Origin of the sequence: Microvirga terrae, from assembly GCF_013307435.2 — a bacterium.
Lineage (GTDB): Bacteria > Pseudomonadota > Alphaproteobacteria > Rhizobiales > Beijerinckiaceae > Microvirga > Microvirga terrae.
Genome location: NZ_CP102846.1, coordinates 455,715 through 511,587 on the forward strand (window position 1 = coordinate 455,715; position 55,873 = coordinate 511,587).

Annotated in this window: 57 protein-coding genes (2 of these 57 only partly in view); 32 read left to right on the forward strand and 25 right to left on the reverse strand. The window is 61.3% G+C overall.

The annotated features are described in order from the left end of the window. The 4 genes from HPT29_RS26685 to HPT29_RS26700 all read right to left on the reverse strand — a co-directional run. Positions 1-468: the 5' end (the start) of a DNA polymerase/3'-5' exonuclease PolX gene (locus HPT29_RS26685; RefSeq protein WP_173945400.1), read on the reverse strand. 1,275 nt of this gene lie to the left of the window's left edge; the window shows 468 of its 1,743 coding nt (coding positions 1-468); its start codon is at positions 466-468; its stop codon lies beyond the left edge, outside the window. Between the two features lie 157 nt (positions 469-625). Then, positions 626-1,039 (reverse strand): hypothetical protein, encoded by a 414-nt coding sequence (locus HPT29_RS26690; RefSeq protein WP_173945401.1) that lies wholly within the window; start codon positions 1,037-1,039, stop codon positions 626-628. A 74-nt stretch (positions 1,040-1,113) separates the two neighbouring features. After that, positions 1,114-1,713: a hypothetical protein gene (locus tag HPT29_RS26695; protein WP_259060896.1), complete on the reverse strand. Its 600-nt coding sequence runs from the start codon at positions 1,711-1,713 to the stop codon at positions 1,114-1,116. Positions 1,714-2,663: 950 nt separating this feature from the next. Beyond that, positions 2,664-2,879, reverse strand: a complete 216-nt coding sequence (locus HPT29_RS26700; protein ID WP_173945403.1) for a hypothetical protein — start codon at positions 2,877-2,879, stop codon at positions 2,664-2,666. Between the two features lie 613 nt (positions 2,880-3,492). Between HPT29_RS26700 and HPT29_RS26705 the strand changes: the two genes are divergently transcribed. Next, positions 3,493-3,765 carry an SWIB/MDM2 domain-containing protein gene (locus HPT29_RS26705; protein WP_173945404.1) on the forward strand — a complete coding sequence of 91 codons (273 nt, stop codon included), beginning with the start codon at positions 3,493-3,495 and terminating at the stop codon, positions 3,763-3,765. A gap of 79 nt (positions 3,766-3,844) precedes the next feature. Here HPT29_RS26705 and HPT29_RS28765 read toward each other — a convergent pair whose 3' ends face one another. The 3 genes from HPT29_RS28765 to HPT29_RS26720 all read right to left on the reverse strand — a co-directional run bounded on the left by HPT29_RS28765 (position 3,845) and on the right by HPT29_RS26720 (position 6,529). Then, the gene (locus HPT29_RS28765; RefSeq protein WP_349774730.1) at positions 3,845-4,315 is read right to left on the reverse strand and encodes an HU family DNA-binding protein; all 471 of its coding nucleotides are present in this window, start codon (positions 4,313-4,315) and stop codon (positions 3,845-3,847) included. A 256-nt stretch (positions 4,316-4,571) separates the two neighbouring features. Beyond that, positions 4,572-4,943, reverse strand: coding sequence for a hypothetical protein (locus HPT29_RS26715; RefSeq protein WP_173945405.1), 372 nt, complete (start codon positions 4,941-4,943; stop codon positions 4,572-4,574). Positions 4,944-5,320: 377 nt separating this feature from the next. Beyond that, positions 5,321-6,529 carry an IS256 family transposase gene (locus tag HPT29_RS26720; protein WP_173945406.1) on the reverse strand — a complete coding sequence of 403 codons (1,209 nt, stop codon included), beginning with the start codon at positions 6,527-6,529 and terminating at the stop codon, positions 5,321-5,323. A gap of 421 nt (positions 6,530-6,950) precedes the next feature. On the opposite strand from HPT29_RS26720, the gene HPT29_RS26725 reads away from it, so the two are divergent. Further along, entirely contained in the window at positions 6,951-7,091 is a 141-nt protein-coding gene (locus tag HPT29_RS26725) for a hypothetical protein (RefSeq protein WP_173945407.1), read from the forward strand. A 570-nt stretch (positions 7,092-7,661) separates the two neighbouring features. Here HPT29_RS26725 and HPT29_RS26730 read toward each other — a convergent pair. From HPT29_RS26730 to HPT29_RS26740, 3 genes are all read right to left on the reverse strand, one after another. Continuing rightward, a protein-coding gene (locus HPT29_RS26730; RefSeq protein WP_259060900.1) for an IS6 family transposase occupies positions 7,662-8,359 on the reverse strand; the annotation gives its coding sequence in 2 pieces (ribosomal slippage) (positions 7,662-8,137 and positions 8,137-8,359; 699 coding nt in all). A gap of 560 nt (positions 8,360-8,919) precedes the next feature. Then, the gene (locus HPT29_RS26735; protein WP_173945456.1) at positions 8,920-9,186 is read right to left on the reverse strand and encodes a hypothetical protein; all 267 of its coding nucleotides are present in this window, start codon (positions 9,184-9,186) and stop codon (positions 8,920-8,922) included. A 40-nt stretch (positions 9,187-9,226) separates the two neighbouring features. Further along, positions 9,227-9,547 carry a hypothetical protein gene (locus HPT29_RS26740; RefSeq protein WP_259060902.1) on the reverse strand — a complete coding sequence of 107 codons (321 nt, stop codon included), beginning with the start codon at positions 9,545-9,547 and terminating at the stop codon, positions 9,227-9,229. Between the two features lie 113 nt (positions 9,548-9,660). Here HPT29_RS26740 and HPT29_RS26745 point away from each other — a divergent pair, with 113 nt between their 5' ends. The 4 genes from HPT29_RS26745 (at position 9,661) to HPT29_RS26760 (ending at position 12,498) form a co-directional block, all read left to right on the forward strand. Beyond that, complete coding sequence (locus HPT29_RS26745) at positions 9,661-9,906, forward strand: XRE family transcriptional regulator (RefSeq protein WP_173945457.1); 246 nt, start codon at positions 9,661-9,663, stop codon at positions 9,904-9,906. Positions 9,907-10,159: 253 nt separating this feature from the next. Next, positions 10,160-10,438, forward strand: a complete 279-nt coding sequence (locus tag HPT29_RS26750) for a hypothetical protein (protein WP_173945458.1) — start codon at positions 10,160-10,162, stop codon at positions 10,436-10,438. Between the two features lie 95 nt (positions 10,439-10,533). Beyond that, the gene (locus HPT29_RS26755) at positions 10,534-12,105 is read left to right on the forward strand and encodes a peptidoglycan-binding protein (protein ID WP_173945459.1); all 1,572 of its coding nucleotides are present in this window, start codon (positions 10,534-10,536) and stop codon (positions 12,103-12,105) included. A 57-nt stretch (positions 12,106-12,162) separates the two neighbouring features. Further along, positions 12,163-12,498, forward strand: a complete 336-nt coding sequence (locus HPT29_RS26760) for a hypothetical protein (protein ID WP_173945460.1) — start codon at positions 12,163-12,165, stop codon at positions 12,496-12,498. Between the two features lie 103 nt (positions 12,499-12,601). Here the strand turns inward: HPT29_RS26760 and HPT29_RS26765 are convergent, their stop codons facing one another. Further along, a complete protein-coding gene (locus HPT29_RS26765) occupies positions 12,602-12,949 on the reverse strand; it encodes a hypothetical protein (protein ID WP_173945461.1) in 348 nt (115 codons plus the stop codon). Positions 12,950-13,446: 497 nt separating this feature from the next. On the opposite strand from HPT29_RS26765, the gene HPT29_RS26770 reads away from it, so the two are divergent. The 8 genes from HPT29_RS26770 to HPT29_RS26805 all read left to right on the forward strand — a co-directional run bounded on the left by HPT29_RS26770 (position 13,447) and on the right by HPT29_RS26805 (position 20,488). Then, complete coding sequence (locus HPT29_RS26770) at positions 13,447-13,860, forward strand: Rieske (2Fe-2S) protein (protein ID WP_173945462.1); 414 nt, start codon at positions 13,447-13,449, stop codon at positions 13,858-13,860. Between the two features lie 79 nt (positions 13,861-13,939). Next, positions 13,940-14,839 (forward strand): carbohydrate ABC transporter permease, encoded by a 900-nt coding sequence (locus HPT29_RS26775; RefSeq protein WP_259060906.1) that lies wholly within the window; start codon positions 13,940-13,942, stop codon positions 14,837-14,839. Next, on the forward strand, positions 14,836-15,678 hold the full coding sequence (locus tag HPT29_RS26780; RefSeq protein WP_173945464.1) for a carbohydrate ABC transporter permease: 843 nt from the start codon (positions 14,836-14,838) through the stop codon (positions 15,676-15,678). The genes HPT29_RS26775 and HPT29_RS26780 overlap by 4 nt, the downstream gene beginning before the upstream one ends. A 34-nt stretch (positions 15,679-15,712) precedes the next feature. Further along, positions 15,713-16,786: an amidohydrolase family protein gene (locus tag HPT29_RS26785; RefSeq protein ID WP_173945465.1), complete on the forward strand. Its 1,074-nt coding sequence runs from the start codon at positions 15,713-15,715 to the stop codon at positions 16,784-16,786. After that, positions 16,783-17,892 carry an amidohydrolase family protein gene (locus HPT29_RS26790; protein WP_173945466.1) on the forward strand — a complete coding sequence of 370 codons (1,110 nt, stop codon included), beginning with the start codon at positions 16,783-16,785 and terminating at the stop codon, positions 17,890-17,892. Before HPT29_RS26785 ends, HPT29_RS26790 begins: the two co-directional genes overlap by 4 nt. Positions 17,893-17,904: 12 nt before the next feature. Continuing rightward, positions 17,905-18,900: a dihydroxyacetone kinase subunit DhaK gene (locus HPT29_RS26795; RefSeq protein WP_173945467.1), complete on the forward strand. Its 996-nt coding sequence runs from the start codon at positions 17,905-17,907 to the stop codon at positions 18,898-18,900. Continuing rightward, positions 18,897-19,505 (forward strand): dihydroxyacetone kinase subunit L, encoded by a 609-nt coding sequence (locus tag HPT29_RS26800; RefSeq protein ID WP_173945468.1) that lies wholly within the window; start codon positions 18,897-18,899, stop codon positions 19,503-19,505. Before HPT29_RS26795 ends, HPT29_RS26800 begins: the two co-directional genes overlap by 4 nt. A 20-nt stretch (positions 19,506-19,525) precedes the next feature. Further along, positions 19,526-20,488, forward strand: a complete 963-nt coding sequence (locus HPT29_RS26805) for a PDR/VanB family oxidoreductase (RefSeq protein ID WP_173945469.1) — start codon at positions 19,526-19,528, stop codon at positions 20,486-20,488. 65 nt (positions 20,489-20,553) lie between these two features. Here the strand turns inward: HPT29_RS26805 and HPT29_RS26810 are convergent, their stop codons facing one another. From HPT29_RS26810 to HPT29_RS26825, 4 genes are all read right to left on the reverse strand, one after another. Next, positions 20,554-21,843 carry an extracellular solute-binding protein gene (locus HPT29_RS26810; protein ID WP_173945470.1) on the reverse strand — a complete coding sequence of 430 codons (1,290 nt, stop codon included), beginning with the start codon at positions 21,841-21,843 and terminating at the stop codon, positions 20,554-20,556. Between the two features lie 397 nt (positions 21,844-22,240). Next, on the reverse strand, positions 22,241-23,023 hold the full coding sequence (locus tag HPT29_RS26815) for an SDR family oxidoreductase (RefSeq protein WP_173945471.1): 783 nt from the start codon (positions 23,021-23,023) through the stop codon (positions 22,241-22,243). Between the two features lie 10 nt (positions 23,024-23,033). Then, positions 23,034-24,017 (reverse strand): aldo/keto reductase, encoded by a 984-nt coding sequence (locus HPT29_RS26820; RefSeq protein WP_173945472.1) that lies wholly within the window; start codon positions 24,015-24,017, stop codon positions 23,034-23,036. A 166-nt stretch (positions 24,018-24,183) separates the two neighbouring features. Beyond that, positions 24,184-25,212 (reverse strand): LacI family DNA-binding transcriptional regulator, encoded by a 1,029-nt coding sequence (locus HPT29_RS26825; RefSeq protein WP_173945473.1) that lies wholly within the window; start codon positions 25,210-25,212, stop codon positions 24,184-24,186. A 484-nt stretch (positions 25,213-25,696) separates the two neighbouring features. Between HPT29_RS26825 and HPT29_RS26830 the strand changes: the two genes are divergently transcribed. The 5 genes from HPT29_RS26830 to HPT29_RS26850 all read left to right on the forward strand — a co-directional run bounded on the left by HPT29_RS26830 (position 25,697) and on the right by HPT29_RS26850 (position 31,215). Next, a complete protein-coding gene (locus HPT29_RS26830; RefSeq protein ID WP_173945474.1) occupies positions 25,697-26,995 on the forward strand; it encodes a mandelate racemase/muconate lactonizing enzyme family protein in 1,299 nt (432 codons plus the stop codon). Positions 26,996-27,055: 60 nt separating this feature from the next. Continuing rightward, positions 27,056-27,808: a ribonuclease activity regulator RraA gene (locus HPT29_RS26835; protein WP_173945475.1), complete on the forward strand. Its 753-nt coding sequence runs from the start codon at positions 27,056-27,058 to the stop codon at positions 27,806-27,808. 59 nt (positions 27,809-27,867) lie between these two features. Next, positions 27,868-28,923 (forward strand): ABC transporter ATP-binding protein, encoded by a 1,056-nt coding sequence (locus HPT29_RS26840; protein WP_173945476.1) that lies wholly within the window; start codon positions 27,868-27,870, stop codon positions 28,921-28,923. 2 nt (positions 28,924-28,925) lie between these two features. Next, on the forward strand, positions 28,926-29,864 hold the full coding sequence (locus HPT29_RS26845; RefSeq protein WP_173945477.1) for an SMP-30/gluconolactonase/LRE family protein: 939 nt from the start codon (positions 28,926-28,928) through the stop codon (positions 29,862-29,864). A 408-nt stretch (positions 29,865-30,272) separates the two neighbouring features. Further along, positions 30,273-31,215, forward strand: a protein-coding gene (locus tag HPT29_RS26850; RefSeq protein WP_259060914.1) for an IS630 family transposase whose coding sequence is annotated in 2 segments (ribosomal slippage) — positions 30,273-30,607 and positions 30,606-31,215 — 945 coding nt in all. Because the reading frame shifts where the segments join, the coding sequence is not laid out codon by codon here. A 367-nt stretch (positions 31,216-31,582) separates the two neighbouring features. On the opposite strand, the gene HPT29_RS26855 is transcribed toward HPT29_RS26850, so the two are convergent. From HPT29_RS26855 to HPT29_RS26880, 6 genes are all read right to left on the reverse strand, one after another. Beyond that, on the reverse strand, positions 31,583-32,617 hold the full coding sequence (locus HPT29_RS26855; RefSeq protein ID WP_173945172.1) for an IS630 family transposase: 1,035 nt from the start codon (positions 32,615-32,617) through the stop codon (positions 31,583-31,585). Then, entirely contained in the window at positions 32,541-33,080 is a 540-nt protein-coding gene (locus HPT29_RS26860) for a hypothetical protein (RefSeq protein ID WP_173945171.1), read from the reverse strand. Before HPT29_RS26860 ends, HPT29_RS26855 begins: the two co-directional genes overlap by 77 nt. Before the next feature lie 35 nt (positions 33,081-33,115). Further along, positions 33,116-34,306, reverse strand: coding sequence for an acetate/propionate family kinase (locus tag HPT29_RS26865; protein ID WP_173945170.1), 1,191 nt, complete (start codon positions 34,304-34,306; stop codon positions 33,116-33,118). Between the two features lie 3 nt (positions 34,307-34,309). Next, entirely contained in the window at positions 34,310-35,290 is a 981-nt protein-coding gene (locus HPT29_RS26870) for a phosphate acetyltransferase (RefSeq protein WP_173945169.1), read from the reverse strand. A 482-nt stretch (positions 35,291-35,772) separates the two neighbouring features. Then, complete coding sequence (locus tag HPT29_RS26875) at positions 35,773-36,189, reverse strand: helix-turn-helix transcriptional regulator (protein WP_173945168.1); 417 nt, start codon at positions 36,187-36,189, stop codon at positions 35,773-35,775. Positions 36,190-36,564: 375 nt separating this feature from the next. Continuing rightward, on the reverse strand, positions 36,565-36,798 hold the full coding sequence (locus HPT29_RS26880; protein WP_173945167.1) for a hypothetical protein: 234 nt from the start codon (positions 36,796-36,798) through the stop codon (positions 36,565-36,567). 335 nt (positions 36,799-37,133) lie between these two features. Between HPT29_RS26880 and HPT29_RS26885 the strand changes: the two genes are divergently transcribed. From HPT29_RS26885 to HPT29_RS26905, 5 genes are all read left to right on the forward strand, one after another. Further along, the gene (locus HPT29_RS26885) at positions 37,134-38,228 is read left to right on the forward strand and encodes an AraC family transcriptional regulator (RefSeq protein ID WP_173945166.1); all 1,095 of its coding nucleotides are present in this window, start codon (positions 37,134-37,136) and stop codon (positions 38,226-38,228) included. A gap of 213 nt (positions 38,229-38,441) precedes the next feature. Further along, a complete protein-coding gene (locus HPT29_RS26890; RefSeq protein ID WP_173945165.1) occupies positions 38,442-39,347 on the forward strand; it encodes a poly(3-hydroxyalkanoate) synthetase in 906 nt (301 codons plus the stop codon). 436 nt (positions 39,348-39,783) lie between these two features. Next, positions 39,784-40,122, forward strand: a complete 339-nt coding sequence (locus HPT29_RS26895; RefSeq protein WP_173945164.1) for a hypothetical protein — start codon at positions 39,784-39,786, stop codon at positions 40,120-40,122. Between the two features lie 189 nt (positions 40,123-40,311). Further along, complete coding sequence (locus HPT29_RS26900; protein ID WP_259060918.1) at positions 40,312-42,516, forward strand: mechanosensitive ion channel family protein; 2,205 nt, start codon at positions 40,312-40,314, stop codon at positions 42,514-42,516. Positions 42,517-42,587: 71 nt separating this feature from the next. Further along, positions 42,588-43,844: an alpha/beta hydrolase gene (locus HPT29_RS26905; RefSeq protein WP_173945163.1), complete on the forward strand. Its 1,257-nt coding sequence runs from the start codon at positions 42,588-42,590 to the stop codon at positions 43,842-43,844. Between the two features lie 561 nt (positions 43,845-44,405). On the opposite strand, the gene HPT29_RS26910 is transcribed toward HPT29_RS26905, so the two are convergent. Continuing rightward, on the reverse strand, positions 44,406-44,972 hold the full coding sequence (locus HPT29_RS26910) for a DUF1003 domain-containing protein (protein WP_259060919.1): 567 nt from the start codon (positions 44,970-44,972) through the stop codon (positions 44,406-44,408). 733 nt (positions 44,973-45,705) lie between these two features. On the opposite strand from HPT29_RS26910, the gene HPT29_RS26915 reads away from it, so the two are divergent. The 3 genes from HPT29_RS26915 (at position 45,706) to HPT29_RS26925 (ending at position 48,420) form a co-directional block, all read left to right on the forward strand. Beyond that, positions 45,706-46,707, forward strand: coding sequence for an adenylate/guanylate cyclase domain-containing protein (locus tag HPT29_RS26915; RefSeq protein ID WP_259060920.1), 1,002 nt, complete (start codon positions 45,706-45,708; stop codon positions 46,705-46,707). A gap of 103 nt (positions 46,708-46,810) precedes the next feature. Further along, positions 46,811-47,128, forward strand: coding sequence for a DUF1330 domain-containing protein (locus tag HPT29_RS26920; protein ID WP_173945818.1), 318 nt, complete (start codon positions 46,811-46,813; stop codon positions 47,126-47,128). Between the two features lie 83 nt (positions 47,129-47,211). Next, positions 47,212-48,420: a sensor histidine kinase gene (locus HPT29_RS26925; RefSeq protein ID WP_173945819.1), complete on the forward strand. Its 1,209-nt coding sequence runs from the start codon at positions 47,212-47,214 to the stop codon at positions 48,418-48,420. On the opposite strand, the gene HPT29_RS26930 is transcribed toward HPT29_RS26925, so the two are convergent. Next, on the reverse strand, positions 48,417-50,195 hold the full coding sequence (locus HPT29_RS26930; protein WP_173945820.1) for an SLC13 family permease: 1,779 nt from the start codon (positions 50,193-50,195) through the stop codon (positions 48,417-48,419). The genes HPT29_RS26925 and HPT29_RS26930 overlap by 4 nt on opposite strands. 472 nt (positions 50,196-50,667) lie before the next feature. Between HPT29_RS26930 and HPT29_RS26935 the strand changes: the two genes are divergently transcribed. Beyond that, a complete protein-coding gene (locus HPT29_RS26935) occupies positions 50,668-51,711 on the forward strand; it encodes a YihY/virulence factor BrkB family protein (protein ID WP_173945846.1) in 1,044 nt (347 codons plus the stop codon). 549 nt (positions 51,712-52,260) lie between these two features. Here HPT29_RS26935 and HPT29_RS26940 read toward each other — a convergent pair. Both HPT29_RS26940 and HPT29_RS26945 read right to left on the reverse strand, forming a co-directional pair. Next, entirely contained in the window at positions 52,261-52,455 is a 195-nt protein-coding gene (locus HPT29_RS26940) for a hypothetical protein (RefSeq protein WP_173945821.1), read from the reverse strand. Between the two features lie 1,028 nt (positions 52,456-53,483). Beyond that, positions 53,484-54,023: a hypothetical protein gene (locus tag HPT29_RS26945; RefSeq protein ID WP_173945822.1), complete on the reverse strand. Its 540-nt coding sequence runs from the start codon at positions 54,021-54,023 to the stop codon at positions 53,484-53,486. A gap of 245 nt (positions 54,024-54,268) precedes the next feature. Here HPT29_RS26945 and HPT29_RS26950 point away from each other — a divergent pair, with 245 nt between their 5' ends. The 4 genes from HPT29_RS26950 to HPT29_RS26965 form a co-directional block, all read left to right on the forward strand. Beyond that, on the forward strand, positions 54,269-54,613 hold the full coding sequence (locus HPT29_RS26950; protein WP_173945847.1) for a hypothetical protein: 345 nt from the start codon (positions 54,269-54,271) through the stop codon (positions 54,611-54,613). Between the two features lie 9 nt (positions 54,614-54,622). Further along, positions 54,623-54,877: a hypothetical protein gene (locus HPT29_RS26955; RefSeq protein ID WP_173945823.1), complete on the forward strand. Its 255-nt coding sequence runs from the start codon at positions 54,623-54,625 to the stop codon at positions 54,875-54,877. Positions 54,878-55,057: 180 nt separating this feature from the next. Further along, entirely contained in the window at positions 55,058-55,273 is a 216-nt protein-coding gene (locus HPT29_RS26960; RefSeq protein ID WP_173945824.1) for a DUF2934 domain-containing protein, read from the forward strand. A gap of 282 nt (positions 55,274-55,555) precedes the next feature. Then, positions 55,556-55,873, forward strand: the beginning of a protein-coding gene (locus HPT29_RS26965; protein ID WP_173945825.1) for an AI-2E family transporter. The gene runs 855 nt beyond the window's last position; only the first 318 of its 1,173 coding nucleotides appear in the window; its start codon is at positions 55,556-55,558; its stop codon lies beyond the right edge, outside the window.

A 55,873-nucleotide genomic window follows, 5' to 3' on the forward strand; every position in this document is an offset into this window, starting at 1 on the left:
AGGACCGAAGCCCTTCGTCGCCTTGAGGCGGTCCTGCCGGCCAGCCGCTTCGAGCTCATCGACGCTGGTGATCCCGAGCTTGCGGTAGAGGTCGAGGACTTTCTGCGGGCGCAGGCCCGGGATCGCCAGCAGCTCCAGCACGCCCGCGGGCACCTCAGCCCGCAGAGCCTCCAGGCGCAGCGTGGTGCTGTCCCGGTGCAAACGCTGGATCGTCTCTGAGAGGGCGGCGCCCACGCCTGGGATCTCCTGGAGCCGCCCTCCCGCAATGACCTCCTCGAGGGGCTCACTGAGCAGCAGGAGGCCCTCGGCCGCCCGGGTATAGGCGCGTGCCTTGTACGGGTTCGCACCCGCGAGCACGAGCCGCTGCCCGATCTCGACCAGCAATCGGGCGACGGCGGGCGCATCCAGGCCCTTGGAGGCCTGTGCCGCCACTGCTGAAGGCGGCGATGAGGCTAGTTCTCGGTCCATTCGCAGGTCTACCGGCTAGCGGCCCTTGGCCACTGGTAACGTCTGGCAGAGCCTGACAGTTTCCAGAGGCACGGCGACCGCCCTCGCTACCCCATGGGATCGGCGCAGGATGTGTTCTTGATTGAGTACTGCGTTAGAAGCGACCGCCAAGGATGACTTACAGAAGGCACCCGCCGGAGGAAGCGATTGGATGTGAAACCTCGTTCTGCATGAAGTAAGTATTGATTAGAGCCACAACCTTTCGGCCCAGCGCCTGATCCACTTCAGGGATTTCCGAATCGAGGATTTCGAGCCGAGTCTCGAAATCAGGGTCACAAATGAGAATGGCCGGATCCGGCTCGGCGCCTTCTCCCGGGCTGTCCAGAAACCAGCCCTCGTCCGGGTTCGGGTCTTCTGGAATGAGACCCGCATTTAGGCTCTCGACAAGATACTTGGCGAGATGATCGTTGATCCTCGTGCCATCGTCTTCGCCAAAGATGATCCGCGGCTCGCCGTGAGGATCCCGGATGATGTGCTGCCGCTCTCGTCCAGGGCGGGCGATGAAGAGGGTCCACTGTGACGATGAACTCATAGGCTGCTTCTTGTCCAAAGATCAGGCGGGCAGCTTACGCTACCTTAATGACCAATAGCACTTCTGCCTTCGGGTCAGTATCGCCGTCCGAGCATCCAGTCGCCGACCTCATCAAGGGCATCAAAGGCGCGGTTGGTCAGGCGGCGCGGACCGGCCAACAGCCCCTCCTCCCGCTCCACAACATTGGGCTGCGGACCGGGTGGCATCGCCTCACGGGTTTCCCTGAACTCATCAACAGCCCAGTCCTGCTGTGACATGGCAGGCGGCATGTTTGTCGGTGGCATTGGGCGCAGGTCATGCCGCGCCTCCGCAGAGCGCCGGCTTGCAGGCGGCAGGATGTCCTCGACCCGGTTTAGGGCAACGGACTGTGACTGGGGCAGTGCAACCCGATAGCCGAGCTCCTGAGCCACACGCGGTAAGTTCTGAACCGCCGCTCGGCCCGCTTCCATGCTATGGCAGATGCTGAAGTACAGGGCATGGAAGTTGGCGTTCTGGCGGATGGTCTCACGGCTCTCTTGGGTGGAGAACGGCGCGAGATAGAAGGCCATGGCATGCCCACCCTTTTCGGCCACGATCGCCGGCTTGGTTTGTGAGCAGTACACATAGCCGTTTTCCTCGCTGAGTTCCCTGCGACCAGATGAACTGGCATGGAAAGTCTTCACCCGAGTCTGCATGAGTGTGCCCTCCCCTGTCCTGGTCAGAGGGGAGGCTGCCAGGATGGCGAACTCGTCGCAGCCATCAGGGCGGCAGAGGCCGCGGATGATGTCAGGACGGCTATTGGTCTGAGCAAAGGCCGGGATCGCGAGCACGAGGGCCAGGGCAACAAGAGGTCTGAGCATTGGTGGCCTTGGGCGGAGGGATGGTTAATGAAGAGTCACCCCTGAGGTCGCGCACGAATGTGACGATTTCAGGCCGGCCTACCCATGGTACCTGACGGCGAAAGCCACGACGCCCCTTCGGCCGGGAAGAGCCCAAGGACGTTCGGAAGTCCTGCCGTGGGCTTAGATAAGTTCGAGAGTTTTTGTCCTAATGAGAACCCGAGCATCAGGAGCGCCTTTCATATCGGGCGATCTGAGCTGCCTTGACCTGCTCGCGACCGCCATCATCCGGGGCTGTGTCGCAGATTCTTCGTGCGGGCGGGGGGCGTACCTCAGCGATGGATGCTGAGCCTATCGTTGTTCTCGCTTGCCTGCGAAAACCTGCCGCAAAGTTCTGCCTTTGGATAAGGTGGTGTCGAGCTAAACCTCAACCAAGGCGTCCGTGGTCCAAGGGAATGACACCACACTTGGGAGATAGGCGGCAGACCAAACTCAGTCAACGCTGTCCCAACGAAAACGCCCTGACAGAGTTAGCCGTGCGGGGCTTGCTGTCAGGGCGAATTGTGTGATGCCGGTTGCAACACCACGTCACGATAATACGCCAAGCGCCTCGTTGGTTCAACATCAGGCTGTGGACAAGCAGAATTGCCCCGGCGGGAGGCTGAGCACTAGACCTCTCGCCAGGGCGCGTGCGATGTGTTCCGGCATCGCACGATCTATGTAGATGTGGCCACGGCATGCCGATGTGCGGCAAAGCACACCGTCAGTTCCTAACACGATCAGTGGATCGCACTGCGGCCAGAACATCAGTCAGTCCGGCTGTGGTCGAGACCGACATCACGAAGCATGTGCGGGCTGAGTTCGTGACGCAGCGCCTGCTGAAGTTCGTGACGGAGCAGGTGATCGAGTTCGTTTGTTGCCACAGGCCGCGCGTGATCATTCGCAGGCCTACGCGGCACGCGAACAAATTCAAAGCGGAAGGCGAGCCCTACAAAGGGCAAGGGGAATACGGTCGGGTTCATTAGAGCCACCAGCAGCTAGAGTCGTGACGAGGAGAGCGGTGCGTTCGTACGTGCAAATTCGCATAGACATCAAACGCCTCCTCTGGCTGTGGCTGTGAACCGAGCGGATGATCCGCGGGGCAGCTTCAATATCAGAATTCAGCTGCGCAGGCTAGTCCCGACATTCAAATTGTTAAGGTCCACCGCTTCGTTTACTTCACGGAGTGGGCTTGAGGCGATAGTAGGTAGAGACGGACGTATGGTGGACCGGCACGATCATACCCTCCCTTCGGAGTTCGTCCATCGTAGCAAAGCCGATCCCACGAACCTTCCGCCGCGAGGCGGACTTCCGACGTGCTTTGAACTGCTCGCGCTCGGTGTACAAACTTACCCCTGATGCGTAACGGACCTCCTCGCCCTCCGCCAGCATATTAAGGGCTTTTCTTGCGAGGGTGGAGAGCGCGGTAAGTTCTGTTATGATTGCCTGCGTTCTATGCGGGCAATCAATTGAACCCACCATGCTGACGCCGGCATGGTCAGTGCGGGATTAAGGAACCGTTCAATCTTTGCTGGCCATGGTCCCGCCCCCTTTGCCCCTGCGGATCGCAGTGAGGCGCAGTTTAGGAGTTTGACAATGACCGAAGCCAAAGCCGCCAAGAAGCCGAACCCCGCTCTGGCGAAGCCGTTGCAGCCCTCGAATGAACTCGCGGCGGTGGTCGGGTCCTCGCCACTGCCCCGTACCGAAGTGGTGAGCAAGGTTTGGGAGTATATCAAGGCCAACAACCTGCAGAACCCTGCGAACAAGCGGGAAATCCTCGCGGATGAGAAGCTTCAGGCTGTATTCGGAGGCAAGAGCAAGGTCAGCATGTTCGAGATGAACAAGCACTTCGCTCAGCACCTGTCCTGAGCGGACGCGACAACAGGCCCACCCCGCCAGCGTGCCGGCGGGGTGGGGGTCGCTTCAGCCATCCGGTTGCGGCTAACGGCTAGACCGCCTCCTTGAGCTCCTTCGCGGGTCGGAAGGCGATCTTCTTGGAGGCTTTGATCTTGATCGGCTCGCCGGTCTGCGGGTTGCGCCCGGTACGCGCGGCGCGCTTGCGCACCTGCAGGATGCCGAGACCGCTCAGGCGGATCTTGTCGCCCTTCTTCAAGCTCTTGGCTATCATCTCGATGACTTGCGTCAGCATCTCGTTAGCCTGGCGCTTGGGAAGCTCGTGCACTTCCGACAACTGTTCGGCAATGTGGCGCAGGGTGAGGATCGCGCCAGCCGAGGTGCCAGTGGATTTCTTTGCACCCTTGGAGGCTGCTTTGGCTGACGCCTTCGGTGCTGCAGCCTTCGTAGACCTCTTGGCAACGGCGTCGGCAGTCTTGGCCGTCTTAGGCGGTTCTTCTTGCGATGCGGCGGCTTTGCGGGCCGGCGCCTTCTTGGCTGTCGTCTTGGTTGCAGCTTTCGCCATGGGTGAGATCCTCCTGATGCGCTGACAATCTAGTAGTCAGTCGATGGGCAAAGGGTTTGCCACCCACGATTGAAACCACCAGAAGGCCGCAGCCTCAATAACCATGACAATGCGAATTCACAGGATCTTGGGGCAGCACAGGATCATGTGAGTGATTGTGCAATCGGACAAAACGGACAAGCAACTCCTGTAGCCGGAAGCGCAGGCGACTGGGTTCCGGCACACACATAGGGCTGAGGCGGAACCCGGGCCTGGATCAGGCGGCAAGAAAGAGCTCCTTCTGTCGCCAAGCGGCGCAGTCTCGTCGTCCATTCGGGCGTGCGGTCGCGATGCGCTCCTGGAAGCGGACCTGGGCTTCCTTGAGCAGACGGCGTTTGCGGGCCAGAGGCTGGGAGGCTGCTGTGGTGTCCTGCACAACAGCAGCCGCTGCCGCGTACAGGTCGGCTGTTGCGGCATCCAGGCCAGGATCTCGCTCGAACAAAACCACAAGGCTCGCCAGGTGCTGTCTGAGGAGCGTCTGCAATTCACGGAGGTAGGGTAGCTCTCCTCCGAACTCAATGGCCTTCACAGTTGGCGACATCAGGGCCAACTTCTCTTCAATTGTGTCGGTGAATTGGTTCTCCGCCATGAGCAACCGTCTCCAGGTACGAGGAAGCCCGCCCAGCCCTTGAAGCACATGGAAAAGCATGCGCCCTCATGGTTAACCAACGGTTTCAAACGATCTGGGAAAGCGCCAGAACGGAACAGGCCGATATACGCCTTCGGCACACTTTCCTCTCCTGAGGCGACTGGGGTCGATGAACGGCCAAGCCGGTGGCGGCAAAGGGCGCGTCCTTGGTACGAGCGTCGCTCTTCACACCCCGTTTCAGGGACGGCCTCAATCATGGGCGGACCGTCCGCTCCCGTGGGGTAGGAGCGAGGTGGGCTCATAGGCGCTTAGAGGATCTCGGCAGGTCGCGTCCGTCAATGAGTGTAAATTCGGGTGCGGTTTGAGGTGGCCATTGGTCAGCTCGCCTGTGGGGTGATTGTCAGGGCCTGCGGGTTGATCATGGGGGTTGCGAGCTCAGTCATCCCTTCGATCTGCATGTAACGGTGCTGGAGCTGCCAGTCGTCATTGGCCTCCAGCAGCACCGCGCCGATCAGACGCCTGATGCTGTCCTCGTTCGGGAAGATGCCCACCACATCAGCCCGCCGTTTGATCTCCTTGTTCAGGCGCTCCAACGGGTTCGTGCTATGCAGCTTCGTCCGGTGCTGGGCCGGGAAGCTCATATAGGCCAGCACGTCATCGAGGCTGTCGTCGACGAAGACCTTCAGCTTGGGCCAGCGATTGTGGAGCTGGTCGGCAAAATGCGAGAGGCTGGCCCGGGCCGCTGCCTGATCGGGCTGCTGGAAGGCCTGGCGCAGCCCAGCCGCCACCATGGTCTGGTGCGCCTTCGGCACATAAGCGAGCGCGTTCCGGGTCCAATGCACCCGGCACCGCTGCCAGGTGGCGCCCAGCACCCGCCGGATGGCGGCCTTGAGGCCCTCATGCGCATCCGAGATCACCAGCTTCACGCCGGTGAGCCCGCGTTTGACCAGATCGCGCAGAAAGTCGGTCCAGAAGATCTCCGCCTCGCTCGGACCGATGTGCAGCCCGACGATCTCGCGCCGGCCCTCGGTGGTGACCGAAACCGCCACTATGACGGCCACCGAGACGACGCGACCGCCTTCCCGCACTTTGAGGTAGGTGGCATCGAGCCACAGATACGGCCAGTCTCCGGTGAGCGGGCGCTGCAGGAAGCTCATCACCCGCTCGTCGATGTCCTTGCAGAGCTTGGACACCGAGGATTTCGAGATGCCGCTCAGGCCCATGGCCTGGACCAGATCATCAACCCGGCGGGTGCTCACGCCGGCAATCCAGGCCTCCTGGATCACCGCCACGAGCGCCTTCTCGACCGTGCGCCGCGGCTCGAGGAAGCCCGGGAAGTAGGCTCCGGTGCGCAGCTTGGGGATCTTGAGGTTGAGGGTGCCCAGGCGCGTGTCGAGCGTCCGATCGCGGTAGCCGTTGCGGTAGGTGGCCCGCTCGCCGCTGCGCTCGTAGCGGGCGGCACCAATCACGCCCTCGACATCGGCTTCCATCAGGATCTGGAGCACGCTTTCGGCGACACTGCGCAGAAAGTCGCCGTCATCGGCCTTCGCCATCAGCTCGCCCAGTGGTAGTCTGTCGTCGGTCATTGGGGTTCCTTCAGCTGGGGTGCAGTCGAGCAACTCCACCATAGCCGGTCCTCCCAATGACCACCTCATCCCAACACCCGGTGCGTCAGCAAATTTCCACCACCAGCGCGGACTCTACCTCTCGGCAAGGACGTCCTTGAGAAAGGACTTGCTCTCTCGTTGCGGTTGGTTCCCCCCTTGGGGATTGCTGATGGCTTGAGGTGCCAAGCCCTCAAAGGCTAACCTCGCAATGCGTTCACCAAAAAGAATAATTGCTCAGCTTCGGATCGCTTGGTTAAAAGTTGGGCGATGAATCAGACCGAGACCCATCTTGCTCATGATCTAGCGGCGCACCTGTGCAATTTAGTGGCTCTCGCCTGTGCCGTTGGGCTTCTGGCTGTAGCGTTCAACACTGTTCGTATGTGAGCCATCAGTGAAGGTCATGAAGCAGCGCCCTAACATGTACGCCGAGGCCCAAGCTCCTGATCCATTCGGCCTTCCGTTCGCGCGCTCGATCGAGTGGGCTGGCCTGATCGGCGGCCTTGCCCTCTTTGAATGGGCCCTGAGAATCGCGACGCAGTAGATAGCCGCCAAACCGTCACAATCCCAAGCAAGTTTGTCGCTTCGGCTTCGCCCGGCATCATCTCGCAATGATCCCGCTCCCGAGGCCGCGGCACCGGTCAGCACTCCGGTTTCCTCAGTCGATGCGAGCGGCCTTTGCAGGAGATCTCGCTGGCCGGTGCCACTTTTTAAGCAGTCTAGCAAATCGCTAGCGTGGGCGGAGGGACTCAAACCAGGAACTAGTCCGTAATGAGCGGCCGGCTCTGACAATTGAGCTACAGGCCCCGCCCTCTGCCTATCGTCAGCGGATGACCTCTGGCTTCCCATCTCGACTTGATCCTGAAAGATTAGGCCCGAGCTCTCGCTATTCCATAGGTGCCGGTGCTTCTTCCCTCTGAGAGGCGGTTGGGCCCGCCTCGACCAGACGCGCGAATTCGGACCCCTTCCGGTCACACTCCGCCGCCATCATCCCTCTGCTTGGTAGGAGAGCTTTCATGGCAACAGAGCGCTTTTCGGACGACGAGATCACCGCTCGAGGCTTCGTCGCAAATCCGGAGCAGGGGCGGGAGAGAAGCAGGTCTTCATGACACGCTCATGCGGCGAGCATGTCAAACTGCTCTGAGAGTGATAGCTGCCGATTGCAGGCATACTTCGCCTGCTGCTTGCGCATCATATGCACCATCTCGATGCCGCCAAGGATCACACGGGCAGTGGCCGCGGACTGGAGCCCGAGCATGGGTCGGACCCGGCGCTTGATCGCGCGATGATCCTGCTCAATTCGGTTATTCAAGTAGCGGCTCTGCCGGATTCGGATCGCCTGTTGCCGGCGCCTTGAGCAATCCTGCAGACGGCTCTCTGCATCACACAACAGGATCGCTTCTTTGTTGGTTTGACTGCCATCGATCACAATCCTTTCGGGCCGACCGTGCCGCTTGAGGGCCTTGCGCAGGAACTGTTTGGCAGCGCTCAGATTGCGCCGCTCGCTGAACCAGAACTCGACGGTGTCGCCGTTGCTATCGATGGCGCGGTACAAGTACATCCAACGTCCTCGGACCTTGATATAGGTTCATCGACGTGCCACTTCCCCGTGACGGCGCGCTTCCGCTGGTTGAAGCGCTCCAGCAGCAGTGGCGCGTAATGCACGGTCCAGCGATGGATGGTCGCGTGATCGACAGTGATGCCACGCTCGGCCATCATCTCTTCCAAGTTTCGAAGGCTGAGATTGTAGGCCAGATACCACCGGACGCAGAGCAGGATCACTGAGCGATCGAAATGACGGCCTTTGAACATCTAAACCTCCGGAGCTTGCCGGAGGGATAGACAGAACCGAGTTACTGAACGGTTTGCGACGGAGCCCAGACATGAGCTTGTCTCAGACTGGTCAGTTAATTGCCCTCAGAATTGATGTTCCGGGCAAGCCGCTCCAAGCCCAACCTTAGCTCGTCCATGTAAGCATCGTTCGATGGGTATGTTCGTGCGAGGCGCTCAAGACCACTCCTGAGCTCTGCCAAATGGCCATCTTGAGCCTGAGCTGGTCTGCGGAGAGGGCTCGGTGTCACGGCGCTTTGGATCGTTGATGGGGTCGGAGCTGAAGTAGGCCGTTGCTCAGCCCATGCAAATTCCAGGGGCAGAACCGTCCACCCAAGCAAGGATGCCGTAGCAAGAATTCGGACTGACTCATTCTGCATTGGTCCCAAGCTCCCGGATGACTGCCATCAGAACTGTTCAAAACCCAACGCGTCACTTCATTTAACCTCACAGTCAGATTGATCCGCAACATCATCTTGGGAGCAGAGGCGGTACGGCTCGTACCACCTCGGGGTTAGGTCCTCATAGGCTATGTGTAGGGTTCAGGCGGATGCGTCAGGTGGCCCGCTCAGCGCATCGGGGCGCGGCCATGGAGTGAAATCCGGAATAGAGATGCCCAGGCTTTCCTCCAGCTCATCGGCCAGAGTTTTGAGGCGGTTCAGAGAGTGCGTGACGTGCCCGAGGTGCTCCTTGATGATGCAGAGCCGGATCTCCCGCTCACGGCGGACATTCCAGCCGCGGGGACGGCGAGGAGCGGGGGCTACTTGGGTGCCGTCGACAGCGACAAGGCGAAGGTGAGAGTTACGCATGTGATGTTTCCTATGAAGTGCTGGTGAGGAAGCAGGCGAGTCAGTTCAGCGCGAGGGCGCGTTGGGCCTTGGCATGGCGCCAGATATTCTTGAGAGCGAAGCCCACGAGCTGGGACCAGGGAGCCTTGGATCCCTTGGCCTTCTGAGCACGGGCGGAGGCAATGGCCGCCTTCATGATGGCTGAGCGGTCATAGGAGCCAGCGACTGCCAAGGGAGCGGCAGCGGCCTCCTTGGCAAGGCGATCCAGGCGGGCAATCTCCACGGAACGTGCAGCGAGGAACCCCGGGGCGGCCGGAGCAACACGGTCCTTGCGCAGGTCCCGCATCGCCGTGCTCCAATTTATGGTCCGCTGAGTGCTCATTTCAGTTCTCTCGCCTAGGTATCTAGGTATGAGAACTAGTTTGGTCTCTGAACTGTTCGTTATCAATAGGTATCTAGTTATGGTACATAAAAGTCGGGTTCTAAGAGGCAAATATGCTGACGACTGGAAATCAACTGAAGGCCGCACGTGCGCTTATAGGGATGGACCAATCCGACCTAGCGGAGCGGGCCGGAGTAAACGTGAACACGATCCGCAATATGGAAGCGTCCGGCATAGGTCCGATAGCCGGACGAGCCCAAAACGTACACCTTGTCCAAGCCGCCCTAGAAGCCGCAGGGATTGAGTTCCTCAATCATGGGCAGCCAGGTGTCCGAGTTCGGAAGCAGGCCGAGTCATAAGCATGTCCTACACACTTTCTCGGCTTGCACCCGGCAGCTACGATGTCTTGCTGGATGGAGCGGTTATCGCCAGCGTTGTCCGAAGTGGCAAGACGAACGACGCCATGTGGACTGTAGAACTCCTGATCAACCACCCTCCAGAGGAAAGGTCGGCACCCTTCACAGAGACAGAGCACACGTTCGGGAGCTTAGATGAAGCGCAGAGGTGGCTCTGGCACACTGAGATCCGTGATGCAGGTGGGGATCGCTAGGCATGGCTGACGTCATTCAGTTCCCAAAGCGCCCAGAGACGCAGACCCTACACTTCGATGAGAAGCATGCCTTCGGCGAAATCGGCGGCCTTATGCTTTCTCTTGTGCAGGAACGGGCGAAGGACGATGCGCCGTTCACACTGGTCCTGCTGGGCGGAAACGATGGATTCTTCCCCTTGGAATCCTTTGAGCCGACCCCAGAGGGGTTTGAGTTCGCCAAGATTGCCGGTGAGATTGCCCTGCGAACACTAGCGGTTGGCCACGATAATTGGGCTGAGTAACCTGTAAGCACAACATGGGTCTACTAAATACCGAATGGCGCCTGAATCGGATTGCTCATACAGTCGTTGAGGAACTTGCTGCGGGGCATTCAAAAATGAAGAAGCTTAGAGAGGTCGCCGGTATCTCTTTGCTTCTTGCTGCGTGCCCAAGCGCCCAAGCCGCGGAAATCAAAGTCATTCCGGAAAAGGATATCGCTATTGTATCGGTCGAGGGTGAGTTCAACCTTCGAGACGAGGATGTGTTCACCGAAAAGGTCTTGCGCCTCAAAGACGCTATCGTGATGTTTGACAGCATCGGTGGCAACCTCATCGCAGGTATAGAAATCGGTAAAGCTATCCGTCTCAAAGGTTTCAGCACCCTTGTTCCTGATGACGCTCTCTGCGCATCTGCATGCGCCCTTGCTTGGCTCGGGGGAAAAACAAGATGGGCTGGACCCGAGGCGCGGATTGCGTTTCACGCGGCTTGGAAGCTGGAGAATGGCAGAAAAACCGAAGCAGGGACAGGCAATGCCTTGGTTGGAGCCTATCTCCAATCCCTCGGACTGAGCCAAGATGCAATCGTCTTCTTCACCAGCGCGCCACCCGACGGCGCCGAGATGCTGAGCTTCCAAAAGGCCGAACTTCTGGGTGTCGCTGTGAAGAAGTTTGAGATCCCGCCGGAGCGCCGGCAGACCGCTACGAAGCAGGAGACCCCGCAGCCCTCGGCACTTCCAGATCCTGACGCAAGTTACTATGATCCGAACGCACGGACTCTTTATCCTGAAGCTGCCAGCCCGGCGTCACCGGCTGAAACCAAGACGGTCGCGCTGCCTCCTGTTCAGAGACCAGCGTACGCAGTACGGCGCCCGGAGGAACCTGTGCTTGAGCCACAGGTCCTAGACCTAGCAAGCCTGGAAGCCGCTGCGCAGGTTCAGCGTCGGCTTCAAGAGCGTGGTTTCTTTCAAGGCCTGATCGATGGCGTATGGGGGCGGAGATCCCGTGTAGCCCTCCGGGATTTCAAAATTCGCAATGGCCTGGGCTCGGATGATAGATGGGACCTAAGAACCCAGCTTGCGATCTTTGACGATCGATATACCGCCGCTCCCGCCACCTATGTAGCCACTCTCTCCGAGACGAATGTTGCTGGGCTATATATGCCTTTTGCAGCCCGCGAAGGAGCGTCCCTGCATCCCTTGAATCCCGGTGATGCTCTGGCGATCCAACAGCGTCTGTCTCAGCTTAGTTATTACCGAAAGGTTGGCGACGGCGTCTGGGGTATGGCCTCACGATCAGCCCTCACGGATTTCAAAGTTGCCAATGGCCTGCCGGCCAACGACACCTGGGATAGGACGGTCGAAGAAGCCATCAAGGGATCGTCTGCAATCCCATCTACGGACACGCCATTTGGGGAGTGGGTGCAGCAGGGAACTGCCTGTGGCGATCCGAACAACCAGCGACGACTTGTTATTTCCTCGAAAGACGTGATTGCGGGTGTCAGCACCTGCCAGTTTGATCCACCGCTACAGCGCTCCCGCGATGGATGGCGCACTGAAGGAACATGTGTACGAGCCGGCGCGGCTGCCTCCGCGCGGGTTCACTTTCAGCTTTTCGATGGGCGCCTCGTTGACCGGTCGGTCGTTGGTAGTGTTGCGACTGAGAAGCCTCCGGTATTCAGACGGTGTATGTAATGTGGCTTGCTAGACAATGGCCTGAGTGGAGATAGTCAACGTCTCGAAGGAGCACCCATGACAAAGCCCGTTCCTCTTACAGTTCAGGCGTCGCTGGCCCCTCAGAACCTCTGGCAAGACATTCTTCCCTGGACGTTCAACCAGCAAGGTATGCAGTTCGGGCTCTTCAACATCAGTCTTGGACAGACGCCGCGCCCTGATATTGAGCAAAAGGTTCTTGATGAAGTCGGGAGTTATGGCCGACAACTCGGACGGATTGGAGACGCACTGGAGGTGCTTCTAAACCATGTGAAGCTGGAAAATCTCACCCCTGCGGAGGAGGACGCAATCGACATACTGCGGGGCCAATTGGCTCAGGTTCGTCGGATAAAGCGACGCGCCGAGCGGAGGTAGGGATAGAGGTTAAGACTGAGTGAGCCGGTTCCGGCAATACCAGGTCGCCCGGTCTCGGATCCCGTGGATCGGGGCTGCCAACCATGTCGTTCTCCTGGCAGGATTACCCCAAGATCACACCCGGATCACCCGCATGGGGCAGGCCAAGGCTATCCGTATCAAGGATCTCGAGCCGGATTTCGAAATCAGGGTCATAAACGAGAATGGCCGCATCCTGCTCGTCGCCGTCTCCCGGGCTATCCAGGAACCAGCCCTCATCCGGATCCGGATCTCCGACATCCAGACCCACATCTAGGCTCTCGACGAGGTACAGGGCGAGACGATCGTTAATCAGCGTGCCGTCATTCTCGCCGAAGAGGATCTTGGGTTCGCCCTGAGGATCCCAGATGACGTGCTGGCGCTCTCGTCCGGGGCGGGCGATGAACAGCGTCCATTGCGACGATGGGCTCATGGGCTTCTTATCTGAAGATCTGTCGGGGGAGCTTACTCTGCCTCAATGACAACTAGCACTCCTGCCTTCGGATCAGTATTGCGGTCCGAGCATCCAATTTCCCATCTCCATTAAGGGCATCGAAGGCGCGGTTCGCCAGGCAGTGGGGACCGGCCCCCTCCCGCTCCACACCCTCAGGTTGCGGGCGCGTGTCATGCCTGGTCTTAGCGGAGCGCCCATTCCCAGCGCGCAACAAGACACCGAGGTGACTGTCAGCAGCGCTCACGGTTCGATGGGACCACGAGGGATGTAGGCGGGGCCCATGCTCCTCTTGGCTCCCAAGCTGCTGAATTCAAAACACAAACCTCGATTTGTTAGGTTCGGTTATGCTCACATCACTCTGAGATGATTAGATCTTAAGGATAAACAACTCCTAACTTGCGCCGATGTTTGCTTTTTGATAGGGTTTACCTAACAAAACATAACAACGCCTAAAGGCGGATTTGGAGGAAACAACGGTGAGTAAGCACATCGTGGCTCCCGTCACGGAATTTTTGGCCGGAACCCACAGGCTGGTCCACGTCAATGGTCGACCGATCGCCGTCTTCAACGTCAGCGGCGAATTCTTCGGGATCGCCAACGCTTGCCCGCATCAGGGCGGCAGCCTTTGCGACGGTCATCTCGGCAGCCTCGTGACCTCCGACGCCCCTGGGGAATACCGTCTCGAACGAAAAGGAGAAATCCTCCGCTGCCCTTGGCACGGCTGGGAGTTCGATATCCGGTCGGGCCAGTCCTGGTGCGATCCGGCGAGGATCCGCACCCGGCGTTACCAGGTCGACGTCAAGGAGGGCTCTGAGCTGGTGAAAGGGCCGTATGTCGCCGACACATTTCCGGTGTCGGTCGAAGATCGATATGTCGTCATCGAGGTTTGAAGCCGCAAACAGGCAGGAGATTGCCTTGGATCAACGCGTCAGTTCTTACATGCTTGAGATGCCTGAGACAGACTTGAGAATGGCCTCCAGCAAGCGCTTTGGAAGCGTATTGTCATCCTGGGTCGACAAGCACTTTGCCATCCTGACGGTCATGCCGACATTGACCGTTACAATCCTTGTGTTCGGTCTGCCTCTGATCCTGTCACTCATGTTGAGCTTTCAAGGATGGAGTGCGCAGCAAAGCCTGTTCGGCGGCCGCTTCGTGGGCTTCGCCAACTATATCGATCTTTTCAGCGACCCTCAATTCACCCAAGCCCTGTGGCTTACAATCGCCTATACGGTGATCACTGTCTTCCTTGAGCTCACAATTGGCTTGGGAGTGGCGCTTCTGCTCAACAAGGATGTTCCCTTCGTCAAAGCATTCCGCACCGCCTTGATCGTACCGATGATGATCACGCCGATCGTCGCGTCGATGTGCTGGAAGCTGCTGCTTGACCCAAACTACGGCATCGTCGATTACTTTATCGGCAGTCCGATCCTCTGGCTCGGCGATCCGACCTTGGCGAGGATCTCCGTCGGCTTCGTGAATGTGTGGCAGAATGCTCCATACGTGGCAATCTTGCTTCTGGCAGGCCTGCGATCCCTGCCGTCGGAACCCATCGAAGCCGCGGCCATCGATGGCGCCACCCGCTTCCAGATCTTCCGGCACGTGACCTTTCCGCTTCTCACCCCGTACATCGTCGTCGCCCTGCTGCTGCGGACCATCTTCGAGTTCCGGACATTCGATAACGTCTGGGTCATGACCGGCGGCGGGCCCGCCGATGCCACGAAGCTTTTGTCGGTCTACACCTTCATGACGTCGTTCTTCGCCTTCGATATGAGCCTCGGCGCCGCCGCATCGTGGATCATGTTGCTCATCGTCTTCGTCTTCTGCGTCCTTTTCGTCGCAGCATCCCGCCGGAAGGAGAACGCCCTATGAGTGTCGCATCGAGTCGCCGGAACCGTGTCATCGGCATCAGCCTTACATACTTCGGGCTGATCATGCTTCTGGTCATTTTCATCGGACCGCTCCTTTGGGTCCTCGGGTTGTCTCTCAAGACCCGCGCGCAGATCTTCGTCACGCCGCCGGTCCTGTTCTGGACGCCGACATTCGAGCACTACGCCAGGGTGTTGACCCAAGCCGACTTCATCGCGTCCTTCATGAACAGCCTGACCGTGACCTCGGCATCGGTTGCCTTGTCCCTAGTGATCGGCGTCCCGGCCTCCTATGTCTTCGCACGGTTCCGGTTCGTCGGAAGCGGAGCGGTATTTTATAGCCTGCTTCTCATGCGGATGCTTCCACCTGTAGCCATCCTGCTGCCGATTTTCATCCTGTTCACCCGCCTTGGTATAGCCAACAGCCGGATCGGCCTTATCATCGCCTATACGACATTTAGCCTTCCGCTGATCGTCTGGATCATGCGCGATTTCTTCGAAGGGCTGCCCAAGGAGCTCGAGGAGGCGGCCTATATCGACGGTGCTTCGCGCATGACGACGTTCTTACGCATCGTGCTTCCGCTTGCGCGGCCAGGCATCGTCACCGCATCCATTCTCTGTCTGCTTCTCGCTTGGAACGACTTCATCTTCGCGGCCATCCTGACCAACAACGCCACTCGCACCTTGCCTGTCCTCATGGCGACTTATGCAGGGGCCGAGACGGGAACGGATTGGGGATCGATGACGGCCTCAGGTGTTCTCGTGGTCATCCCGGTGATCATCTTTTCCCTTATGGTGCAGCGCCACCTGGTTGCAGGGCTGTCAGCCGGCAGCGTGAAATAGGTTGAAAATTTCGACGCCGGCGAAGGAGCCAGAGATGCATGTCACACTAACGACGGGTGCGATCGATTGCGACCTTCATCCGTCCGTGCCGACCATCAAGGCTCTGATGCCCTATCTGGAGGAGCATTGGCAGGACGCCTTCATCGCGCGGGGCATCGATCACTTCAATCCGATGAGCTACCCGCCCAATGCTCCTCTGACCTGTCGACCGGATTGGCGGGAGACCGGCGTCTTTCCAGGGAGTGACCTTACGGCCTTGCAGAAGAACGCACTTGACACCTTCGGTACACGCTATGCGATCTGCAACACCGTCTATGGCGGGCAGATCGCCACAAGCGAGACCATGGGGGCTGCCATGTGCCGAGCGGTCAACGATTGGATCAGGGCCGAATGGCTCGACCGTGATCATCGTCTGCGGGCGTCGATCGTCGTTCCCCCGCAGGATCCCGCCGTGGCCGTCGAGGAGATCGAGCGTTGCGCGGTCGACCGGCGTTTCGTTCAGATCATGCTCCCCGTCGGCGTCGAAATGATGCTGGGGCGCAAGTTCTACTGGCCGATCTACGAGGCGGCTCAACGGCACCACCTCCCGGTCGGGCTCCATGCCGGCCTGATGTACCGCTTTGCCCCGACCTCGACCGGCTGGCCGTCGCACTACCTGCAGGATTACGCGAGCATCACGCAGACCTTCGAGGACCAGTTGCTGAGCCTCGTGTCGCAGGGCGTGTTCTCCAAATTTGAGAATCTCACGGTAGTCCTGATCGAGTCCGGCGTCACATGGCTGCCGGGCTTTCTCTGGCGCGCCGTGAAGACCTGGCGTGGGGTGCGCCCCGAAGTGCCTTGGGTGAAGGAATCGCCCGCTGACATCATCCGCCGTCATGTGCGGCTCACGGCGCAGCCCATCGACGCGCCGGCCGATGGTGCTCATCTCGGGCGGATCATGGATCAGATCGGGAGCGACGACATGCTGCTTTTCGCAACCGATTACCCCCATTGGCAGTTCGAGGACTGCGAGGCCCTGCCGGCGGGAATACCGAGCCGGCTCATCGAGAAGATCATGCTCGAGAACCCGTTGAGAACGTACACGCGCTTGGAAGGGACAGTCCAATGACCCTGCTCTCGAACGCGCTCGATCACACGCCGTCCACCCGCAGCCGCCTTAGTGTCGTTGATTGCGACATCCACCCGACTCTGAGCCACCCCACGGCTCTTCACCCCTACCTTTCGCAGGTCTGGCGAGATCACCTCGACCAGTATGGAACATTCCACCATACCATCTATGCGGGCCGGGGCACCTATCCCCGCTTCACGCCCAACACCGCGAGGCGAGACGCTTGGCCGCCGACCGGAGGACCACCAGGCTCGGATCTTGCTTTCATGCAAAGCCAGCACCTGGATCCGCACGACATCGCGTTTGGCATTCTGGAGCCGCTCGTCGAGGCCAATGTCACCCGAAACACCGACCTCTCGACTGCCATGTGCGCCGCAGTGAATGAGTGGCAGCTCGATGTCTTCGCATCGAAGGAGCCGCGGCTGAAGGCGTCGATCGTCGTATGCGCGGAGGATCCCGTAGGAGCTGTCCAAGAAATCGAGAAACACGCAGGGGACCGCCGGTTCGCCCAGGTGCAGCTCGGCGCCCGCTCCCTGGAGCCCATTGGGCGGAAGCGCTACTGGCCGATCTTTGCGGCCGCGCAGACTGCGGGGCTCCCTCTCGGCTTCCATGTCGGCGGCCCGTCCGGCTACGCGCCCTCTGCCAGCGGCTGGCCGTCCTTCTACGTCGAAGACCATCATGTCCTGACCCACGGTGCCCAGGCACAGGTGACGAGCATGATCCTGGAAGGCGTTTTCGAACTGTTCCCGAAGACGCGGGTCGTGATGATCGAGAACGGCTTTGCCTGGGCCCCTCCTCTGTCGTGGCGCTTGGACAGGTTGTGGTCGCGGATGCGCAGCGAGGTCCCGCATGTGAAGCGCCCGCCTTCGGAATACATGCGCGAGCATGTCTGGTTCGCAACTCAGCCCGTTGAGGAACCGGAGCGGCGGGAAGATCTGCGGGCTCTGTTTGATTGGATCGGGTGGGACCGCATGATGTTCTCCTCCGATTACCCGCATTGGGATTTCGACGATCCTAAACGCGCGATCCAAATGCCCATGTCGGAGTCCGAGAAGGCGATGCTGTTCCGCGACAATGCCATGGCCTTCTACAACCTCGCCGCCTAGGGACACATATCCATGAAGAAACTGCTGAATGCACCCACGGCCTATGTCGACGAGGTGCTTGATGGTCTAACCCTCGCTCACCCCTCGCTCGTACGTGACGGCACCGCCGGGCGGGTCATCCGGCGCGCGAGTGGCATCAAACCTGGGAAGGTCGGCGTTGCATCGGGCGGCGGCTCGGGCCACTTGCCTCTCTTCACCGGCTATGTCGGGAAAGGCCTGATCGACACCTGCGCGATAGGCAACGTGTTCGAAGGCCCCAACATCGATTCATGCATGGACGCCATCCGCCTGGCCAATGGCGGACGAGGTGTGCTCCGCCTATACGGAAACTACGGCGGCGACCGCATGAATTTCGACATGGCCGGCGAGTTCCTCGAGGAAGAGGGAATCCGCACCACCACCGTACTCGGTATCGATGACATCGCGAGTGGAACCCTGGACGAGCGCCAGAAGCGTCGCGGTGTCGCGGGCCTGATCTACGCCTACAAAGCCGCCGGGGCCAAGGCGGAAGAGGGTGCCGACCTCGATGAGGTCACACGCATTGGCCGCAAGGCGGTCGAGGCGACGCGCACGATCGGCGTTGCTCTTGCCCCCTGTCAGGTGCCGACGGCCGACCGACCAACCTTCAGCCTTGCCGAGGATGAGATCGAGATGGGCATGGGAATTCATGGTGAACCAGGTATCTGGCGGGATAAGCTCAAACCTGCCGATGCGGTGGTTGACGAGATGCTCGATCGCCTTCTGGCCGACCAGGCCATTACCACCGGCCGCGTCTCAATCCTCGTCAACGGCCTTGGCGCGACGCCGCTCGAAGAATTGTTCATCCTCTACCGTCGGGCCGCCGAGCGCCTGCGTCGGGAGAGGATCGAAATCGTGCAGCCGCTCGTCGGCAATTATGTAACCTCGATGGAGATGGCGGGCGCTTCGATCAGTCTTCACGCCATCGACGACGAGCTTGCAACGCTTCTTGCGGCGCCGGCAGATTGCCCGTTCTGGAGAGTCGCATGACCGCCATCACGACACAGCACATCGCTGGCGCCGTCAGCGGCGCCAAGGCGGCCATGGGTGACCTTGAGCAGGTCCTGAACGAAGCGGATTCAAAGCTTGGCGATGGAGATACCGGCAGCATGCTTGCCCGCCTGATCGACCGGCTGGCAGATGCAGATCCCGCGGTGGAGCCTTCCATAAGCGATGCGTTCAGCAAGCTCGCCCGTGCCGCAATGGGAGCGACCGGATCGAGCCTCGGCACCCTTTTCGCCACGGGCCTCATGACAGCATCGCGAATGACGAAAGGGAAAGACTCGATCGCGTGGTCCGAGCTGGCACCGCTTCTGTCGGCATCCCGTGACGCGATGATGGCGCGCGGTGGCGCGAAGCTCGGCGACAAAACCGTTCTTGATGCCATTCACGAAGTCGCCACCGCGGTCGAGGGACTGAACGACCAGGCGTCCGTCGCTCAGTCGGCGAAACAGGCAGGTCAGATCGTTCTCGAGCGCTTCTTCAACGAGAGCTGCAAGGTCGGGCGCGCCCGCATGTTCATGGAAAGAAGCATCGGAACACATGATCCGGGCATGCTTGCCTTCGTCAGGCTCGTCGATGCGGTTGCTGGCTAAACGGTAACATCGGCGGCCCAATGGAACGAGCCACTTTCCCGGCGATCGTCACGGCTGTGAATGCGGAGACCGAGGCGGTCAACAGCTACGAACTTTCGGCCATTGGCACTGGCACGCTACCCGTCTTCTCGGCAGGATCGCATGTCGACCTGCATCTCGGGAACGGCATGGTGCGCAGCTATTCCATTGTGAACTGCCAATCCGAAAGACACCGCTACGTCATTGGCGTCCATCGTGATGCCGCGGGACGCGGCGGATCGCGGTTTGTGCATGACAGTCTCCATATCGGCGAGACTGTTACTCTGAGCGGCCCACGCAATAATTTTCCATTGCATGAAGATGCTCACCATACGGTGCTGATCGGTGGCGGGATCGGCATAACACCGCTCCTCGCGATGATGACGCGCTTGTCCAAGCTCGGTCGGCCGTACGAAGCCTATTATGTGGCCCGCACCCGTTCACGCGCTCCTTTCCTCAAATGGATAGATGAACTCCGCGAGTCAGCGGGAGCGGATATACGGGTCTCCTTCAATCATGAGGTACCCGACACGCGGCTCGATATCGCGAGCATCGTGAGGTCTGCGCCGGATGACGCACACCTCTATTGTTGCGGCCCGAGCTCTATGCTCGAAGCGTTCAAGGTGGCGACCGCCCGACGCTCGGCAGAGTTCGTCCACCTGGAACATTTCAGATCGGCGGAAGAGCCGACTAGGGAGAGAGGATTCCAGGTTGAACTCACGCGCTCGGGCGTCAGGCTGGATGTCGAGCCAGGACAGTCGATCCTCGATGTCCTGATTCAGGCCGGAATCGACGTCGCCTTTTCATGTGAGCAAGGGATCTGCGGCACCTGCGAGGTCGCAGTTCTGGACGGAGTTCCCGATCATAGGGACACATACCTGACGCCTGTCGAACGTGAGAAGAACACCTCGCTGATGATCTGCTGTTCGAGATCTATCTCAGACAGGCTCGTTCTGGATCTCTGAGTCTCCTGGCACCACAAAAAATGCCCGGCGTCGCCGGGCATCTCTGTTGCTTTGTTTAGTTCGGCTCAGTTCTGTCCGGTGCGGACCATCACGCGCTTCCAGTTGGACGCGACGTTCTCCATCGCCTGCTTGGCCGTGGTCTGTCCCAGCATCGCCTGAGAGATGCCGGAGCGCAGGTGCTGCTCGAAGGCGCCCCAGTTCGGATCGCGCGGGTTCATGACCGCCGTTTTCAGTGAAGCGGCGGACGCAGGAGCCCAGCCGTATTCCTGAATGACCTTAGGATCGTTCAGTACGGACTGACGTGCCGGCGCGTTGCCCTTCTCCATCGAACGGCGCGACCATTCGGGTCCTGTGATGTGCTGGACGAACTCCCAGGCCCATTCCTTGTTCTTCGCGTCCTTCGGCACGGCGAAAGCCCAGCCGCCGTTGAGGCTCTTCGACTGCTCCGGGGTGTTCATGCCGGGCACGACCGTCCAGCTCCATTTGCCCGCCGTCTTAGATGACGGATTGCGGTTCAGAGGAGTCGCCGAGGCATTGACCGTCACGGCCATGGCATAGCGGTCATTCTGGCCGTTGGCGATGATTTCGTCCCATTCCCAGGTCACGGCATCCGGCGGCACGACCTTGTGCTTGGCGAGCAGGTCGCCATAGAACTGAAGCGCCTCGATCGCCTCCGGCCTGGTCACAAAGATCTCGCCGGTCTGCGGATCGTAGAGATCGCCGCCCGCGGAACGCAGCCACGGAAGGAAGTGATCGACGATCGCACCTCCTTGGCGCGCACAAGTCCCGATGCCGAAACGGGTACCATTGCCCTGCTTGGTCAGTGCCGCGGCGGCTTCGAGAAGTTCAGGGAAGGTCTGCGGCGGCTTCGCGATTCCAGCTTGTTCCAGAAGCTCCTTCTGGTAGTGCAGGATATAGGTCGTGCTGCGATAAGGTACGCCGACATAGCGCTTTTCCTTCTCATGAAGGTAGAGCTGCTTTACGCCCTCCGGAAAGTCGCCCCAGTTGAAGTCCGGATGCTTGTCGGCAGTCTTCTTGATGAGCTCCTGCACATCCTCGAGATAAGGTCCCATCCAGCCGACCTGAGAGGCGCCGAGCTGGATCACGTCGATGGTATTGGAGCCGCCCATCAGCTCCGCCTTCATGCGCGTCACCATAGCCTCGTTCGGAAGCTGGGTGTATTCCACCTCGATTCCGTGCTGCTTGGTAAAGGCCGGGATGGCATCCTGGATGATTGTGCCCTTCCAAGGCGCACTGTCACCTACAACGAGTAGCTTGGCGGGCTTGCCCTGCGCATAGGAACGGCGGGGAGCACCGATTGCCGCGAGACCAAAGCCGGCAGCGGCTGAAGCCATGAGCGTACGCCTTGTGATCACACCATTTCTGGCGACATATGTTTCCTTGGACATTTCTTTCACTCCCTTCATGACCGGCTTAACTGCGGTCATGTTTGTTATGAGGCTGACATATGTGGCTCTTGAGGGAGATCAGCGATACACATCCTCTCCGCCGAGCCGGGACACCGCTTCAGAGTTGTTATGTTTTGTTAGGCTAGTTCTATCGAAGCCTAAACAAATTTGGCATCTTCTGAAAATTAAGCAAGCTACTTTTGTTGATTCAGCATCATGAAAGATAAATCTGTGCGGCATTGAGACCAAAGTTCACCTAACAGAAACCGCAACTTTCATTCTCCGCGCAAGCGCGCGGTTGGATATGAGATAGCTGACGCAGGACCGACCCACATCATAGATGCTAACGCAGCAGCGACTGACCGCCGTCGATCCAGATCGGTGTTCCGGTGATATGCCGCGATCGCGGCGAGGCGAGAAAAACCACCACGTCGGCCACGTCCTCGCTCTGACCGGGCTTTCCTCCGGTAATGGGAATGTCTCCATCGGGCCACACAACGGGAACGCGCGCCTCGTCCACCTTGCGCTTGAAGGTGTTGTCCGGAATGGCCGTATCGATTTGCCCAGGACACACGGCATTCACTCGGATGCGGTGCTTGCCGAGCTCGAGGGCGAGTTGCTGCGCGAGGGCAAGTTGCGCTGCCTTCGTAGCCGCGTAGGCACTCGCACCGGCCGTGGTGAAGGTGCGCGTGCCATTGATGGATGACATAATGATGATCGATCCGCCACCGGCCGCCTTGAGGTGAGGCACAGCGTAGTGAAGCGTCAGGTAGGTCCCGCGCAGGTTGATCGCGATCGTCTTGTCCCATTCGTCTGGGCGCAGATCGTCTATCGGCGCCCAGACGCCGTTAATTCCAGCATTGGCAACCACGATGTCGATCCTGCCAAAAGCCTCGACCGTCCGCGCAATAGCCTCTCGCATCCCATCCTCGAGAGCGACATCCGCGACGAGGGCGATGCCACGCCCTCCCGCCTTCTCGATTTCGCGGATAGTTTGGAGCAACTCGCTCTCGGTGCGCCCGATTGCGGCGACAGCCGCCCCCTCCCGGGCGAGCTTTATGGCCGAGGCCCTTCCGATGCCCGAGCCTGCACCCGTGACGAGCGCGACGGATCCCTGCAGTTCCATGGTCAGCTCCCTAGACGAACCCGTGCGGCTTGTGAGGCACATAAGCCTTCGTCATTTCCTCGATATCCTCGGCGGTCAGGGTCACTTCCGTTGCCGTTACCGCATCATCGATCTGGCTCTCGCGACTTACGCCCACAATTGGAGCGGCAACCGCTGGCTGGGCCATGAGCCAGGCGAGCGCGACACTAGCGCGGGGAACGCCATGTCGCCGGGCGACGGCTGCGGCGGCATCAATGATCTTGGCATCGACTTCTTCAGTGTCGCCATAAAGAACCGGCCGCAGCAGATCCGTATTCTTGCGGACGCTCTCAGGCTCACCCTGCTCACGAGCCAGCAATCCGCGCGCGAGAGGAGCCCAGGGAATGAGACCGACCCCTTCGGCTTCGCATAGCGGCACCATTTCACGCTCCTCCTCGCGATTGAGGAGATTGTAATGGTTCTGCATAGACACGAAGCGCGCATAGCCCCTGCGATCGGACAGGTAGAGCGACTTGGCAAACTTCCAGGCATGCATGGATGAGGCGCCGATGTAGCGAACCTTGCCGATCCTCACGAGATCGGTCAGCGCCTCCAGGGTCTCTTCGATGGGCGTCGTGGGATCCCAGCGATGGATCTGATACAGGTCCACATAGTCGGTTTGGAGACGACGCAAACTGTGGTCGATTTCCGTCATGATCGCCTTGCGCGAGAGACCGGCGCCGTTTGCCCCTGGCCGCATGCGCGTGTTGACCTTGGTGGCGACCACGACGTCGTCACGCTTGGCATACTCCTTCAAAGCGCGCCCGACGATTTCCTCACTCGACCCGAGCGAATAGCTGTTCGACGTGTCGAAGAAGTTGATGCCGACGTCGAGGGCCTTCCTGATCAACGGCCGGCTCACATCCTCGGTCAAAGTCCACTTGGGCTCTCCCCTGTCCGGCTCGCCGAATGTCATGCATCCAAGGCAGACGCGCGAAACCTCCAACCCAGTCCGTCCCAGCTTCGTGTATTTCATGATGCACCTCTCCTCCCTTGCTCAACTTGACTCCGGGCAAAGCTCCACCTTCTCCGCAGAACTATGCCTGTGGAGCGATTCTCGGTGGGCAATCAACGAACCGGCTATGCGATCCTCAGGCTGCCCGATCCGGGTCCGCCGTTGATCCATTCAAGCCATCGAAACTCTATCCGGCGGCCGCGAGGCACCTTGCGCTCCATTTGGTCGACGTCGCCGGCCCCGTGGACTCCCGCTCGATGAGTTCCGAGACGAGGGCAATCCGCATGGGCGGTACGGTCCGGAAGTCCGGATTGAGGGCCCGGTCGGCGATGCAGCGCATCATGGCGGCACCCAGCTCCAATTGCGGCGTACGAACAGTCGTAAGCCGGGGCACGACCTGTGAGGCGGAAATGAAGTCGTTGAATCCGACGACGGAGACGTCTTCCGGCACACGCACGTCGAGTCGAGCGAGCTCGGAAATGACATTCACCGCAATGCCGTCATGGGCACAGAACAGCGCCGTCGGAGCACTGCCGGCGCGAAGATGGGCGAGGAAGGCTTCGCGGAACCCGACAGCCTCGTCGAACACGATGTCGTGCACCGTTGCGCCTTCGACCTCGCGCATGGCGTCCCGCAAGCCGCGGAAGCGTTCGGCGCGCCCAAGGAGCTTTGCATTGCCGTGAACGAACGCGATCTCGCGGTGGCCCCGCGCCATCAGGAAGCGCCCTACGGAGACTCCCGCCTCCCAATCTGTCCCGACGACGTGGTCGACAGGCTCCAGCGCACCGACATACCCCGCACAGACGACAGGCAGGCCGATCTTCGTCGCGATCCCACTCAGCTCTGCTGGGTATGGCACAGCGAGAATGAGACCGACAACCGTGCTGTCGATGCTCGCGGGATCATTGAGATATCGCGCCTGGCGGGGCACGACGGACAATCCGCGCCGCTCCCCTTCCATTTCGGCGCCGTGCAGCAGGTTAAGCCACAATTCGCTGCTGACGGGGTCAACCTCCTGCCGGATGAAGAGCACCTGCCCGTTCGTCTGCGCGAATTCTTGGCTCACACGATAGCCCATGCTGTGCGCCGCCCGCAGGACTCGATCCCGCGTTGCCTTGCCCACTCCCGGCTTGCCCGAGAGAGCACGCGAGACTGAAAACTTCGATAAACCGAGCCGGTCGGCGAGGTCCTGAATTGTAACGCGGCTTGAGCTCATGGATGCCCCGGATTGCGCTTTGAAAATGCTGTTGTGAGCAGTCGGCGGAAGAGCGTCAAGCGCCCGCTCCGCCAAGTGCCCCACGAGACGTAGGATCAGCAATTCCTGTTATGCAGCTTGACCTATTGCCTAACACGAACAAACAAAAAGTCAACCCGATCGGGATAGCTGTATACGTTGGAGGCAGGTGGTTATTGGGAATTAAAGGCCCACATCGAGTTACGAGAAGATTTCCTTGTTGCTCATTCTGTTTGGCTATGTTAAGCAACAAACATAACAAAACACAACAGATCCTCAATTCCAGGAAGGAAGGCCAGCGCACAGGCCATCGCGCTTCTAATCCTCATTTCACCGAGACCACACGGCTGACCAACCTGTCTGCCTCAGGGCCGAGCGCCCGCAGATTTCGATAATTCCGACGCCGTATTCGCGTGCGAAACGGGACCTCCACAGGAGCATGAACGTGCTACATCAGAAGCCCACTATGAACGCCGCCGAAGCCGTGGAGAATGCCGTCTCTACGCATTCCAGCCCGAGCGACCTGCGCATCACCGATATGCGCATCGCCGTGGTGACCGGCATCTGCTACTACCCGATCATTAAGATCGATACGAACCAAGGGATCTATGGGCTCGGTGAGGTGCGGGATGGCGGCCATCCCGAGAATGCACTTCAATTCAAGCACATGCTCATCGGACAGAACCCTTGCAACGTCGACATGATCTTCTCGGCAATGCGCCGTTTCGGTGGGCATGGTCGTGAGGGCGGCGGCGTTTCGGGAATCGAGATCGCCCTGTGGGATCTAATCGGCAAGGTCTACGGCGTCCCCTGTTATCAGTTCCTCGGAGGCAAGTACCGCGATCAGGTCCGTATTTATGGCGACACGCCCGCGCCGGATGTGCAGACCCCGGAAAACTACGCGGCAGCGGTGAAAAGCCGGGCCGAAATTGGGCTCAGCTTTATTAAGTTCGACCTTCCTCCTCGTCTGTTCGAAACGGTGGAAGGTGCTCTCATCGGCCAGCCGACGAGGCACGAATATGATCTCGGCAGAGCTTGGCGCGTCCCGGGACGTGGGCCGGGAGCGCGCCTCAGCGAGAAAGGAATTGCCGCGGCTGTAGATATCGTGGCTGCCGTGCGCGAGAAGGTCGGCCCCAGCATCTCATTGTGCATTGATCACTTCGGCGAAGGCTTCATGACTGCCGACGAGGCAATCCGCCTGGGTCGTGCCTTGGAGCCTTTCAATCTCGCTTGGCTAGAGGATCCCCTGCCCTGGCATGATATCGCCGGGCATAAGAAGGTGGCCGATGCGTTGCAGACTCCGATCGCGGGGGGCGAGGACCTATATCTCTGCGATGGATTCCGCGAGGCGATCGAGACGAACGCCTTTGATGTCCTGCATCCCGATCTCCTGACCTCCGGTGGAATGCTGGAGACGAAACGCATCGCCGATTACGGCGAGCGCTACGGAGTTGCCACGGCCCTGCATTGCTGCTGCTCTCCCATCGGCTTCATGGCCAATGTTCATTGCGGCGCAGCCATTCCAAGCCTTCTCGCTGTCGAGCACCATGGCCTCGACATCCCGTTCTGGGCCGATCTCGTGACTGGACTCGATCCCGACTACATGGTCGACGGCTATGTCAAGGTTCCGGATGCTCCCGGGCTCGGCCTCGATCTCAATTACGAGGTCATTGAGGAGAACCTGCGGGTTAAGGGCACAATGTTTGCGCCGACGGACGCGTGGAACGCGAAGAAGCTCGGGTTCGAGCGGGTGACGACCGGCTAGGTCTGCGTCGGAAATCCCGAATTTCCTGAACATCACGTTGACGACGAGGACACGCCACCAATGATCGAAACGAAGGACATCAGCCGCCCTCCCAAGGAATGGTGCGAGGCGCTGGCCGCAATCGGCGCTGCCACTGCGAGCAGCACCTTAAGTCGCATGGGAATCCGCAACTCGCATATCTTCGGCCCGAAGGCGTGGACGAAGGGCAAGGCCATTGCGGGCCCGGCCCTGACTCTTCAATTCATGCCGAAGCGAGAGGACCTTTACGGAGCTGACGAATACGCGGAGCCGGAAAAGCAGCTCCATCGTCACGTCCTCTATCACACCCGACCCGGCGACATCGTCGTGGTGGATGCGAGAGGTGACATGCGCAGCGGCATTTTTGGAGAAATGATGATGACATTTTTCCAGGGCCGCGGTGGACAAGGAATCGTGGTCGATGGATGCCTGCGCGACACACCTAACACCAAGCATCTCGATCTAGGTCTCTGGATCAATGGCGTGACGCCGAACTTTCACACTCAGACTGAACTCATGCCATTCGGCGTGAATGTTCCGATTGCATGCGGCGGAGTGTTAGTTATGCCGGGCGACATCATCGTGGCCGACGACGATGGTGCAGTGGTCGTCCCGGTCAAGCTTGCGCCTGAGTTGATCAAGCAAGCCTCACATCATCATGAGTGGGAAGAGTTCTCCAAAATTAAGCTTCTCCAGGGCGGCGACCTCAGGCGCTACTATCCGCTCTCGGAAGCAGCATGGCCTGAATACGAGGACTGGCTGCGGACGAACGGCAGGGCCGTTGATCCCACATAAGATCAAGAGAGCAGAATGCTCCGTCGAACCGAGGAAACCCCAGCAAAGGAGACGACACCGTGGCATCGGTAATTATTCGCGACGCTAAGAAATCATATGGAGCCATGAACATCCTGCATGGGGTCTCCATCGATGTCGAGGACGGCGATTTTGTCGTCCTGGTGGGGCCATCAGGTTGCGGCAAGTCGACCCTGCTCCGCATGATCGCGGGCCTGGAAGACATTACCTCAGGTGAGATCCGCATTGGTCCTAGGGTTGTGAACGAGGTTCCGCCCAAAGACCGGGATATCGCCATGGTATTCCAGAATTATGCGCTCTACCCGCATATGAACGTGGCTGACAACATGGGCTTCTCACTCAAGCTCAAGAAGGCGAGCAAGAGCGAGATTGCCACGAAGGTCGGGCGCGCGGCAGAAATCCTCGGCCTGAACAAGCTTCTTGACCGCTATCCGCGCCAGCTCTCCGGCGGCCAGCGCCAGCGCGTGGCCATGGGCCGCGCCATCGTGCGCGATCCGCACGTCTTCCTCTTCGACGAGCCGCTCTCCAACCTCGACGCCAAGCTGCGCGTGCAGATGAGAACCGAGATCAAGGCCCTGCACCAGCGGCTGAAGACCACCACGATCTACGTGACGCACGACCAGATCGAGGCCATGACCATGGCTGACAAGATCGTGGTCATGCACGATGGCGTCGTGGAGCAGGTCGGCGCGCCGCTCGAACTCTATGACCGGCCAGCTAACTTGTTCGTGGCTGGCTTCATCGGCTCGCCGGCCATGAACCTCATCCGCGGAACCCGGAGCAATGGCGGCTTCATAACTGAGCATGGTGAGACGCTGGCAATCCCTTTGAGCGCGAAGGTGGCCGATGGTCAGCCGGTCGTCCTCGGGATCCGACCGGAGCATTTCGAAATCGACCCTTCGGGGCCGGCGGCGGAAGTGGTGGTGATCGAGCCCATGGGATCGGAAACGCAGCTCACCGCAAAAATTGGAGGCCAGAACGTCGCCGCAATGTTCCGCGATCGCATCAGTGCAAAACCCGGGGAAAGAATTTCGCTTCAGGTGCGGCCGGACTTGATCCATATCTTCGATGGGCAATCCGGACGCCGGCTGTCCTGACGATGGATCCGCTTCAACTCGATCCTATTGTTGTCGAACACCCACGGTTTGCCCAGATCGCCTCTCCGGGCACTCGCTTGCGCAAGCTGTTCTCGGGCCTCGGGTGGGCAGAGGGGCCGATGTGGCTACCCAGCCTCCGCGCACTCGTGTGCAGCGACATCCCCGGGAATCGAATCGTCATGTGGCGCGAGGATGAAGGCATGACGGTGTGGCGTGATCCCTCCAACAGGGCCAACGGCAACACCCTCGATGAAGAAGGGCGCCTGGTGACATGCGAGCACCAGACGCGCCGTCTCACGCGAACCGAACACGACGGGACGCTGACCGTTCTTGCCACCCATTTCGAAGGGAAACGTTTCAATTCCCCCAACGATGTGGTCGTCCGCTCCGACGGCATGATCTTTTTCAGCGACCCTCACTACGGCTTTCGCAGCAAGACTTATAAGATCGATGGCAAACGGGAGATAGATGTCCAGAACCTGTATCGACTAAACCCGGCGACAGGCGAGATTGCTGTCGTTGGAGGCGGCTTCTTCATGCCTAACGGTCTTGCGTTCTCCTGTAACGAGAGCATCCTCGCCGTTTCCGATAGTGGCGTGAATGCCTTTCCCCTTGACGGCCCTCGTCATGTCCGACAATTTCGCTGTAACCAGTATGGAGAACTGGACGAAGCAGGGCCCGTCATCACGGTCCAGCCCGGCGTGCCGGACGGCCTTCGTGTCGATGAACTAGATAACTATTGGATCAGCGCTGCGGATGGGGTGCACTGCTATACACCGGCAGGCGTGAGGCTCGGAAAGATTCTCGTGCCTGAAACCGTCGCAAACCTGACTTTCGGAGGCGACACCGGGAGGACATTGTTCATCGCTGCAACCACCAGCGTTTATGCAGTTGATCTTCTGGTAGCTGGAACTCCATTGGCCTCACCGCGCTGCTCATAGTGCAACTGGTTTTTTACACGCGGCCTTGCTTTGAGGCTCAACCTTTGCTGCGCGAGGTCAGGGGCAGATAGTGACGTGTCCCTGTTGGGGGCTATCAACAAAGGATCCGGACGACCCTCTCGGCTTGGGCTTGTACTCCGGATAACAGAACATCAAGTAGTACTGTGAAGCTTCTGCAAATCGCTTGAGCAGGCCGGCCATGCAGAGGCTGTAGGATCGACCTTTCCGCCCCGACATAGTGGGCGACGAAAGATGTCCGGTCTCAAGCGACAATTGGAGGGCTGTCCAAGGGCGCCGTGGCGAAGGCCAGCCGCACATGCCTAGAGCCTTTTCCGACTATTCCGAGTCGGAGGGATTCCGCTTTGAGATCTGATGTGGCCTGCTGGCGTCCAGACATGGAGGCACGGCATGGCACGCGCTGACAGTCAGGATCTGCGGGACCCGGTGATCGAGACAGCCTTGGGTGGCGTCTCAGTGCGGCAGGCCGCCGCCCGCTATGGGGTCGGCATCTCAACCGCCGTTCTGTGGGTGCGCCGCGCTCGATCCGGCGAGGTGGCTGCCCGCCGGCAGGGTCAACCCAGGCACTCCAAGCTCGACGCGCATGCGGCTTTTCTCCTGGAGCTGATTGAAGCCTCCTCGCATATCAGTCTTCACGAGATGCAGGCGAGGCTGAAGCAGGAGCGCGGCGTCTCGGCTGGCATCGGCACGCTCTGGCGCTTCTTCCACGCGCGGGCGATCACCGTCAAAAAAAACCGCCCACGCCTGCGAGCGCGACCGGCCCGATGTCAGAGCCGCGCGCCAGGCTTGGTTTGACGGGCAGCTGGATCTCGACCCGGGACGATTGGTGTTCATCGACGAGACCAGCGCCTCGACCAAGATGGCACGCCTGTATGGACGCTGCGCGCGAGGCCAACGCTTGCGGGTCGGACTGCCGCACGGACATTGGAAGACCACCACCTTTGTGGCCGGTCTACGCTTGAGCGGGTTTACTGCGCCGATGGTGCTGGATGGGCCGATGACCGGCCCGTGGTTTGCGGCTTATGTCGAGCAGATCCTGGTGCAGACCCTCCGGCCGGGCGACGTGGTGATCCTGGACAACCTGCCGCCGCACAAGAGCGCGACGGTGCGGGAGCTTGTTGCGGCAACAGGGGCGACGTTGAGGCGTCTGCCGCCGTATTCCCCTGACTTCAATCCAATTGAAAATGCCTTCGCCAAGCTTAAGGCACTGCTGCGCAAGGCGGCTGCCCGCACCAAGGACGCGCTCTGGCAGACCATCGGTGAGCTGTTAGACGAGTTCTCGCCCGAGGAATGCGCTAACTACTTCAGGGCCGCTGGATATGAACCGGAGTAAGCGGAAATGGCTCTAGCAAACTGACGCGCTAGGCAATGCCCATGAGGTCGACCGCCGCGGTCATTGTCAGGTGGCCTGCAAATATCGATGCCAACACGTCGACGCGACAAAGCTCCAGTTCGCTATCTCCACCCAGCCCATGCCACGCTCCCATGCACGTCCGTTCAGGGGAGTGTGACATTCCTAGTTTGCTACGGCGGGACATTTTAACTTTGCGCCTACAGCCAGAAGACCGGTAACAAACATTATGGAACTTAATCCGGCAGTGCTCAGGCCGCTTCCTTGGCCCGATGCCGTCATTGAACAAATCAGTCTGTCTCACCTCTGCTACCACGCGACTTATTGATCCGGCTTGGGTGATCTTGAACTACGCGGCATAGCGGAAGGATGGATGCCCAAAGTAGCTGCGGATCCGGTCGGGCGACTTGGCGAGCCGACGCATGTGGCTGATGACGGCGCGCTTGAGGGCGGGCTTGCTGCGGGCGGGCGGCTTGCGCGTCACGGCGTGCTTCAGGTCAGCGTTCAGGCCCTCGTCCGGGTTCAACTCAGGGCTATAGGAGGGCAGGTAGAAGACCTCGATCTGCTCCGTGCGCTCCGCTAACCAGTCCTGCACCGCCCGGGCCCGATGGACCGGCAGGTTGTCCCAGATCAGAAACACCTTGCCGCTGGAATCCTGGATCAGCCGGCCGAGAAAGCGGATCAGGCTCGGGGCCTTGAGCGCGCCCTCGAGCACCATCCAGCGCAGCTCGCCCTTGTTGGTCACAGCCGAGATCAGGCCCAGTCCCGCGCGCTTGTGGCTGGGGCGCACCACCGGCGTCCGGCCGCGTGGAGCGAAGCTGCGGCCGCGCACATCATCGGAGCGCAAGCCGGTCTCGTCCCCCCAGAAGATCGTGCCCTTCTGCCGTTTGGCCTGCGCCACGATGGCCGGGTAGTCCTGCCGCAGCCAGCGCCGCACCGCCTTCGGTGACTGCTCATAGGCGCGCCGGAGCGGCTTCTGGGCCGTGAAGCCCCAACGCGCCAGATAGGTGCTCATCGTGCGCACCGCCAGCCGGACCCCGCAGTGCTGCTCGATCAGCATCCGCACCGCCGCCCGGCTCCACAGGGCAAAGGGCAGACCGAGTTCGTCGGGCGTGTGCCGGCGGATCAGAGCGCGGACCTGCGCTTCCTGCTCGGCCTCGAGAAACCGGCCTGTGCCAGGGGCCGGTCCGCGCGGTCCGCTGGCCAACCCCGCCCGGCCCTGCTCGGCGAAGTGGCGGCAAATGTCGAAGACGCCGGTGCGGGTCAGACCCACCTGCGCGGCAATGGCCTCATAGGTCAGGCCGCTCTCACGCAGGCCGATCACTTGCCGCCGACGCTCCTCTTGCGCGGCTGCGGGCAGCTTGCGCATGTCTATGTGCTTCATCCCGCCGACTTGGGTCGACGACCGCCGATTTCAAGAGCACCCAAGCCGGATCAATAAGCTGGTTCTGCCAGGGTTCATAGGCTTGGCGCGGGCGTCCGGTGAGGGTGTCCGGCCAAGCCGGATCCGCGTTGTTGATCGCGCGGCCATGGTCTGTGCACAGAGCATTGGGGAACCGCATGACCATCAGCTCGGTCTGGCCGCGCTCTGCCGCCGCCCGCAGCTTCGTCTTCAGCGGCTGCACAATTTCCTTCAGGCGCTCGGGCGTCAGGTCGATGGGCTCGGCCAGCCGCTTGATCAACGCTTCGCGGGCCTGGCCGGCCTTATCCATGCCGTCAACCGACTTCATGGCTTTCGCCATCTGCATCTCGGTCATGTAGTTGCGCAGGTCGGCGGCCGACATGAACGTCTCGTCCGCGAGCTGCTGTTGGGCCTTTTCATCCGGCTTGGTCTTCTGGGTTTCCATGACATCAATCTCCGTGTTCAGGATGCGAGCCGCGCCTACGTGGCGCCGAGCACGCTCTGCGTCTGCCTGGCGATCACCAATTCCTCGTTGGTGGGGATGACCCATGCTGTGGGTCCGGATCCGGAAGAGATCCGCGGTCCGCCGGTGCGGTTGGCGGCTTCATCGTGCGCGAGCCCAGCCCAGGCGAGGCCGGTGATCACCTCGGCGCGGGTCGCCACGTCGTTCTCGCCGATGCCGGCCGTGAAGACGAGCCCGTCAACCCCGCCGAGAGCGGCCATGAGGGAGCCGATCTCGCGCGTGATGCGATAGACGAACAGATCGATGGCCCGCCTGGCGTCCACATCCATCGCCGCCCTTGAGCGCAGAACCCGCATATCGTTTGAGACACCGGACACCCCAAGCAGACCGGACTTGGTGTAGAGCACGCGCTCGGCCTCCTCCGGCGTAAGCTTCATTTCCCGGAGCATGTAGAAGATGACGCCCGCATCGACGGCGCCGCAACGGGTTCCCATCGGCAGACCGTCGAGGGCGGAGAAGCCCATGGTCGTCGCGACGCTGACGCCGCCTTTGAGGGCGCATAGGCTCGCGCCGTTGCCGAGATGGGCGACAATCACCCTCCCCTCGGCGAGGCGCGGGTCGTAGTCCTTCAGTACGGACGATACGTAGTCGTAGGACAACCCGTGGAAGCCGTAACGCCGTACACCGCGTTCGCGCATCTCGCGTGGCAGTGCGAACAGGGTCGCGATGTCGGACTGCGTCTGGTGGAAGGCGGTGTCGAAGCAGGCAACCTGCGGCATCCCCGGCAGGCGGCGGCGCACAACGCGGATCGGCTCCAGATTGTGGGGTTGATGCAAGGGCGCGAGCGGCACCAGCGCCTCAAGCCTCTGAATAACGGAGTCGTCGACCAGCACCGGAGCGGAGAAGGACTCGCCGCCATGGACAACCCTGTGTCCGATGGCCATGGGCTTGCGCTCCTCCCGAAACTGGCTCAACCACGAGACGAGGTGCATCAGCGCCTCTTCGTGCCCGATTCCGTCGCTGGGGTCCCATGACACGTGGTCCAAAATTGTCCCACTGATGTCTTTGACAATAAAGTGCGCTGTTTCCCCAAGCCCTTCGAAGAGCCCCTTCCAGACGAGCTGCGGCTCCGCACCGTCAACCATGTCGTAGACCTGGAACTTGAGGCTCGATGATCCTGCGTTAAGGACGATGAGGACGGGCGTCATGCCTCAGACCTCCGGCATGGCGAGTTGCTTGCGCTGTGCGTCGGCCACGAGCGAGGCCACGGCGCAGGACGCCAGCCGGGCGATAGTCGAGTCGGCCCGGCTCGTGAGGATGATCGGCACGCGGGCGCCGAGCACGATACCGGCGGCGTCCGCGTCGGCCAGAAAGGTCAGGCTCTTGGCCAGCATGTTGCCGGCTTCGAGATCCGGAACCACGAGGACATTGGCCTGGCCGGCCACCGGCGACTGGATCTTCTTGATTTTGGCCGCGCCGAGATCTACGGCGTTGTCGAGGGCAAGCGGACCATCGAGGATCCCGCCCGTGATCTGCCCGCGGTCGGCCATCTTGCACAAGGCCGCCGCCTCGATGGTCGACGGCACCTTCGGGTTGACGGTCTCCATCGCCGAGAGGATTGCGACCCGCACCGGGTCGGCCCCCAGCGCACGGGCAAGGTCAATGGCGTTCTGGACGATGTGGACCTTGTCCTCCAGAGTCGGCGCGATGTTGACCGCCGCGTCGGTGATGATGAGTGGGGTGTCATGGCCGGGAACGTCCATGACGAAGCAGTGGCTGATCCGGCGTGCCGTGCGCAGCCCGCCCTCGCGACGAACGACGGCAGCCATGAGTTCGTCCGTGTGCAGGCTGCCCTTCATCAGCGCCTCGGCCTGCCCTGAGCGCACGAGGTCGACGGCTGCCTCCGCTGCCGCTTGGCTGTGCGGGGCGTCGACGATGCGCATCGTGGAGACATCCTTGCCGAGCGCCTTCACGGCGGCCGTGATCTTGGCCTGCGGCCCGACGAGGATCGGCTCGATCAGGCCGAGCCCGGCTGCCTCGAACACTGCGCCGAGGGAGGCCGCATCGCATGGGTGCGCCACGGCAACCTTCAGCTTCGGACGCGATTGCGCGGTCGCCACGAGCCGGTCGTACTTGTCATGCCGCCGCTGGCCGTGCTGAGACGCGTCCTGGGCTGGAACCGCAACCGTCATGGTGGCCTCCCGTTGTGCTCTCGATAGGTTGTCGCGATTGGTTGCCAGGTGTTGTGCCAAAGGGCTTGCAGAATCCGGGCTTAAGCCCATGTCTGCGACTACCCAGCTTGTTTGCCGGGGCCAGTATGGCCCTCCCCACATCCGCTGCTTGACCCGTTGAGCCATCCCATTAACAGTTTGGGACTGCCGTGCCGAAATGAGCGGGATCACCATCTGGTCCCATCCCGAACCGACAGGTTTCCCGGGCGTCCTGCGCTTGGCGCCAGGCCCGCTGGTTGGGGGCGACCGAATTCCGGCGCCCGTGTTTCATCCGCGCCAGTGATCGGCATGGCGGATTTTGGCTCCGCTGCCCCCTCACCCCGCCAAGGCCAGCATGGAGCGAACAGCAAGTCGCAGAGGGCCAGAGCATGCCTGCATCCTTTCCTTCGCAGCCTCTGACTTACTCCATGCTATTGGCGGCATGACCGGATTGGGAGGGTCGGTCAAAGGCCCGGACGTGGGCGGTGAGGTTTGCGGGGCCGCCGCTTCTGGACACCGGGATGGCTCGCGCGCCATGCCGACGGGGTCTGCCCCGACCAGCGCCGGAAGGCGCGGGTGAAGGCACTCAGCTCGGAATATCTCAGGACTGCCGCAACCTGGCTGAGCGCCATGTCGGTGTTTGCCAGAAGCTCGCACGCAATCTCAAAGCGGATCTCGTTGGCCAGCTGCCGGAACCCGAGGCCTTCGATATGCAGGTGCCGGTTCAGGGTGCGGCGGTGCATCGAGAACAGGCGGGCGATCCCAGCGGCGGAACAGGTGTCCCTGAGCAGCTCGGTCCGGAGCACCTGGCGAAGATCCTCAGTGAGGGGACCGAAGCCGTGGCCCGGCAGCAACTCGGTGGCCCTGTAGGTGGATGGCATCTCCATGCTCCCTCCCCGTTTTGTCAGCCCGGCCGCTTGCTGGACCTGCTCCATCATGGCGGTTCCTGATCGGCCTGCTTGTTTGCTTGGGACTTTCTTTTGACAGTTTGGAACTAACGCGGTTGCCCCGACGAGCCGCCGTGCGCGGGCGGCTTGCCTTTGATAAGGGTCAGAACCTCTTTGGCGGCAGCGGCCTGCGCCGAGCGCTTGTCTCGGGTGGTCAAGCAGGATCGGGCAACCCGGGCATGATACGGATCACGGAGGCTCCCAATCCCAGCAAACCCTTGCAACAGCCTCCGTCAACTCAGCCCCGTTCAGGCGAACCCGGACGGGGCTCTTTCGCGCTCCACGGCCCCGGGCAACCGTGAAGCGTCCTCACTCGTGCTCGCGGGGGGCGAGGAGAATCTCTTTCTGGGCGTACCAGTATTCGCAAACCATTCTCAACCCGTAGAGCACGCCCTTGGCCTTCGTTGTGTCATCCCCCTTCTCGGCCGTCAGTTCGATGCGGGCGATCTGCCTCGATATGAGCAGATCGGTCTGGACGATATTCCGTTCAAGCTGAGCGAGCTGTCGGCGAGGGTCATCATCGGGCAGCGTTTTCCTGGGCATTTCAGCCTCCCGTCTGCCTGATCGTCCGCCATCCTACGGCTTGTGCCGACGGCATGCTTGATGCCTTGGGACAACGTGTTGCCAGTTTGAGACGTCGATCACGAGATCCCCGCCATCAATCCGCGGCCATGGTTGAGGAAGCCGGCTGCCGTTTGGCTTTGGGACAGGATACCGACCCGATGGGACGACGAGACATGAAACTGGCAGAAAAAGCCGTTCTGCCGCCTTAATCGTCTCTTAACCTTTGTTGAATTGATCAGGATCAGAGCGTTCGTCCCGATTAGAGCGACCGTGCAGTTTCGCGGCCATCCTCAGAATGCGACGGGGCGACTCTGATGACCAAACACATCGTGCCTCCGTCCGCGAACATCAGCCCCGAGACGCCTACACCGACAACCACCCTGGCAGGACCCAAGCGAACGCTTTCTCCCGGCTACATCCATCTGGGCATCTCCAAGGAAATCGCCCCGGCGTTGCGCGAGTTCGGCCTCGATCCCGACCCGCTCATCCGGGCGGCAGGCCTCGACCCAAGCCTGTTCGATGATGGCATGAGCGTGATCCCGTTTGCAGCTTTGGGCCGGCTGTACACCCTGTGCGTGGCCGGCACGAACTGTTCGCACTTCGGGCTCCTCGTCGGCCAGCGCGCCACGATCCTGTCGCTCGGGATGGTGGGGCGCCTGATGCTGCATTCGGACACGGTGGGCGACGCCCTGCGCGCGCTCGTTGCGAACCTGAGCCTCCAGGACCGGGCCGTGGTGCCGTCGCTGATCGTCAGCGACGGCACAGCCCTGCTCACGTTTGCGACCTACCAGGCGGCGGGCACGAGCGCGGAGCAAATCCGCGACGCAGCTCTGGGCGTCACGATCAACATCGTGCGGACCCTGTGCGGGTCGACCTGGAACCCGGTGGAGGTCCTGTTGCCCAAAGCCGCTCCTGCGGATGCCGCGGCGTATCGGCGCCACTTCCGCGCTCCGGCACGGTTCAACCAGGAAACCGCAACCCTTGTGTTCCCGGCCCGTGACCTGGAGCAGCGGATTACCGGGGCGGATCCCATGATGCGCGCGCTGCTGGAGGAACACATCCAGCAAATGAAGGCCAGAGCGGGAAGCGAGTTCTCGGACGACATCCGACGGCTGCTGCGCACGCGGCTGACCAGCAACCATTGCTCGGCCGACGACATTGCCGAGGTGCTGGCGATGCACCGCCGTACCCTGAGCCGCCGCCTGAAGGGCACCGGCATGGGCTACCGGGCGCTGACGAACGAGATCCGCTTCGAGATTGCCCGTCAACTGCTGGAAGAGACCGACGTGTCGCTCTCTCATATCGCGGCGGCCCTGGCGTATTCCGAGGCCAGCGCCTTCACCCGCGCCTTCCGGCGCTGGTCGGGCGAAACGCCGAGCACCTGGCGCGCTGAAAGGCATGCTGCGTAACGCACGGGCCGGAGGCACAGGCAGTCTTGTACTGGACACCGGGTTCCGGCGAAAGCTGGAGGGCCGCTTTGCCCGCGGCGCAGAGGTCTGTGGACCAGCCGGCATGCCGGAGGCAACGTTTTCGGGAGCTTTCAGGTCGTTTTTGTCGTCAGCGTGGGAGGGCTCAGATGTTGTGGCAGAACCTCGGGCCCATTCGTCGCAAGGCATGTGGCCATGAAGGCTGAGTTCCCTGTCTGGAATCCGTGGCTATGGCCGGTCCTGGCGGCCACGTACGCCGGCGAGGCGGCCCTGCATACCCTCAGCCGGTCCATGACCGCCAGCCCCGCTGAGCCCGTCGGTCCGGAGCCGGCCTGGGCGACGCCGCATGCGGTCCGCCTGGATCTGCCAAGCCTTCGGGTGCGTGAGTTCTCGCACCGGGCAGGCCGCGTGCCCACGCTCGTCGTGGCCCCCTTCGCGCTTCATGGCGCCGCCTTGGCCGACTTCGCGCCCGGGCACAGCTTGGTCGAAAGCCTGCTGGGCGAGGGGCTGGACGGGATCTGTGTCGTGGAGTGCAAGTCCGCGATCCCGTCGATGCGCTTTCTCTCCATCGACAACTACCTCGCCGATCTGATGGTCGTGGTGCAGGAGCTTGGGGGGCTGGTGAACTTCATTGGGCTGTGCCAGGGCGGATGGCTGTCGCTGATGTTCGCGGCCCGATTTCCGCAGATGATCCACAGCATGGCGCTGGCCGGCTCCCCCGTCGATCTCGCCGCCCCTTCGGCCATGGTTGCGGGCACCCGCGCCACGGCGCCCGAGTTCTTCGAGGGCTTGGTTCGTTCCGGCGACGGTCTGATCCTCGGGCAACGGGCGCTGGATCTATGGGGTGTCGTCTCACCAGATCCCGCAGCGGCCGCCGAGGTCCTGCAGGTTGGTCAGAATGCGCTGGAGGACCTGTTCGAGCGATACCGGCAGTGGCATCAGTGGACCGTTAACCTCCCCGGCAGCTTCTATCTTGAGGTCGTGGAGCATCTGTTCCGGCGCAACGAACTCGCCCGGGGCGAGTTTCGGGCGCTCGGCCAAGTGGCCGATCTCTCATCCGTCAAAGCCCCGCTGTTTCTCCTGGCGAGCACGACGATGTGACGCCACCGGCCCAACTGCTTGCGGCTCGCCGCTTGGTCGGTACTCCCGCCCGTCGGATCCGGACAGCGGTCGCACCGTGCGGGCACCTGTCGTTGTTCATGGGGCAGCGCACCTTGCGGCGGGAGTGGCGCCAGATCGCGGGCGAGATGCGAAGTCTCAGCCAGTAAGGCGGAAGGACCGGGATCCCCGCACCAATTGCTCTCAGACTGGTGCGGCCCGGGAGTCCACTCGCCTTTGCGTTTGGGCTCGTGGCAGCGGTGTCGGTCCTGATCATCGCCTGCCAGTGCGCGGCGCTCGGGCTCGCCGGCGGCAACGTTCGGACCCGTACGCCCGTGCCCGGCATCACGGGCACCGTCGGCCGAGCCGTCGAACTCGACTTCCAGATGGCCATCGTCGAGGTGGTGCCGCTTTTGAGGTCGCACGCGCCGGACCTCTGGTGTTCGATATGCTCAGCGGCGCCCGCTACTCGTACCAGGAGGCGGATCTCTCATTTGAGATCGCCCGCACCGTCGACATCGGCGATCTTGAGCTTGCAGGCGGGCGGGCCTTCGCCCGGTCTGGCTCGGTTGACTGGCTCGATCCGGTCCTCGGCGCCCGCGTCCGATATGCGGTGGCGCCCGGGCACGAACTCTTCCTACGTGACGACATCGGCGGGTTTGGCGTCGGGAGCGACTTCTCCTGCCAGGCCATCGGCGGCTATGGCTTCGACTTCGGCATCTACAACCGCATCACCTTCTCGGGCGTGATCGGCTACCGCGCCCTGTCCGTCGACTAGGCCCACGGCGAGGGCCGACGCCGCTATGAATTCGATATGCTCCAGCATGGGCCGGTGCTCGGTCTCAGCATGAGGTGGTGACCCCCGGCGGATCCCCACTGTTCTCTCGGGGCAGGCGGTCTCCCCGGCTCGGTACCGAGCACTTGCGCAGGATCGCAAACAGGCGTCCTGTGAACGATGATGGGTTCGATGATGACAACGCACGCCGACCACGACGCCCCGGCCCGGCTGTTTGGCAGCCTGGTGCTGCTGTTCCTCGTGCTGGTATGGTCTCCATCCGCCAACGCCCAAGTCCCGGCGGCGCAGAGCCCTCCCCCGCCACAGGTGCAGCAGTTCCTGAACCTCATGCAGGATCCGGCCGTGCGCGGCTGGATCGACCAACAGCAGCAGCCTGCGTCGACGCCAGCGCTTGCAGAGCCGCCGTCGACCGCTACCCAGACGACAGCTTCCGAGATGACCGGCTCCGAGATGATGGCAGCCCGGACCGCCAGCATGCGGGACCATCTCGCTTCCCTCGCGGCCGCCGCGCCGCGCCTGCCGGGCGAGTTCCGCAATGCTGCGGACCGCCTGCTCGCCGAGCTGCGCGGTCGCCGCCCCGTCGCTGTGCTGATCCTCGTCCTCGGGTTCGTCGCCCTGGGTGCGGGAACCGAATGGCTCTTCAGAAGAGTCACCGCCCGCCCGCAGCAGCGGATCCTTGCCCTGCCCATCGAGACGGCGTCCGCGCGGATGCGCGCCATCGGTCTGCGTCTCGCCTTTGGCGTCAGCGAAGTGGCGATCTTCGGGCTCGGGAGCGTCGGCGCATTCCTCGCCTTCGACTGGCCGCCGCTCCTGCGACAGGTCGTCCTTACCTATCTGGTCGCAGCCGTGATCCTGCGTCTCGCGCTGGTTCTGGGACGGTTCTTGCTGGCGCCGGACATCGATGGGCCGCAGAATGCGGAGCGCTTTTGCGTCATCCCGTTACCCGCCCATGCCGCTCGCTTCTGGTATCGGCGCTTGGCGCTCTTCGTCGGGTGGTTCGCCTTCGGACGGGCCACGCTTGAGGTCCTCAGCGCCTTGGGGTTCTCGCCCGAGGGGCGCGAGCTCGTGGCCTATGCTCTCGGGCTCGGGCTTCTCGCCATCGCCCTGAATGTCGTGTGGACCCGGCCTCGCGCAGCCGATGCCCTTCCGGACGTTACGCGGCGCCCGACCCATCACGCGATTACCCCCTGGCTTCTGTCGCTTTGCCTGGTGCTGCTCTGGGGGCTCTGGGTCATGGGGTTCATGCGCCTGTTCTGGCTCTTGGCGGTGGCTCTCCTCCTCCCCGGGGCGATCAAGGTCGCCCGGATGGCGAGCCATCATGTCTCGCGCCCTGTCGGAGGATCTAAGGCGCTTCCCGCGCCAAGTCTAATGGCGGTCTTTCTGGATCGCGGCATCCGGGCTCTCTTGATCGTCGGCGCTGCCCTTCTGCTCGCGCACGCCTGGCAGATCGATCTTGTCGAGATGAGCGGCCGCGACACCCTCCTGACTCGCCTCCTGCGCGGCGCGCTGAGCAGCGTCGTGATCCTGCTCATCGCCGACCTGATCTGGCAGGTGGTCAAGTCGCTGATCGATCGGCGGCTCAGCCAGGCCGAGGCCTTGTCCGCGCCCGGAACCGAGGCGGCGGTCCGGCAGGCGCGGCTCCGCACGCTGCTGCCGATCTTCCGCAATGTCATCTTCGTGGTGCTGGCGGTCGTCGCCGTGATGATGGCCCTGTCGGCGCTAGGGGTGGAGATCGGGCCGCTAATCGCCGGCGCCGGCATCGTGGGCGTGGCCGTCGGCTTCGGCTCGCAGACGCTGGTCAAAGATGTCATCAGCGGCGTGTTCTACCTGCTCGACGATGCCTTCCGGGTCGGCGAGTACATCACGAGCGGCAGCTACAAGGGGACGGTGGAGTCATTCGGGTTCCGCTCGGTGAAGCTGCGCCATCACCGTGGGCCACTGTTCACGGTGCCGTTCGGGGTCCTTGGAGCGGTTCAGAACATGAGCCGTGACTGGGTCATCGACAAGCTGACCATCGGCGTGTCGTACGATTCCGATTTCGACAAGGCGAAGAAGCTGATCAAGCAGATCGGCAAGGAACTGGCGGAAGATCCGGAGTTCGCGCCTAACATCATCGAGCCACTGAAGATGCAAGGCGTCGAGCAGTTTGGCGATTACGGCATCCAGATCCGCCTCAAGATGATGACCAAGCCCGGCGAGCAGTTCGTCATTCGCCGCAGGGCGCTGGCCCTGATCAAGCGGGCGTTTGACGAGAACGGCATCCGGTTCGCCGTTCCCACCGTGCAGGTGGCGGGTCACGAGGAAGCCGGGCCGGTGGCGGCCCATCAGGCTCTCAAGCTCGTCAAGCCGCCACCACCCGAAGGGCAGGCGAGTTGAGAGGACTACCACAAGGTCGTCCAACCTTGGACAGCCTGCACGTTCCCGTCTGCCTGGAACAAGGATCCGCAATGGTGTTCCCTGAAACGCGAAGGACCTTCAGAGGTCGGGCCCTGTGCCTGTCCCTGATCCTCGCTCTGATCTCGCCGCTCGCAGCCTGCGCCAGCCTCCGCGGCGTGATGGTCCCAGTGAGTGGGACCGTCGCCGGCGCGAGCCAGGTCGACATGCTGGTCGCCACTACGCGCAAACGGGCCGATCCGGCGGAGCTGTTCTCCGGCGATCGGGGCCCGACGGCGGCCTTCGCCCATATTACCGTTTCGATCCCGCCGTCGAACGCCCGGCAGATCGGTGAGGTGCAGTGGCCGCGGCAGGTGCCCGGCAACCCAGCCACGGAGTTCGTGACCCTCAAGGCCGACGTGATCGACCGGGATCAGGCTATCGCCTGGTTCCACCAGAGCCTGCGGACGGTCCCAAAACGGCAGGTGCTGGTCTTCATCCATGGCTTCAACAACCGCTTCGACGATGCGGTCTTCCGCTTCGCCCAGATCGTGCATGACTCCAACGCTCCCGTGGTGCCGATCCTGTTCACCTGGCCCTCGCGCGGCAGCGTCCTGGCCTATGGCTACGATCGCGAGAGCACGGCCTATTCCCGTAATGCCCTGGAGAATCTGCTGAAGGCGATCTCCCGTGATCCGGCCGTGGGCGAGATCTCGATCCTGGCCCATTCCATGGGCAACTCGCTTGCGCTCGAGACCCTGCGCCAGATGGCGATCCGCGACGGCCGGGTGACGCCGAAGATCCGCAACGTTCTTCTCGCCGCGCCCGATGTCGATGTCGATCTCGCCCGGGAGGCGATCATCGACATGGGTCCGAGAGCGAACCGCCCCGCATTCACTCTGTTCGTGTCGCAGGACGACCGAGCACTTGCCGTCTCCCGGCGCGTCTGGGGGAGCGAGGCTCGCCTGGGTGCCATCAATCCCGATCAGGAGCCCTACCGGACGCAACTCGAGCAAGCGAACGTCACGGTCCTCGACCTCACCAAGCTCAAAGCAGGCGATGCCCTCAATCACGGCAAGTTCGCTGAGAGTCCCGAGGTCGTGCAACTCATCGGCAAGCGCTTGGCCGAGGGCCAGACGGTGACGGATTCCCGGGTCGGGCTGGGCGACCGCATCATCCAGGTCACAACGGGGGCGGCCAGTGCTGTCGGAACGGCGGCCGGTCTGGCGATCTCTGCTCCTGTCGCGGTTGTCGATCCTCAGACGCGACAGTCCCTCGGTGCTCAAACGGAGGAGTTGGGTCGATCCGTTTCAGACGTGGCCGCCCCGTAAAAGGCCATCGGCCTCGGTGCTGAAAGTGGCCTTTCAGCACCTGCCAATGCCATTGACCGGATCACCAGGGCTCATAGGGGGGCTGGGGCACACGCCAGCGCCCGCCCCGCCGACACCAGGGATCATGATGGCTCGACGCGCCATGGTTGCAACCGGACGCGCAACGCCGCCGTCGCTCCGGAACGTCTCTTTCGGGTCAAGGAGTAACTAGAGCAATGGCGATTCTGACGGAGCCAGTGCATTGCCGCTATCGCTTTGTTTCAGCACCACTTCTCCCAGCGCATCATGATCCAATGCGGGGCGCGTTGCTCTAACAACAAATGAAATGAAGGTTCGCTCGACTTCTCATGAGCAGACCCAAGCGCTTCTTCCGCCTCGTGCCATCACCAGACCTTCCGTCAAGGCATGTGACGAGCTCAGTGCAGCATCTCAACCGAAAAAGGCTTGCGCGAGCTGGCATAGGTCGATTGGCTTGTCGCAGCAGAGCACGTCGGCGCAGGTTTGTGGCAGCCCCATCGCTCATGAACGATCCAGGCCGTTAAAAGCCAAATTCGGTGCAGGTCAGCTTGAGAGTGGTTTCGCGAGGGTTGCCCGGATCAGCTTGTCTAACTCCTCAACCCGCTGCGTCTGATCCTGAAGCAAGCCTTCGAGATGCTCGACGCGAATGCGGTCCAGCTTGTCGTGTAGGGCCATGATCTCAACCTCCGCCTTCAAGTTGACCTCGTAATCCAGGCCTGCGGCCAACCGATCCCTAGCGGCTTGTCGGTTCTGAGACATCAGGATCACAGGGGCTTGGAGCGCGGCAACCATCGACAGGATCAGATTCAGGAAAATATAGGGGTATGGATCAAAGCCTCCGCCGACGCGGGCCAAGGCAACGCTGTTCAGGACGATCCAAGCCATGAGCATCCCCGTGAAGATCGTGATGAACGTCCAGGACCCGCCGAATTGAGCGACCCGATCCGCCAAGCGTTCGCCCAATGTCTGCCGTTCTTCGAGAACATTGTTCACATTTCGAGCGACATGCGAACGCTTGGCAATGTGGAGAATTACCCGCTGCTCGCGCTCAGACAGCCTTGTTACGCCGCTATCCAGCAACTGCCGGGCGAGTTGAGCCACCTCGTCCATAAGCGCCCTCCCCCTGTCATTCTGATCAGAGATTGCAGTCTACTCTAGCCTTAGGCACCGGAGGAGGCTTGCCGTTTGCGCCCGTGGCATATCCCAATGTGATCAAGAAAACCTTCTCTCGCACACCGAGACCCGTGCCACTCTTCAAAATCTCTGGCGGCGGCTGCCTCATTGCCATGTCCATCAATCAGACCCCGCTGGTCACATAATCAAGGCGGGCCCCAGACGGATCGACGAAGCATAATGATCCGCTTTCCAAGTTTCTCATCTCTCGGATTGCCTCCGCATATTGCAAGCCCCCTTCCACCTTGTCGAATAATGCATGCTTCGAGACAATCATATACTCAGGAATGATAAGCGCGTATACTTCAATAAATTGAGGAGGACATCATGGTTCAGAGAATTAGGTCCTACATTTCTTACGAAAACGAAGCGCTCTTTGCTGCGGCTCTAGCCTTCCTGTTCTGTGGAGCCGTAATCCTGGGATTCATGTGATGCTGTCCCAAGTGTTGATTTCGCTTCTCCTGATGGCTGGCATTCTCGCCGTTTGCACGCTGACGATCCGCTACCACGGGTGAGTGAATCCGGATCTGGAGGGCCGGTTGTTGCAGTTTCGCTGGTGCCGCCGGTCTGTCAGGAACCGGGCTCAGTCCTGGCCAATTATCCTGTCGACCGCGAGGTTCTACTGGTGCGACTTGGGCCTGGGCAGGTCCATGAAGGGTGGTACCCGAGGATGAACAAGCGCGCCTCAGTCATGCACCGCCGCCTCGCGGCGATCCCCTACGCTGACGTGGCGGGCTATGTGCGCCTCATGAATGCCGATGAGGCTGGAACTCTGGCCCTGCTCGACTTCCGCCGCGAGATCATGGATCGGCACATCACCCAGTACGGCGGTCGCACGGCGAACACCGCAGGCGACAGCATTCTCGCCGAATTCCCGAGCGTCGTCGATGCGGTGCAATGTGCAGTCGGCATTCAGGAAAGGATTGCGGCGGCCAACGAGGAAACCCCTAAGGACCGTCGCCTCACCTTCCGGATCGGCGTCCATGTTGGAGAAGTCATGGTTCGGGACGGCGACATGTTTGGTGATGGGGTCAACATTGCCGCCCGCATGGAGAAGCTGGCACAGCCGGGATTGGTCTGCCTCTCAGGAACGGCCTATAACTACGTGTCCAGGGTGCTGCCACTGGCCTTTGACGACCTCGGGACGCAACTCGTGAAAAACCTCGATGTGCCTGTGCGAGCCTATCTGGCCCATCCGTCTGATCATCCGCGGTCTCGGGCGCTGCCACCGGTTCACCGCCGCAGTGAGTTCAATCTGGGGCGACGCTTCCATACCATCCTGAACCACGCGCTGGTGGACGTGACCAAGCCAGAGGGCCTGACACTGGTCGAACCTGCGGTTTTGGCCTCCCTTCACGATGCGCCGAACATCGACGAGCGGCGACTGGCCGAGCGGATCGGCATTGACCTTCCGAGTGCCCAGCGGATGGTCCGGCACCTTGAGCTTCTCGGGTTCGTCAGACGGACACCGGGGAAACACGGACGCGACCTGCGCCTTCTCAGCCTCTCGCCCGAAGGGCTCGAACTCTATGCGCGGTTATACCCGGCGATCCTTGCGGTGCGGGATCGCGTGATGGCTGCCTTGTCGGAACGGGAGCGGGAGACCTTGCAAGACCTCTTAGCGCGCGTGATCAACGCCAATGAACTCAGGAGCGATCGTCGCTCCGACTGATTTTGCCTAGACCACGCGGCTGAACCGGGAGCGCATCCGTCCGAGCGCTATGACGGATGGCTCCGGTGTGCTGTGATAGCGCAAGCCTTCAGGGAGGTATCCCATGGCCTATGTCATGTTTCAGTATGACCGCCCGACCGACTCGCATCGCTGGAACGATTATAACCAACGGGTCCGGGACTGGATCGCGCAGCTTCTGCAAATCCCGGGTGCGATGTCCTTTATGGCCTATCGCGCTGCTGACGGAGCCAGCCCCGACACGATCACCCTGCTGGAGTTCCATACTGTCGAGGATGCTCGCAAGGCGCAAGCATCCGAGCAGATGCAGAGAGTTCTCGAAGGTCTTCGGTCAGTCGGCGTGACGGCCAAGATTCTGCTGGTGGAGCGCTCACCATTTACACCCGAGGCATTTCACACGTGAGACCAGAGCCGCGTGGGAGGCAAGTGAGGCGACGAAGAGGCAACCAACGGCGCAAGATGCGCCGTCAGCCGGAGCACCGAGAATTGGAATCCGACCCAAAATCCGCCGACACCGATCAGGGAAGAGCCGAAGCGGGAATCAATGCTGTTCAGGATCGCGGCGGCCCGTTCGTGGCAGCGGTCGAGGCCACCCGCATGCCGATGGTGGTGACCGATCCCGGCATTGACGGCAATCCCATTGTCTATGTGAACCAATCCTTCATCGACCTTTTCGGCTATACCCGTGAGGAGGTTCTGGGCCGGAACTATTTCTTTCTGACTGGTCCTGACACCGGCCCTGAGGCCGAGAGGCTCATCCGGGCTGCCATGCAAGCCGACGAACCTCTCACCCTTGAGGTGTCGCTTCGCGCCAAAGATGGCCGCGAGGTCTGGGTGGCCCAATTCGTCAGCCCTGTTCACGACGACCAGGGCCGCGTGATCCAGCACTTCGCCTCGTTTTGGGACATCACCCGCCGTGTCAGAGCCGAGCGTCGCACCCAGCGCCTGAACGAGGTTCTGGAGGCAAGGGTCAAGGAGCGGACCCAAACGCTCCAGGATGAAGTCGACCGCAGGCGGGCTCTGGAAGTGGTTCTGATGGAAAGCCTCCGCGAGAAGGATCAGCTTCTGAGCCAAAGAAGCGTGTTGCTGCATGAGGTCAACCATCGGGCCAAGAACAGCATCAGTATGGCAATCTCAATGCTGCGCCTTCAGATCGGACGGCAGGATAATCCCGAGGTCTCGGAAGCCTTGGAGAATGCCATCCAGCGCCTGGATCATCTCGCCCGCATCCACGAGCTTCTCTACCGGCAGGACAGCAATGACGTGCAGGCGGTCGATATGGCAGGCTACCTGACGGAGCTATGCCGGAACTTCGGCCATCTCCGGAGCCCGCAGGATCAGCGCATAGACCTCACGAGCGACGCCGATGAGATCACGTTGGATGTTGATCGCGCCATCAACGTGGCGTTGATCGCGGGGGAGGCAATCACCAACGCGCTCAAGCACGCCTTCCCCGACAAGCGGCGCGGCACCATTCGGGTCGGGCTGCACCGCCAGGGAGAGGATGTGCTCCTCTTCATTGAGGATAGCGGTGTGGGTCTTCCCGCCACACGGCGCACAGGGTCATTGGGCATGCGCCTGATCGAAGGTATGGCTCGTAGTCTTAACGGCACCCTGGCGATCGAGGGGGATCGGAGGACACGGATTCAAGTGCGGTTTCCGCTCACGTCTGAGCGCAACGATCCTGCTGGCTAGGTCAGCGGCCACACGAGCAGGATGAGCGGCACGCCGATTAGAATGACAATGACGGAGAGTGGTAACCCCAGTTTCCAGTAGTCGCCGAAGCGATAGCCGCCCGGCCCCATCACGAGTGTGTTGCACTGGTGTCCTATGGGCGTGAGGAAGTCGCAGGCTGCACCGACCGCAACCGCCATGAGAAAGGCGTCAGGTTTATAGCCAAGTTGTCCGGCAAAAGTCACCGCGATGGGAGCCATCACCAGCACCGTGGCCGCATTGTTCAGGAACGGCGTCACGGCCATGGCCGCCATCATGATCAGCGCGAGCGCTCCATAGGATGGCAGGGTGCTGGCAAGCAGCGAGAGCCATCCGGCCACGAGATCGGCCCCACCGGTCGTACGGATCCCGTCGCTGACCGGGATCAGCGCCCCGAGCATCACCAGAATGGGCCAATCGATCGCTTCGTAAGCCTCCCGGAGCGAGAGTGCCCCAAGCAAGACCACCAGGGCGGCGGCGGTGAAGAAGGCGGTGGCGACGGGCAGCACGCCAAAGGCCGTGAGCCCCATGGCGCTCGCCAGGACCACCACCGGGGCGAGACCCTGCCGGACATTGCCCAGGCGGATTTCGCGCTCGGCCAGTGGCAGACAGCCGAGTTCCTTCAGCTTGTCCGGAAGCCGGGTGAGATCGCCCTTCAGCACGAGAACGTCGCCGGTCCGCAAGGTGATGTCGCGCAGGCGCTCGGTGAACCGCTCGCCGCTGCGACTGACGGCCAGGAGATTGATGTTGAAGCGCTCGTGCAACGCCATGCGTTTAGCCGTCTGACCGATCAGCGCCGAGCTCGGCCCAACGACGGCCTCGATTCCTCCGATCTCTTCGCCTGCCCCCTTGCCTCGCGTGGGGCGGTCGTCCCCTTCGAGCTCCAGGTGAGCGCGGGCGACTGCCCGCTCAAGCGCTTCCGGATCGCCCTCAAGGAGAACAATATCGCCCTTGCGAAGGACAGCATCTGGCAGAGGCGTCGTATGCTCGGTCCGGTTCCGAACGACGCCTGTCACCAGAACCTCGCTGTCACAGAGCTTGGCCAGATCGCTGACCGTCTTCCCGATTATCGGTGAGTTCGCAGCAACGCGAGCTTCCGTCATGTAGTCGGTGAGGTTGATCGCCTCATCCATGGTCCCTGCGGCTTTGCGACCGCCAGGAAGAAGCCGGTAGCCGAAGGCCAGGAACGCCACGCCTGCCGCCGCAAGGCCGAGGCCGACCGGGGTGAAATCGAACATGCTGAAAGGCTGACCCGTCAATTCCTCGCGCACACGGGAGACGATGATGTTGGGTGAGGTGCCGACAAGGGTCATCAGACCGCCGAGCAGAGACCCGAAGGCCATCGGCATGAGAAAGCACGAGGGGGAAGCATTGGAGCGACGAGCCATCTGGAACGCCACTGGGATCATCATCGCGAGCGCGCCGATGTTTTTGACAAAGGCGGACAGGATCGTGACCGCTGCCACTAGAACGACAATCTGGCCCTGCACCGAGGGGATGTAAGGCGAGGCTCGATGGAGGACCGCCTCCATCACGCCAGAGCGTGCGACGGCGGCGCTGACGATGAGCGCGCTCGTGACAATGATGACAATATCGTCCCCAAAGCCGGAGAAGGCCACCTTATGCGGGACAATGCCGGTGAACACCGCGGCCAGGAGTGCCAGAACAGCGACAAGGTCGTAGCGCAGCCGTCCCCAAACGAACAGAGCCATCATTCCGGCCAGTATGGCAAAGGCGAAGGTTTGGTCCTGCGTCATCTTTCTGCCTTAGACTGCGCCGCGGAGAAGGTGCCCGTGCGATTTCCTGATCCGATTGGTCCTGCTGTCCTGTTTACACCGTGCAGGGGCTCGCCTCTCGTCCGACCGATGCCGGCGCTACAATCGATCCTTGTCGTGTATCATCACTCACGGAGTTCTGCCCTACAGCATCTGTCGGCTTGGATTCCGCCTCAGGTTCTCAGATTGCTCAAAGGAAGAATGCCGAGGCATGTTCAAGCTCAGCAGAAGAGTGCCCCGCTCAATCTGGGAATTCCCTGCCGCACTGTTCTCCTCACTTCTGGATTCAGCGGTGAGGTCATCGGTTATCCTGTTGGCACTCTCATGGCCACAGCCCTGATTCCCCGACTGATCGGCACCATGTTCGCGGCGCTTCACCATACCGAGATGCGTCGGGTTGGAGCGGCCAGGAGCTTGCGAACCTGATATTCTGCCGAACCCTGATCAACAACGCATGGCTCCGATGAATGAGCAGGCAGAGGATTGGCGCTCCGGCGTCGGCGAGAAGGCAGCCCGCGACGCGCCGTCGGGCGATTTGGCCCGCGCTCGTGAGCTTGGCCGGGGACGCGACGCCGACACCCCCGGGGAGATCCCGGCGCGGGGCTGGAAGGACATCCTCTGGCGCATGTTGTGGTCGATCCCGGAGAACCGGATCCTGTCCACCGCGGGCGGGGTCGCGTTCTTTGCCCTGCTGGCGGTGTTCCCGGCAGTCGCCACAATCGTGTCGCTCTACGGGCTCTTTGCCGATTCCAGCACGATCAGGGGGCATCTGTCCCTTTTGGCCGGCATTCTGCCCGGCGGCGTGCTGGAGCTCATCGGCGAGCAGATCGGCCTGATCATCGCCCAGGATAGCGACACGCTCAGCCTTGCCTTCGTGGTGGGTTTTCTGGTCGCGCTCTGGAGCGCGAACTCGGGCGTTGCGGCCCTCTTCGATGCGCTCAATGTGGTCTACGGCGAGAAGGAGAAGCGCAGCCTGCTGCGCTTTTATGCCACGACGTTCCTGCTCACGCTCGGCATGATTGGCGTCGTGATCCTGGCCATCGGCGCGGTGGTGGTGGCGCCTGTCGTGTTCACCTTCATGGGCTTCGTCACCCCGGCCGGACGGCTCTTGAGCATTCTGCGCTGGCCTGCCCTGTTCGTTGTCGTCTTTGCCTGGCTGGCCGTCATCTACCGCTACGGCCCAAGCCGCCAAGATGCCAAATGGCGGTGGGTGACCTGGGGCAGCGCTATGGCGGCCGCGCTATGGCTTGCGGCGTCGATACTGTTCTCCTGGTACGTCGCCAACTTCGACAGCTACAACAAAACCTATGGCTCGCTTGGCGCTGGTGTCGGCTTCATGATGTGGATCTGGCTGTCGGTAGTGATTGTCCTGCTCGGCGCCGCGCTCAATGCCGAGATGGAGCACCAGACCGCCGAGGACAGCACGGAAGGTCCACCAAGGCCGCTCGGATCTCGCGGCGCCAACAAGGCGGATCACGTCGGCAAATCACATGGCTGATCCATCGCCCTAACATCGCGTCCGGAGACACCGCTCATCCGCAGGACCGGCAAACACCGCCGGAGGGCCGCGCCTGGATTGCGGCTGCGGGAGGATCCCACTTGCGCTATCAGGATCATGATGCCCCGGTCTCGCGCCTCACTCCGTTCAGATGGCGGAAGCAACCAGGCTGCGGCTGACGGCGGCAGAGCTACCGGCGTCTCGAACCACGTCGGAACTCATTGGAAGAGCCGAGGTGAGGTGCAGTCCCTCCCGTGAGAAGACCACCAGCGACGTTGAGTTCCCGATGCTGGCCCAGCAGGTCTGAATTCCTTGCCGGATCTCCTGCGAGATCAGGAGGCCTTCTTGGCAGGCTTATCGGGTTTTTCGGTCCTGCCACCCTGCTTTCGTGACCGATCGCCGGACGAAGGCGCGCCTCCCTCGTTGTCCCATTGTGAGATGCCGTTCTTGGGCTTGCCCTTGGGCAGGCTTGGGCGAGTTTTCGTGTTCATCGGGATGGACCCTTCTAAAGGAGCGCTCTTTGCTGATCCTTCTTCGTCTGGCGGAAGATTAGCGCGGCTGCGACGGTGCTCGTGTGATCTCGAATCCTTGTTCAGAAAGCGCGGTTAAGATTGCTTTTGCGATATCCACCCGCTCCTCGGTCGATAGGACGGTTCCGGGATGATTGGGAGCCTTCTGCGCGTGCTGGAGGGTGAATTGGATGGCGTTGACGATGATAGAGAGCACCATCTCTTGGTCCTTCATATCAACCTCCGAGGCTGCCCTAAGGGTAACACCAGCGGTCCCACCATGTTCCGAGAACCACCGCCTCCAGACCAGGAGTGCTGAAGTGCTGGCCAAAGTTAGGTCGGTCATCCGGCCCGCCGTGCTGTCAACGGGAGTCTCATGTCCACAGCCGACACTGTGCCCTTTCATTGAGGCAGTGCCTTCGGGACCATCATGGTCTTCCGAGCACACGACCCCACATTTTCACAGGGAGGCTTGATGATCACAATCGCAATCATGGCTGGTCTGCTGGTTTTCGCCACCTCGGTAACGGCACAAGAGACTCCGCCATCGACGTGGCGCGACCCGGACACCCGGTGTGGATATCTCAAGATGGGAGAGACCCTGAGCTTGCGCTACCGCCGTGACGGCACGCCGGATTGCGCGAGCGTTCAGCAGGATAGTACGGACGCATCGATCACTCGCGGTGACTTGCGGGAGCTCACTCAGCAGATTAGGCGCTCGATTGAGGACTTGCGCCGCGACATGGGGGCAGTCCGGCGTGAGATGGAACATACCTGCAATGAGCTGGATAATATCCGCCGGGAAACGAGGCAGCCTCGAGCGCCATAGTATTGTCTCTGCCTCTTCGAGCCGGCCTGTGACGGGACAGCTTGACCTGAAACGGGGACGTGGGCTGCGCGGGAGCCCAATTTCTGTGCCTGACAGGCCCCGCCTCTTGGGCTTTCAATCAGCGGTGAGAGACATTCATAGGCGATCCTTCCTCAGGGTGGCTGTGCTCTCAGACCTCAGTCGGGCAGTTTGATGCTGCCGTCTCCGTAGCCTCGCCTTCCGTTGAGCTGCGGCCGTGGTTGCACGGCGGGAGTTGGGGCGGTCACCAAAGCACCCCAAACCCTACGGATAATGGATTTCGCTAAACTGAGGATGTTCTGTGCCATGTCTCGCTCGCTTTCCTTGGTGCAGCCAACGGCTCGGATTCGTCATGCTTCCGCGGCAGCTTCATGCAGGTTCTTGACCGGCCCGGACTGCGAACCGGAGGAGGAGGCTCAACGGCCACGGGCGCGGGCACCCAGGTCCTCGCGGAGTTCGTGCTCGTGCACGATCCGGTCATACGACTGATCCGCGCTTCTGATCGCGTATTGCGGCTCGCCACGCGGGTCATCGAGCCTGACGATCTCATAGCCGCCGTTCCAGACCTCGGGCCGGCCGTCCTCCGCGTAGGAGACCGACTGCCCCACAGCAAAACGGTGCTGGTCCACGGCGTGTGTTGATGGGCCCTTTTTTGACCGCTCTGCCGTTACCAGGGGCGCTGGGCGCGGTTCTTTGCCCGTGGCCTTAGTTGAAACGCGGGTGGGTGAATAGATCACCGGCTGCGCGATCTCGACCGGCATTGTCCAATCGAGCAGCGTGCGGCCACCATCGTCCATCACGCGCAGAGCATCGGTCCGCACTGGCCAGCGTCTCATTCCGGCGGGGCTCTGGGCGAATGCCAAAGCTGCGGCACCATCGGCAGCGGCAACAGGCAGTGTTCCAATGACCTCAAGGACACCGCGTCGGTATCTCTTGAACTGGACCAGAAATGTCATGGCGGCCTCCTCAATGTAGAGCTCGTTCAATGAACGCCTCAGGCCAAGCCAAGTTGAAATTCCCGTATCGTGACGGGTGTCTGCCGTAAACAGAAATTCGCATCCACATTCTATAAGATATGGGAGTTTGCCGCCTGAATAAGTAGGATCAAATCCGAAATAAACACCAAATAATCCACTTGTTCGTGCTATGTTGAGATTTAAGGACAAGAGACTTGTGCTTCCATCGTCCCGAGGAAAACATCATGCAAACCCCAGAATGGCGGAAACCTGGCCTCTATGGCGCCGCCTGCGGCGCTGCCGCGCTTGTCATCATCGGGTTTTCCTGGGGCGGTTGGGTCACGGGCGGAACCGCCCGCACGATGGCCGCTGATCGGTCGAAAGCCGATGTCGTCGCGGCTTTATCCTTGATCTGCGTTGATCAATCAAAGCGCGATCCCCAGCTTGCCGAGCGCGTTGCCGCGATCAAGGCTGCCTCGTCCTGGAACAGGGCCGATCTCGTCATGAACAACGGGTGGGCGACGATGCCAGGCACTGCGGAAGGCGACAGCCAGGTTGCCAAAGATTGCGCCGATAAGATTGCGGCCTAGGAGCAGGTCATGCGTACGACACGAGAGACCGTTACCTTCGATCATCCGTTCTCGCTGCTGGCTGTTGATGGCTTACAGCCCGCCGGCACATACACGATCGACATTGACGAGGAACTGATTGAGGGGCTGTCGTTTCTCGCCTACCGGCGCGTTGCGACCACCATTTACCTGCCACTGCATCAGGGGCACCAGGGATCGGTGCAAGCGGTCAGGGTCGATCCGCGGGAATTGACGGCAGCTCACAAAGAGCAGCCGTCTGCCTGAGGCGGGATCAGCCGCCCTTGTGGTGACTGGCATCGCCGATTGAACTCTCTCATCAGTGGCCATGGGCACCAACACGTCTACTGTTTAGGGGCTGAGCTTATGCAAATGTCTATGACTGAGAGCCTGCGGCGCAGCCTGGTTTGTATACTTCTCGGAAGAGAACGAACTAAGGAGACACAAATGGCGCCGACCACCAATATTACCGAGGGCCAAGTAAGACGGCGTGCTTTCGAGCTTTGGGAGAAACGCGGCTGCCCAGAAGGCTACGAGGCGGAGTTTTGGCACCAGGCCGAGCGTGAGTTGAAGGGCGAAGGAAGCGCCAGCGACATCAGCAAAGGCGTCAGCGCAAATGCCGCTTCCTCGAGGAGTGGCTCCGGATCGGACGGCCCGGGTTAGGAACAGATTTCGGAGTAATGCGAGCTGGCGATGACAGTCAGTTGTGGCGTGACAGACGGCTGCCGCAAAGTCGGCCGACGATGCCTCGATCAAGGTGACGCCTTCCTCCTCTAAGCACGTCCCCACGGCCGACCGAGCCGGGGAATTGTTCGGTGGGCGGGTGCGCGCTGAACAACGTCGGGGTCGCACCTTGGAAATGGCTTTTCTGGCAAGGGTTGACGAAAGCGGGTATGGTTCACTGCGGATACACGGACATGCTCAGGTCCGGGAAGGAGAACGGCCATGGCTCCGGTCTCAATGCCACCGCGTTCCCCGTTGGCACCGGTCCAAGATGATCGGCCGCCGGAACCGAATGCCCTATCGACGGAGGCACTCGACGATGCAGAGATGCCGCTGCCATCCAATCCCCAGACGTTCTTTCTCGGTGGGCTTTTCGCCCTGGCCGCTTTGGCGGCGCTCTACGTGGCAAGCGCGATCATCCTTCCCGTCGTACTCGCGTTTGTGTTGAAGCTGCTTCTGCAACCCGCTGTGCGTCTCCTGGAGCGTGTGCATTGCCCCCGGACCGTCGGAGCGCTCGTAGCCATCCTGCTGGTGACTGGA

Excerpts from the sequence above, each read along its gene's own strand:
- HPT29_RS26690 (WP_173945401.1), bottom strand. The coding sequence starts at position 1,039 with ATGAGTTCATCGTCACAGTGGACCCTCTTCATCGCCCGCCCTGGACGA.
- HPT29_RS26695 (WP_259060896.1), bottom strand. The coding sequence starts at position 1,713 with ATGCAGACTCGGGTGAAGACTTTCCATGCCAGTTCATCTGGTCGCAGG.
- HPT29_RS26700 (WP_173945403.1), bottom strand. The coding sequence starts at position 2,879 with ATGAACCCGACCGTATTCCCCTTGCCCTTTGTAGGGCTCGCCTTCCGC.
- HPT29_RS26705 (WP_173945404.1), top strand. The coding sequence starts at position 3,493 with ATGACCGAAGCCAAAGCCGCCAAGAAGCCGAACCCCGCTCTGGCGAAG.
- HPT29_RS28765 (WP_349774730.1), bottom strand. The coding sequence starts at position 4,315 with ATGGCGAAAGCTGCAACCAAGACGACAGCCAAGAAGGCGCCGGCCCGC.
- HPT29_RS26715 (WP_173945405.1), bottom strand. The coding sequence starts at position 4,943 with ATGGCGGAGAACCAATTCACCGACACAATTGAAGAGAAGTTGGCCCTG.
- HPT29_RS26720 (WP_173945406.1), bottom strand. The coding sequence starts at position 6,529 with ATGACCGACGACAGACTACCACTGGGCGAGCTGATGGCGAAGGCCGAT.
- HPT29_RS26725 (WP_173945407.1), top strand. The coding sequence starts at position 6,951 with ATGAAGCAGCGCCCTAACATGTACGCCGAGGCCCAAGCTCCTGATCCA.
- HPT29_RS26735 (WP_173945456.1), bottom strand. The coding sequence starts at position 9,186 with ATGCGTAACTCTCACCTTCGCCTTGTCGCTGTCGACGGCACCCAAGTA.
- HPT29_RS26740 (WP_259060902.1), bottom strand. The coding sequence starts at position 9,547 with ATGAGCACTCAGCGGACCATAAATTGGAGCACGGCGATGCGGGACCTG.
- HPT29_RS26745 (WP_173945457.1), top strand. The coding sequence starts at position 9,661 with ATGCTGACGACTGGAAATCAACTGAAGGCCGCACGTGCGCTTATAGGG.
- HPT29_RS26750 (WP_173945458.1), top strand. The coding sequence starts at position 10,160 with ATGGCTGACGTCATTCAGTTCCCAAAGCGCCCAGAGACGCAGACCCTA.
- HPT29_RS26755 (WP_173945459.1), top strand. The coding sequence starts at position 10,534 with ATGAAGAAGCTTAGAGAGGTCGCCGGTATCTCTTTGCTTCTTGCTGCG.
- HPT29_RS26760 (WP_173945460.1), top strand. The coding sequence starts at position 12,163 with ATGACAAAGCCCGTTCCTCTTACAGTTCAGGCGTCGCTGGCCCCTCAG.
- HPT29_RS26765 (WP_173945461.1), bottom strand. The coding sequence starts at position 12,949 with ATGAGCCCATCGTCGCAATGGACGCTGTTCATCGCCCGCCCCGGACGA.
- HPT29_RS26775 (WP_259060906.1), top strand. The coding sequence starts at position 13,940 with ATGGCCTCCAGCAAGCGCTTTGGAAGCGTATTGTCATCCTGGGTCGAC.
- HPT29_RS26780 (WP_173945464.1), top strand. The coding sequence starts at position 14,836 with ATGAGTGTCGCATCGAGTCGCCGGAACCGTGTCATCGGCATCAGCCTT.
- HPT29_RS26785 (WP_173945465.1), top strand. The coding sequence starts at position 15,713 with ATGCATGTCACACTAACGACGGGTGCGATCGATTGCGACCTTCATCCG.
- HPT29_RS26790 (WP_173945466.1), top strand. The coding sequence starts at position 16,783 with ATGACCCTGCTCTCGAACGCGCTCGATCACACGCCGTCCACCCGCAGC.
- HPT29_RS26795 (WP_173945467.1), top strand. The coding sequence starts at position 17,905 with ATGAAGAAACTGCTGAATGCACCCACGGCCTATGTCGACGAGGTGCTT.
- HPT29_RS26800 (WP_173945468.1), top strand. The coding sequence starts at position 18,897 with ATGACCGCCATCACGACACAGCACATCGCTGGCGCCGTCAGCGGCGCC.
- HPT29_RS26805 (WP_173945469.1), top strand. The coding sequence starts at position 19,526 with ATGGAACGAGCCACTTTCCCGGCGATCGTCACGGCTGTGAATGCGGAG.
- HPT29_RS26810 (WP_173945470.1), bottom strand. The coding sequence starts at position 21,843 with ATGGCTTCAGCCGCTGCCGGCTTTGGTCTCGCGGCAATCGGTGCTCCC.
- HPT29_RS26815 (WP_173945471.1), bottom strand. The coding sequence starts at position 23,023 with ATGGAACTGCAGGGATCCGTCGCGCTCGTCACGGGTGCAGGCTCGGGC.
- HPT29_RS26820 (WP_173945472.1), bottom strand. The coding sequence starts at position 24,017 with ATGAAATACACGAAGCTGGGACGGACTGGGTTGGAGGTTTCGCGCGTC.
- HPT29_RS26825 (WP_173945473.1), bottom strand. The coding sequence starts at position 25,212 with ATGAGCTCAAGCCGCGTTACAATTCAGGACCTCGCCGACCGGCTCGGT.
- HPT29_RS26830 (WP_173945474.1), top strand. The coding sequence starts at position 25,697 with ATGAACGCCGCCGAAGCCGTGGAGAATGCCGTCTCTACGCATTCCAGC.
- HPT29_RS26835 (WP_173945475.1), top strand. The coding sequence starts at position 27,056 with ATGATCGAAACGAAGGACATCAGCCGCCCTCCCAAGGAATGGTGCGAG.
- HPT29_RS26845 (WP_173945477.1), top strand. The coding sequence starts at position 28,926 with ATGGATCCGCTTCAACTCGATCCTATTGTTGTCGAACACCCACGGTTT.
- HPT29_RS26855 (WP_173945172.1), bottom strand. The coding sequence starts at position 32,617 with ATGAAGCACATAGACATGCGCAAGCTGCCCGCAGCCGCGCAAGAGGAG.
- HPT29_RS26860 (WP_173945171.1), bottom strand. The coding sequence starts at position 33,080 with ATGGAAACCCAGAAGACCAAGCCGGATGAAAAGGCCCAACAGCAGCTC.
- HPT29_RS26865 (WP_173945170.1), bottom strand. The coding sequence starts at position 34,306 with ATGACGCCCGTCCTCATCGTCCTTAACGCAGGATCATCGAGCCTCAAG.
- HPT29_RS26870 (WP_173945169.1), bottom strand. The coding sequence starts at position 35,290 with ATGACGGTTGCGGTTCCAGCCCAGGACGCGTCTCAGCACGGCCAGCGG.
- HPT29_RS26875 (WP_173945168.1), bottom strand. The coding sequence starts at position 36,189 with ATGCCATCCACCTACAGGGCCACCGAGTTGCTGCCGGGCCACGGCTTC.
- HPT29_RS26880 (WP_173945167.1), bottom strand. The coding sequence starts at position 36,798 with ATGCCCAGGAAAACGCTGCCCGATGATGACCCTCGCCGACAGCTCGCT.
- HPT29_RS26885 (WP_173945166.1), top strand. The coding sequence starts at position 37,134 with ATGACCAAACACATCGTGCCTCCGTCCGCGAACATCAGCCCCGAGACG.
- HPT29_RS26890 (WP_173945165.1), top strand. The coding sequence starts at position 38,442 with ATGAAGGCTGAGTTCCCTGTCTGGAATCCGTGGCTATGGCCGGTCCTG.
- HPT29_RS26900 (WP_259060918.1), top strand. The coding sequence starts at position 40,312 with ATGATGACAACGCACGCCGACCACGACGCCCCGGCCCGGCTGTTTGGC.
- HPT29_RS26905 (WP_173945163.1), top strand. The coding sequence starts at position 42,588 with ATGGTGTTCCCTGAAACGCGAAGGACCTTCAGAGGTCGGGCCCTGTGC.
- HPT29_RS26910 (WP_259060919.1), bottom strand. The coding sequence starts at position 44,972 with ATGGACGAGGTGGCTCAACTCGCCCGGCAGTTGCTGGATAGCGGCGTA.
- HPT29_RS26915 (WP_259060920.1), top strand. The coding sequence starts at position 45,706 with ATGAACAAGCGCGCCTCAGTCATGCACCGCCGCCTCGCGGCGATCCCC.
- HPT29_RS26920 (WP_173945818.1), top strand. The coding sequence starts at position 46,811 with ATGGCCTATGTCATGTTTCAGTATGACCGCCCGACCGACTCGCATCGC.
- HPT29_RS26930 (WP_173945820.1), bottom strand. The coding sequence starts at position 50,195 with ATGACGCAGGACCAAACCTTCGCCTTTGCCATACTGGCCGGAATGATG.
- HPT29_RS26935 (WP_173945846.1), top strand. The coding sequence starts at position 50,668 with ATGGCTCCGATGAATGAGCAGGCAGAGGATTGGCGCTCCGGCGTCGGC.
- HPT29_RS26940 (WP_173945821.1), bottom strand. The coding sequence starts at position 52,455 with ATGAAGGACCAAGAGATGGTGCTCTCTATCATCGTCAACGCCATCCAA.
- HPT29_RS26945 (WP_173945822.1), bottom strand. The coding sequence starts at position 54,023 with ATGACATTTCTGGTCCAGTTCAAGAGATACCGACGCGGTGTCCTTGAG.
- HPT29_RS26950 (WP_173945847.1), top strand. The coding sequence starts at position 54,269 with ATGCAAACCCCAGAATGGCGGAAACCTGGCCTCTATGGCGCCGCCTGC.
- HPT29_RS26955 (WP_173945823.1), top strand. The coding sequence starts at position 54,623 with ATGCGTACGACACGAGAGACCGTTACCTTCGATCATCCGTTCTCGCTG.
- HPT29_RS26960 (WP_173945824.1), top strand. The coding sequence starts at position 55,058 with ATGGCGCCGACCACCAATATTACCGAGGGCCAAGTAAGACGGCGTGCT.